Origin of the sequence: Leclercia sp. AS011 (assembly GCF_037152535.1) — a bacterium.
Lineage (GTDB): Bacteria > Pseudomonadota > Gammaproteobacteria > Enterobacterales > Enterobacteriaceae > Enterobacter.
Map to the genome: position 1 here is coordinate 2,287,090 of NZ_JBBCMA010000001.1, position 56,820 is coordinate 2,343,909.

53 protein-coding genes (2 of these 53 cut by a window edge) are annotated in these 56,820 nt (G+C 59.6%); 30 read left to right on the forward strand and 23 right to left on the reverse strand.

Annotated elements, in window-relative coordinates:
- Positions 1-605, reverse strand: partial view of an efflux transporter outer membrane subunit gene (locus WFO70_RS10880; RefSeq protein WP_337016069.1) — the 5' portion only. 781 nt of this gene lie to the left of the window's left edge; the window shows 605 of its 1,386 coding nt (coding positions 1-605); its start codon is at positions 603-605; its stop codon lies off the left edge, out of view.
- Positions 606-791: 186 nt separating this feature from the next.
- On the opposite strand from WFO70_RS10880, the gene WFO70_RS10885 reads away from it, so the two are divergent.
- The 4 genes from WFO70_RS10885 (at position 792) to rna (ending at position 5,388) form a co-directional block, all read left to right on the forward strand.
- Positions 792-1,475 (forward strand): copper/silver response regulator transcription factor, encoded by a 684-nt coding sequence (locus WFO70_RS10885; protein WP_337016070.1) that lies wholly within the window; start codon positions 792-794, stop codon positions 1,473-1,475.
- Positions 1,465-2,940 (forward strand): Cu(+)/Ag(+) sensor histidine kinase, encoded by a 1,476-nt coding sequence (locus WFO70_RS10890; protein WP_337016659.1) that lies wholly within the window; start codon positions 1,465-1,467, stop codon positions 2,938-2,940. The genes WFO70_RS10885 and WFO70_RS10890 overlap by 11 nt, the downstream gene beginning before the upstream one ends.
- Positions 2,941-3,116: 176 nt before the next feature.
- On the forward strand, positions 3,117-4,490 hold the full coding sequence (dcuC, locus tag WFO70_RS10895; protein ID WP_337016071.1) for an anaerobic C4-dicarboxylate transporter DcuC: 1,374 nt from the start codon (positions 3,117-3,119) through the stop codon (positions 4,488-4,490).
- An 88-nt stretch (positions 4,491-4,578) separates the two neighbouring features.
- Entirely contained in the window at positions 4,579-5,388 is an 810-nt protein-coding gene (rna, locus tag WFO70_RS10900; RefSeq protein ID WP_337016072.1) for a ribonuclease I, read from the forward strand.
- Here rna and WFO70_RS10905 read toward each other — a convergent pair.
- A complete protein-coding gene (locus WFO70_RS10905) occupies positions 5,382-6,011 on the reverse strand; it encodes a flavin reductase family protein (RefSeq protein ID WP_337016073.1) in 630 nt (209 codons plus the stop codon). The genes rna and WFO70_RS10905 overlap by 7 nt on opposite strands.
- 410 nt (positions 6,012-6,421) lie before the next feature.
- Between WFO70_RS10905 and rnk the strand changes: the two genes are divergently transcribed.
- Positions 6,422-6,832 carry a nucleoside diphosphate kinase regulator gene (rnk, locus tag WFO70_RS10910; protein WP_337016074.1) on the forward strand — a complete coding sequence of 137 codons (411 nt, stop codon included), beginning with the start codon at positions 6,422-6,424 and terminating at the stop codon, positions 6,830-6,832.
- Positions 6,833-6,904: 72 nt separating this feature from the next.
- Here the strand turns inward: rnk and WFO70_RS10915 are convergent, their stop codons facing one another.
- Positions 6,905-8,143: a zinc-dependent alcohol dehydrogenase gene (locus WFO70_RS10915; protein WP_337016075.1), complete on the reverse strand. Its 1,239-nt coding sequence runs from the start codon at positions 8,141-8,143 to the stop codon at positions 6,905-6,907.
- Between the two features lie 203 nt (positions 8,144-8,346).
- On the opposite strand from WFO70_RS10915, the gene uspG reads away from it, so the two are divergent.
- Positions 8,347-8,775, forward strand: coding sequence for a universal stress protein UspG (uspG, locus tag WFO70_RS10920; RefSeq protein WP_337016076.1), 429 nt, complete (start codon positions 8,347-8,349; stop codon positions 8,773-8,775).
- A gap of 57 nt (positions 8,776-8,832) precedes the next feature.
- On the opposite strand, the gene ahpF is transcribed toward uspG, so the two are convergent.
- Positions 8,833-10,398: an alkyl hydroperoxide reductase subunit F gene (gene ahpF / locus WFO70_RS10925; RefSeq protein WP_337016077.1), complete on the reverse strand. Its 1,566-nt coding sequence runs from the start codon at positions 10,396-10,398 to the stop codon at positions 8,833-8,835.
- A gap of 187 nt (positions 10,399-10,585) precedes the next feature.
- Positions 10,586-11,149, reverse strand: coding sequence for an alkyl hydroperoxide reductase subunit C (gene ahpC / locus WFO70_RS10930; protein WP_032617008.1), 564 nt, complete (start codon positions 11,147-11,149; stop codon positions 10,586-10,588).
- 356 nt (positions 11,150-11,505) lie between these two features.
- Here ahpC and dsbG point away from each other — a divergent pair, with 356 nt between their 5' ends.
- Positions 11,506-12,252: a thiol:disulfide interchange protein DsbG gene (gene dsbG, locus WFO70_RS10935; protein ID WP_337016078.1), complete on the forward strand. Its 747-nt coding sequence runs from the start codon at positions 11,506-11,508 to the stop codon at positions 12,250-12,252.
- 224 nt (positions 12,253-12,476) lie between these two features.
- The gene (citR, locus tag WFO70_RS10940; RefSeq protein WP_337016079.1) at positions 12,477-13,391 is read left to right on the forward strand and encodes a DNA-binding transcriptional repressor CitR; all 915 of its coding nucleotides are present in this window, start codon (positions 12,477-12,479) and stop codon (positions 13,389-13,391) included.
- A 98-nt stretch (positions 13,392-13,489) separates the two neighbouring features.
- On the opposite strand, the gene WFO70_RS10945 is transcribed toward citR, so the two are convergent.
- On the reverse strand, positions 13,490-14,650 hold the full coding sequence (locus WFO70_RS10945) for a pyridoxal phosphate-dependent aminotransferase (RefSeq protein ID WP_337016080.1): 1,161 nt from the start codon (positions 14,648-14,650) through the stop codon (positions 13,490-13,492).
- Positions 14,651-14,771: 121 nt separating this feature from the next.
- Here WFO70_RS10945 and WFO70_RS10950 point away from each other — a divergent pair, with 121 nt between their 5' ends.
- The 3 genes from WFO70_RS10950 to WFO70_RS10960 are packed head-to-tail and all read left to right on the forward strand — an operon-like array spanning position 14,772 to position 16,611.
- A complete protein-coding gene (locus WFO70_RS10950) occupies positions 14,772-15,386 on the forward strand; it encodes a methylthioribulose 1-phosphate dehydratase (protein ID WP_337016081.1) in 615 nt (204 codons plus the stop codon).
- Positions 15,383-16,072, forward strand: a complete 690-nt coding sequence (mtnC, locus tag WFO70_RS10955) for an acireductone synthase (RefSeq protein WP_337016082.1) — start codon at positions 15,383-15,385, stop codon at positions 16,070-16,072. Before WFO70_RS10950 ends, mtnC begins: the two co-directional genes overlap by 4 nt.
- A complete protein-coding gene (locus WFO70_RS10960) occupies positions 16,069-16,611 on the forward strand; it encodes a 1,2-dihydroxy-3-keto-5-methylthiopentene dioxygenase (RefSeq protein WP_337016083.1) in 543 nt (180 codons plus the stop codon). The genes mtnC and WFO70_RS10960 overlap by 4 nt, the downstream gene beginning before the upstream one ends.
- A gap of 78 nt (positions 16,612-16,689) precedes the next feature.
- Here the strand turns inward: WFO70_RS10960 and mtnA are convergent, their stop codons facing one another.
- The gene (gene mtnA, locus WFO70_RS10965; RefSeq protein ID WP_337016084.1) at positions 16,690-17,709 is read right to left on the reverse strand and encodes an S-methyl-5-thioribose-1-phosphate isomerase; all 1,020 of its coding nucleotides are present in this window, start codon (positions 17,707-17,709) and stop codon (positions 16,690-16,692) included.
- Positions 17,710-17,814: 105 nt separating this feature from the next.
- Here mtnA and mtnK point away from each other — a divergent pair, with 105 nt between their 5' ends.
- Positions 17,815-19,014, forward strand: a complete 1,200-nt coding sequence (mtnK, locus tag WFO70_RS10970) for an S-methyl-5-thioribose kinase (protein WP_337016085.1) — start codon at positions 17,815-17,817, stop codon at positions 19,012-19,014.
- A gap of 90 nt (positions 19,015-19,104) precedes the next feature.
- Here mtnK and WFO70_RS10975 read toward each other — a convergent pair whose 3' ends face one another.
- The 4 genes from WFO70_RS10975 to WFO70_RS10990 form a co-directional block, all read right to left on the reverse strand.
- Positions 19,105-20,346 carry an LVIVD repeat-containing protein gene (locus WFO70_RS10975; RefSeq protein ID WP_337016087.1) on the reverse strand — a complete coding sequence of 414 codons (1,242 nt, stop codon included), beginning with the start codon at positions 20,344-20,346 and terminating at the stop codon, positions 19,105-19,107.
- 85 nt (positions 20,347-20,431) lie between these two features.
- Positions 20,432-21,496: a sugar ABC transporter substrate-binding protein gene (locus WFO70_RS10980; protein WP_337016088.1), complete on the reverse strand. Its 1,065-nt coding sequence runs from the start codon at positions 21,494-21,496 to the stop codon at positions 20,432-20,434.
- A gap of 19 nt (positions 21,497-21,515) precedes the next feature.
- Positions 21,516-22,511: an ABC transporter permease gene (locus WFO70_RS10985; RefSeq protein WP_337016089.1), complete on the reverse strand. Its 996-nt coding sequence runs from the start codon at positions 22,509-22,511 to the stop codon at positions 21,516-21,518.
- A complete protein-coding gene (locus WFO70_RS10990; protein ID WP_337016090.1) occupies positions 22,508-24,010 on the reverse strand; it encodes a sugar ABC transporter ATP-binding protein in 1,503 nt (500 codons plus the stop codon). Before WFO70_RS10990 ends, WFO70_RS10985 begins: the two co-directional genes overlap by 4 nt.
- Before the next feature lie 161 nt (positions 24,011-24,171).
- Between WFO70_RS10990 and WFO70_RS10995 the strand changes: the two genes are divergently transcribed.
- The 4 genes from WFO70_RS10995 to WFO70_RS11010 all read left to right on the forward strand — a co-directional run bounded on the left by WFO70_RS10995 (position 24,172) and on the right by WFO70_RS11010 (position 26,952).
- Positions 24,172-25,260 (forward strand): oxidoreductase, encoded by a 1,089-nt coding sequence (locus WFO70_RS10995; protein WP_337016091.1) that lies wholly within the window; start codon positions 24,172-24,174, stop codon positions 25,258-25,260.
- Between the two features lie 70 nt (positions 25,261-25,330).
- The gene (locus tag WFO70_RS11000; protein WP_337016092.1) at positions 25,331-26,074 is read left to right on the forward strand and encodes an SDR family NAD(P)-dependent oxidoreductase; all 744 of its coding nucleotides are present in this window, start codon (positions 25,331-25,333) and stop codon (positions 26,072-26,074) included.
- 190 nt (positions 26,075-26,264) lie between these two features.
- Entirely contained in the window at positions 26,265-26,561 is a 297-nt protein-coding gene (locus WFO70_RS11005) for a type II toxin-antitoxin system RelE family toxin (protein WP_337016093.1), read from the forward strand.
- Positions 26,542-26,952, forward strand: coding sequence for a helix-turn-helix domain-containing protein (locus WFO70_RS11010; protein WP_337016094.1), 411 nt, complete (start codon positions 26,542-26,544; stop codon positions 26,950-26,952). The genes WFO70_RS11005 and WFO70_RS11010 overlap by 20 nt, the downstream gene beginning before the upstream one ends.
- On the opposite strand, the gene WFO70_RS11015 is transcribed toward WFO70_RS11010, so the two are convergent.
- From WFO70_RS11015 to entC, 7 genes are all read right to left on the reverse strand, one after another.
- Complete coding sequence (locus WFO70_RS11015; protein WP_032616994.1) at positions 26,949-27,146, reverse strand: YbdD/YjiX family protein; 198 nt, start codon at positions 27,144-27,146, stop codon at positions 26,949-26,951. The two genes, WFO70_RS11010 and WFO70_RS11015, sit on opposite strands and share 4 nt — an antisense overlap.
- Positions 27,147-27,205: 59 nt before the next feature.
- Entirely contained in the window at positions 27,206-29,311 is a 2,106-nt protein-coding gene (gene cstA, locus WFO70_RS11020) for a pyruvate/proton symporter CstA (RefSeq protein WP_337016095.1), read from the reverse strand.
- 241 nt (positions 29,312-29,552) lie between these two features.
- Complete coding sequence (gene entH / locus WFO70_RS11025; RefSeq protein ID WP_337016097.1) at positions 29,553-29,966, reverse strand: proofreading thioesterase EntH; 414 nt, start codon at positions 29,964-29,966, stop codon at positions 29,553-29,555.
- Positions 29,967-30,722, reverse strand: a complete 756-nt coding sequence (gene entA, locus WFO70_RS11030; RefSeq protein WP_337016098.1) for a 2,3-dihydro-2,3-dihydroxybenzoate dehydrogenase EntA — start codon at positions 30,720-30,722, stop codon at positions 29,967-29,969.
- A complete protein-coding gene (locus tag WFO70_RS11035; protein WP_337016099.1) occupies positions 30,722-31,576 on the reverse strand; it encodes an isochorismatase in 855 nt (284 codons plus the stop codon). Before WFO70_RS11035 ends, entA begins: the two co-directional genes overlap by 1 nt.
- A 10-nt stretch (positions 31,577-31,586) precedes the next feature.
- A complete protein-coding gene (entE, locus tag WFO70_RS11040) occupies positions 31,587-33,185 on the reverse strand; it encodes a (2,3-dihydroxybenzoyl)adenylate synthase EntE (RefSeq protein ID WP_337016100.1) in 1,599 nt (532 codons plus the stop codon).
- Between the two features lie 9 nt (positions 33,186-33,194).
- Positions 33,195-34,370 (reverse strand): isochorismate synthase EntC, encoded by a 1,176-nt coding sequence (gene entC / locus WFO70_RS11045; protein WP_337016102.1) that lies wholly within the window; start codon positions 34,368-34,370, stop codon positions 33,195-33,197.
- A gap of 187 nt (positions 34,371-34,557) precedes the next feature.
- Between entC and fepB the strand changes: the two genes are divergently transcribed.
- On the forward strand, positions 34,558-35,517 hold the full coding sequence (gene fepB / locus WFO70_RS11050; RefSeq protein WP_337016103.1) for a Fe2+-enterobactin ABC transporter substrate-binding protein: 960 nt from the start codon (positions 34,558-34,560) through the stop codon (positions 35,515-35,517).
- Between the two features lie 94 nt (positions 35,518-35,611).
- Here fepB and entS read toward each other — a convergent pair whose 3' ends face one another.
- The gene (gene entS, locus WFO70_RS11055; RefSeq protein ID WP_337016105.1) at positions 35,612-36,856 is read right to left on the reverse strand and encodes an enterobactin transporter EntS; all 1,245 of its coding nucleotides are present in this window, start codon (positions 36,854-36,856) and stop codon (positions 35,612-35,614) included.
- Positions 36,857-36,967: 111 nt separating this feature from the next.
- Between entS and fepD the strand changes: the two genes are divergently transcribed.
- The 5 genes from fepD to WFO70_RS11080 are packed head-to-tail and all read left to right on the forward strand — an operon-like array spanning position 36,968 to position 41,256.
- Positions 36,968-37,972, forward strand: a complete 1,005-nt coding sequence (fepD, locus tag WFO70_RS11060) for a Fe(3+)-siderophore ABC transporter permease (RefSeq protein ID WP_337016107.1) — start codon at positions 36,968-36,970, stop codon at positions 37,970-37,972.
- Positions 37,972-38,961, forward strand: coding sequence for an iron-enterobactin ABC transporter permease (gene fepG / locus WFO70_RS11065; RefSeq protein ID WP_337016660.1), 990 nt, complete (start codon positions 37,972-37,974; stop codon positions 38,959-38,961). The genes fepD and fepG overlap by 1 nt, the downstream gene beginning before the upstream one ends.
- Positions 38,958-39,752, forward strand: coding sequence for an iron-enterobactin ABC transporter ATP-binding protein (gene fepC / locus WFO70_RS11070; protein WP_337016108.1), 795 nt, complete (start codon positions 38,958-38,960; stop codon positions 39,750-39,752). The genes fepG and fepC overlap by 4 nt, the downstream gene beginning before the upstream one ends.
- A 57-nt stretch (positions 39,753-39,809) precedes the next feature.
- Positions 39,810-40,343 carry a type IV toxin-antitoxin system AbiEi family antitoxin gene (gene abiEi, locus WFO70_RS11075; protein ID WP_337016109.1) on the forward strand — a complete coding sequence of 178 codons (534 nt, stop codon included), beginning with the start codon at positions 39,810-39,812 and terminating at the stop codon, positions 40,341-40,343.
- Positions 40,336-41,256 (forward strand): nucleotidyl transferase AbiEii/AbiGii toxin family protein, encoded by a 921-nt coding sequence (locus WFO70_RS11080; protein WP_337016110.1) that lies wholly within the window; start codon positions 40,336-40,338, stop codon positions 41,254-41,256. Before abiEi ends, WFO70_RS11080 begins: the two co-directional genes overlap by 8 nt.
- A gap of 55 nt (positions 41,257-41,311) precedes the next feature.
- Here WFO70_RS11080 and entF read toward each other — a convergent pair whose 3' ends face one another.
- Genes entF through fes form a run of 3 tightly spaced genes read right to left on the reverse strand, consistent with a single transcriptional unit; the run spans position 41,312 to position 46,598 of the window.
- Positions 41,312-45,172: an enterobactin non-ribosomal peptide synthetase EntF gene (entF, locus tag WFO70_RS11085; protein ID WP_337016111.1), complete on the reverse strand. Its 3,861-nt coding sequence runs from the start codon at positions 45,170-45,172 to the stop codon at positions 41,312-41,314.
- Positions 45,169-45,381, reverse strand: coding sequence for an MbtH family protein (locus WFO70_RS11090; protein WP_337016112.1), 213 nt, complete (start codon positions 45,379-45,381; stop codon positions 45,169-45,171). The genes entF and WFO70_RS11090 overlap by 4 nt, the downstream gene beginning before the upstream one ends.
- A 14-nt stretch (positions 45,382-45,395) precedes the next feature.
- Positions 45,396-46,598 (reverse strand): enterochelin esterase, encoded by a 1,203-nt coding sequence (fes, locus tag WFO70_RS11095; RefSeq protein WP_337016113.1) that lies wholly within the window; start codon positions 46,596-46,598, stop codon positions 45,396-45,398.
- 170 nt (positions 46,599-46,768) lie between these two features.
- Here fes and WFO70_RS11100 point away from each other — a divergent pair, with 170 nt between their 5' ends.
- The 6 genes from WFO70_RS11100 (at position 46,769) to WFO70_RS11125 (ending at position 54,055) form a co-directional block, all read left to right on the forward strand.
- Positions 46,769-49,009 carry a TonB-dependent siderophore receptor gene (locus WFO70_RS11100; RefSeq protein WP_337016115.1) on the forward strand — a complete coding sequence of 747 codons (2,241 nt, stop codon included), beginning with the start codon at positions 46,769-46,771 and terminating at the stop codon, positions 49,007-49,009.
- 88 nt (positions 49,010-49,097) lie between these two features.
- Positions 49,098-49,742 (forward strand): enterobactin synthase subunit EntD, encoded by a 645-nt coding sequence (entD, locus tag WFO70_RS11105; protein ID WP_337016116.1) that lies wholly within the window; start codon positions 49,098-49,100, stop codon positions 49,740-49,742.
- A gap of 135 nt (positions 49,743-49,877) precedes the next feature.
- A complete protein-coding gene (locus WFO70_RS11110; RefSeq protein ID WP_142488581.1) occupies positions 49,878-50,819 on the forward strand; it encodes a D-ribose ABC transporter substrate-binding protein in 942 nt (313 codons plus the stop codon).
- An 11-nt stretch (positions 50,820-50,830) separates the two neighbouring features.
- Positions 50,831-51,439, forward strand: a complete 609-nt coding sequence (locus WFO70_RS11115) for a DUF2291 family protein (protein ID WP_337016118.1) — start codon at positions 50,831-50,833, stop codon at positions 51,437-51,439.
- Entirely contained in the window at positions 51,439-52,965 is a 1,527-nt protein-coding gene (locus tag WFO70_RS11120; protein WP_337016661.1) for a sugar ABC transporter ATP-binding protein, read from the forward strand. The genes WFO70_RS11115 and WFO70_RS11120 overlap by 1 nt, the downstream gene beginning before the upstream one ends.
- A gap of 1 nt (position 52,966) precedes the next feature.
- The gene (locus WFO70_RS11125; protein WP_337016119.1) at positions 52,967-54,055 is read left to right on the forward strand and encodes an ABC transporter permease; all 1,089 of its coding nucleotides are present in this window, start codon (positions 52,967-52,969) and stop codon (positions 54,053-54,055) included.
- An 84-nt stretch (positions 54,056-54,139) separates the two neighbouring features.
- Here WFO70_RS11125 and WFO70_RS11130 read toward each other — a convergent pair whose 3' ends face one another.
- Entirely contained in the window at positions 54,140-55,090 is a 951-nt protein-coding gene (locus WFO70_RS11130; protein WP_337016120.1) for a sugar-binding transcriptional regulator, read from the reverse strand.
- A 295-nt stretch (positions 55,091-55,385) separates the two neighbouring features.
- Between WFO70_RS11130 and WFO70_RS11135 the strand changes: the two genes are divergently transcribed.
- Together WFO70_RS11135 and WFO70_RS11140 are read left to right on the forward strand one after the other, a co-directional pair.
- Positions 55,386-56,216, forward strand: a complete 831-nt coding sequence (locus tag WFO70_RS11135) for a transketolase (protein ID WP_337016122.1) — start codon at positions 55,386-55,388, stop codon at positions 56,214-56,216.
- Positions 56,209-56,820, forward strand: the 5' portion of a protein-coding gene (locus tag WFO70_RS11140; RefSeq protein ID WP_337016124.1) for a transketolase family protein. The gene runs 339 nt beyond the window's last position; 612 of the gene's 951 nt are visible here — the first part of the coding sequence; the start codon lies at positions 56,209-56,211; its stop codon lies off the right edge, out of view. The genes WFO70_RS11135 and WFO70_RS11140 overlap by 8 nt, the downstream gene beginning before the upstream one ends.

Here is a 56,820-nt window from a genome sequence, read left to right on the forward strand (position 1 = left end):
TCTACAAAAGCATAAGCTTGTTGATAATTTTTCAGCGTTTCCCGCGCGATACGACGTTGTTCATAGGCCAGTTGCTGGCTGAAATAGCGCTGTGAAACGTCAGAGACGAGCAGAATATGTACGGCACGACGGGCTTCTTCGCTGGCAAAATAGTTCTGTCGGTCCGCATCGCTCATGTTCTTCAGCTTGCCGAAGAAATCGAGCTCATAGCTGAGGGCCAGCCCCGCGTCGTACTGCTGGGTGGTCGGTTTGTCACTTTTCAGGCCACCGCTGTAAGCGATCCCTGAAGAGGCATTGAGTTGGGGATAACGATCCGCATCCGTGACGTTGAATTGAGCCCGGGCCTCCTCCACCTTCAGAGCAGCCATTCTCAAATCACGGTTATTATTCAGCGCCTCACCGATCAACCGGATAACCTGGGGGTCGACGAAAAAGTGACGCCATCCTGCATCCTGATAGCCCTCCCCCGCTGGCATCAGGCTGTTATGGGAGACGGAAAACTGTTGAGGAACCGGGTTCGCCGGGCGCTGGTAATCCGGTGCCAGCGAGACACAGCCTGTCAGGAGGAGCAACAGACTGAGACTGAGTCGTTTTAATGTGAACATAACGCATCTTTTCCAGGTCGGGCCGGTAATGATTCTAAAAACCAGAGTGTTATCGGGTGTACTTTACCGAACGCTTCCTGATTACCCGGTGACTGGATAATGACAATGTTGTCATTTTCACCCTGAGTCGTTGATAACGAACTCAGTCGCAATAGAATGGCTCCAGCCGCATTTCAGGGGAGCAAGATGAAAATACTGATCGTTGAAGATGAAATTAAAACCGGGGAATACCTGAGCAAGGGGCTGACTGAAGCGGGGTTTATTGTCGATCGCACTGACAACGGCCTGACCGGATACCATCTCGCCATGACCGCAGAGTACGATCTGCTGATCCTGGATATCATGCTGCCTGATGTGAACGGCTGGGATATTATCCGGATGCTCCGTTCCGCAGGTAAAGGAATGCCGGTGCTCCTGTTGTCAGCCCTGGGAACCATTGAGCATCGCGTCAAAGGGCTTGAGCTCGGCGCGGATGATTACCTCATTAAACCTTTTGCTTTCGCCGAACTCCTTGCCCGGGTGCGGACCCTGCTTCGTCGCGGCAGTACGGTGATCCCGGAAAGTCAGTTCAGGGTGGCGGATCTGATGCTGGACCTGGTGTCGCGAAAGGTCAGTCGCGCCGGTAATCGCATCCAGCTGACGGGTAAGGAGTTCAGCTTACTGGAGTTTTTCATCCGTCATCAGGGCGAAGTGCTCCCCCGCTCGCTCATCGCCTCCCAGGTCTGGGACATGAACTTTGACAGCGACACCAATGCCATCGATGTTGCCGTCAAACGCCTGCGGGCAAAAATCGATAATGAGTATGAACCCAAATTAATACATACCGTCCGGGGTGTGGGATATGTTCTGGACATCGCAGATGAGCGCTAATCCCACCCGACGTCCCTATTCCCTTGCCCTGCGGCTGACTTTTCTTATCAGCCTGTCAACGATCGCGGCATTTATTGCCTTCACGTGGATTATGCTGCACTCCGTTGAACAGCATTTCGCCGTACAGGATGTCAACGATCTGACGCAAATCAACGGTGCCCTTAACAAAATCTTGCTTAACGCTACCCTGACAGATGATCAAAAGCTCAGTAAAGTGCGGGGAGCCATAGACAGCTATCGTGACGTAGCGGTTGTCCTCCAGGATGCCGGGGGCAAAATCCTCTTCAGCTCGTCAGAAGGCATCGCCCTCCTCCCGGCCACTAAAGAGAAGAGCTTTACCGCCCACCGCACTGCCGGAGATGTTTTTCTCTGGTCTGTACCCGGTCATACGCAGCAGAGTCATACTCACGCCGCAACGAACAAGGAGACATTCAGGGTGATTGCCTCCTCGGGCAGTAGCGTATTCCACGGCAAGCCCCAGACCTGGACGCTGCTCATCGGGCTCTCAATAGATTTTCATCTTCATTATCTTGATGCGCTGAAAAAGAACTTAATTGCCATTGCCGTCATCATCAGCATCGTGATCGTCTTTATCATTCATATTGCGGTGCGGAAGGGACATCAGCCGCTGCGGGATGTGAGCATTGCCATCAAAAATATTACCTCCGAGAACCTTGATGCCAGGCTGGAGCCGTCACGCGTCCCCATTGAACTTGAACAGCTGGTGATGTCGTTCAACCAGATGATTGAACGGATTGAGGACGTCTTCAAACGCCAGGCCAATTTCTCCGCCGATATTGCCCATGAAATCCGAACCCCCATTACGAATCTGGTGACGCAAACTGAAATCGCCCTGAGCCAACAGAGAACGGAGAAAGAGCTGGAAGATGTGCTCTACTCCAGCCTGGAGGAGTACAACAGAATGACCCGCATGGTCAGCGACATGCTTTTTCTGGCACAGGCCGATAATCATCAGTTGATTCCGGAGCAGATCGCGTTTGACCTGCGTCATGAGGTTATCCGCGTTTTTGATTTCTTCGAAGCCTGGGCAGAGGAACGTCAGATAACCCTCAGATTACAGGGGAGCTCCGCCTTGATTGAGGGCGATCCTCTGATGTACCGACGCGCCCTGAATAATCTTCTCTCCAACGCCCTGCGGTATACGCCGGAAGGCGAAGCCATCACGCTTTCCATTACCGATCGGGGAGACAAAGTAGAACTTATCGTCGCCAATCCGGGAAAACCCATACCCGCTGAACATCTGCCGCGACTCTTTGATCGATTTTATCGGGTAGACCCCTCCCGGCAGAGAAAAGGCGAAGGTAGCGGTATCGGTCTGGCGATAGTGAAGTCCATCGTCACCGCGCATCATGGGAAAATCCGGGTAGAATCTGATGAGATATCGACCCGCTTTATCCTCTCGATACCGCAGCCGGAGAAGCCGGATCGACAGATGTCGGGTTGAACCTGAAAGGGAGATAATCCCGGATGTCCCAACAAAATAACGACGGGTCTGGCGTTAGTCGGTGATTTATTGATTTTGGTCAGCGAGGCCGGACCATTATTTCGGCACATTTTGTCACCTTAATTTCATTGCTAATTTCTCCTTTCGCTCTGGGGCGTCGGGAAACAGAGGGATCCATGCTAACGTTTATCGAGCTCCTGATCGGGGTAGTAGTTATTGTCGGCGTCGCGCGCTACATCATCAAAGGCTACTCCGCGACCGGCGTGCTGTTTGTCGGCGGTCTTGTCCTGCTGATCGTCAGCGCCCTGATGGGCCATAAGGTGCTGCCGTCCAGCGCCACCAGCACCGGTTACACCGCAACCGACATTGTCGAGTACATCAAAATCCTGCTGATGAGCCGCGGTGGCGATCTGGGGATGATGATCATGATGCTCTGCGGGTTTGCGGCCTACATGACCCATATCGGTGCCAACGATATGGTGGTCAAGCTGGCCTCGAAGCCGCTGAGCTATATCAACTCCCCTTACCTGCTGATGATTGCCGCCTACTTCGTGGCCTGTCTGATGTCGCTGGCCGTCTCCTCGGCAACCGGCCTGGGCGTGCTGCTGATGGCTACCCTGTTCCCGGTGATGGTCAACGTGGGGATCAGCCGCGGCGCGGCGGCGGCAATCTGCGCCTCCCCGGCAGCGATTATTCTCTCCCCGACCTCCGGTGACGTGGTGCTGGCTGCCAAAGCCGCCGAGATGCCGCTGATCGACTTCGCCTTCAAAACCACCCTGCCGATCTCCATTGCCGCCATTATCGGCATGGCGATTGCGCACTTCTTCTGGCAGCGCTACCTGGATAAAAAAGAGAACATCTCCCACGAGCGACTCGACGTCAGCGAAATCACCACCACCGCGCCATCGTTCTACGCCATCCTGCCGTTTACGCCGATCGTCGGCGTGCTGATTTTTGACGGCAAATGGGGGCCGGAGCTGCATATCATCACCATCCTGGTGCTCTGCATGCTGCTGGCGGCGGTGCTGGAGTTTGTGCGCGGCTTCAATACCCAGAAGGTCTTTAGCGGTCTGGAAGTGGCCTATCGTGGGATGGCGGATGCCTTCGCCAGCGTGGTGATGCTGCTGGTGGCAGCCGGGGTCTTTGCCCAGGGGCTGAGCACTATCGGCTTTATCCAGAGCCTGATCTCCATCGCCACCTCGTTCGGTTCCGCGAGCATTATCCTGATGCTGGTGCTGGTCGTGCTGACCATGCTGGCGGCGATGACCACCGGTTCCGGTAACGCGCCTTTCTATGCCTTCGTGGAGATGATCCCGAAACTGGCGCACTCCTCCGGGATCAACCCGGCCTACCTCACCATCCCAATGCTGCAGGCCTCCAACCTGGGCCGGACCATCTCCCCGGTCTCCGGCGTGGTCGTCGCCGTCGCCGGGATGGCGAAAATCTCGCCTTTCGAAGTGGTAAAACGCACCTCGGTGCCGGTTCTGGTTGGGCTGGTCATTGTCATTATCGCTACGGAAGTTCTGGTGCCAGGCGCCGCCCTGAACTAAGCGCACCTGGAGCATAAAGCGCCTGCGGGCGCTTTTTGTGCTTTAATAACTCCCAGCAATATATTGCTTTCAACCATCAGGAATTGACATGTTCAGAAAGGATTTCGTTTTCGCTATCAGCGCAACCGCAGCAGCACTGTGCGCACTCCCGGCGCAGGCAGCACCGCTTCAGGCGACGCAGTACGCGGATTTTGATCGCTACGTGCTGGCGCTCTCATGGCAGTCTGGCTTTTGCCAGAGCCTGCATGACCGCAACCGCGCGGCGCCCGATGAGTGTCGCCTGCAAAAAGAGCGAGACGACAAAACCACGATCCTCACCGTTCATGGCCTGTGGCCGGGCTTACCGAAATCCATCGCCGCACGGGGTGTCGACGACCGCCGCTGGATGCGCTATGGCTGCGCGACCCGCCCGATCCCCAACATGCCGGAGGTGAAAGCGGGCCGGAAATGTGACGCCGCAGAGACCGGATTATCGCTGACCGGGGCTGCGAAGCTGAATGAGGTGATGCCGGGCGCGGGCGGCAACTCCTGCCTGGAGCGTTACGAATATGCCAAACACGGGGTCTGTTTCGGTTTCGATCCTGATGCTTATTTCGGCACCATGGTGCGGATGAATCAGGAAGTGAAGGCCAGCCCGCTGGGGCAGTTCCTGGCGGCAAACTACGGCCAATCCGTCACCCGCAGCGCGTTCGATGCCGCGGTCGCTAAAAGCTGGGGCCCGCAGACGGTCAAAGCCGTTAAGCTCAGCTGCAGCGGCAACCCGGCCTATCTCACCGAAGTGCAGCTCACGCTGACCGCCGCCAGCATTAATGCCCCGCTGACGGCCTCTTCATTTATGGCCCAACCGCACCCGGGTAACTGCGGGAAGCAGTTTGTCATCGATAAAATCGGTTACTGACCGCTCGCTTTTCTGGCGTCCGGACGCACCAGGTCAAAACGTTGCTCCTCCCCGATGGCGAAGTATGCCGTCGGGCCACCGGCACGCAGTACCGGCTGCGCTTTGGCCGTCTGATAGATCCCCTCGTGCAGCAGGCTTTCGTCGATATGGATCCCGACCACTTCCCCCAGCACCAGCCAGGTGTCGATCTCCGCGCCGTTTGCCGCCGTCAGCTGGATGCACTGGGACAGGCGACATTCAAAGTTGACAGGGCTTTCCGCGACCCGCGGCACTTTCACTATCCGGCTTTCCGCTTTGCTCAGCCCGGCACGTAAAAACTCATCTTCGCCGTGCGGCAGGCTGGCGGAGGTTTCATTCATGGCGCTGGCCAGCCCGCGGGTGGTGAGATTCCAGACAAACTCCCCGGTCTCAACGATATTGCGCACGCTGTCTTTCCAGCCAGAGCTGGCAAAGCCGATGATCGGCGGATGGTAGTTAAAGCAGTTGAAGAAGCTGTACGGGGCCAGATTCGGGCGGCCTTCAGTATCGCAGGAGGCAATCCAGCCGATCGGGCGGGGTCCAACAATGGCGTTTAACGGGTCGTGCGGCAGGCCGTGTCCCTGGGAAGGTTGGTAAAAGTACATAGCGCTCTCTGGGAAAATCAGGAATAAAGACCGGCAGGCACGGATTACGCTTCGCTCATCCCCCTGCCCCAAGGGGATCAGCGTAACGCAATCCGTAGAAAAGTAAGACTGAATTTCGTGCTACAGTCTTCGTTGTTCTGCTGTTATGGGTGTGTCACGCTACATAACCTGCGCCTTAGAAGGATAATCCAGATTTCAGAAGAATCACCTTTTTTGGCTGAATTTCATACTAACGACCCAGTTACCGCCGTTGTACTACATCCACGCCGTGAATGTGACATTCATCACTTCAAACCGGGGCAGAGACTCAGTATTATCAGACAGAGTTGAACCCTCGCTACCGGATGGCGAGGGTTTTCTTTTGGCATCTCTTCTGCGGTTGTCGCAGCATTAACGACATGGAGTAAATAATGTCCAGACCCACCATTATCATTAACGAACTCGATGCTGAGCGTATCGACCGCCTGCTGGAGCAACCGGCCTTTGCCTCACTGCCCGTCGCCGCTGCGCTGAACGACGAACTGGATCGCGCGCAGATGTGCACGCCGCAGGACATGCCCGCTGACGTGGTGACCATGAACAGTCAGGTGAAGTTTCGCGATCTGGCTACCGGTGAAGTGCGTACCCGCACGCTGGTCTATCCGGCGAACATGACCGACAGCAGCACTCAGCTGTCTGTGCTGGCACCGGTAGGGGCAGCTTTAATTGGTCTGCGTACTGGCGATACCATCCACTGGGAACTGCCGGGCGGTACCGCCACACATCTGGAAGTGCTGGAACTTATCTGGCAGCCTGAGGCGGCGGGCGAATACCTGCGCTGATCCCCATCTGAATAAGCGTTAATCCGCTTTGCCCAGAGGATGCCAGGGCATCCTCTTTCCGCCCTTCCGCCATCAGATCACGCCGCCCGGCATAGGGTTGACCAGCCCGGTTACCCGCTCTTTTGCCACTTCCGCGCTTTGTGCCCCGGGCACCAGAATGATTTTCCGACAATCCTCCTGCCGCTTCTCAAAGATCTCGTAGCCGCGGGCCGCCTCTTCAAACGGCATATAGTGGGTGACGATCTCCTCGGGTTTAAGCAGCCCCTGTTCGACTAACGGCAACAGCTCTCCCAGCCAGGCGTGGACGTTGGTCTGCCCCATTTTAAAGGTCAGCCCTTTGTCGAAGGCATCGCCAAACAGGAAACCGTGAATAAAGCCGGCATAGACGCCCGGCACGCTGACGATCCCCCCGCGCCGAACCGCAGCGATACACTGCCGCAGCGCTTTACCGCTGCTGCCCTCAAGCTTGAGGTTAGTCAGCACCGTTTCGGTGGTACTCCCTTTGGCCTCAAAGCCGACCGCATCAATGACCGCATCTACCCCGCGCTGGCCCCGGGTCTGCTCAATGATTTTTTCAGCGGCATCGTCGTCGCGGTCAAAGTTAATCGGGATCGCGCCGTACCTGTCCTGGGCGAACCGCAGCCGGTAGTCGTGATGATCGACGATAAATATCTGCTCGGCCCCGAGGTAACGTGCGCAGGCCACGGTCAGAAGCCCTACCGGCCCGGCACCGAACACCGCCACGCTACTGCCCTGAGTAATCTGGGCATTTTTGGCGGCCTGCCAGGCGGTGGGCAGAATATCCGAGAGGAACAGGGCTTTATCGTCTGACAGCAGCGACGGCACTTTGAAGGGCCCGACGTTACCTTTTGGCACGCGGACATATTCCGCCTGCCCGCCGGGCACGCCGCCGTAAAGATGGCTGTAGCCGAAGAGCGCCGCCGGAGGTGGGATCTGTTTTTTATTCAGGGTCGCGCCCCGTCCGCTGTTGGTATTTTCGCAGGCGGCGTACTGTTCCATGCGGCAGAAAAAGCAGTCGCCGCAGGCAATGACGAAGGGGATCACCACCCGGTCGCCCTTGGTGACGTTTTTCACCTCTCGCCCGGTCTCCACCACTTCACCCATAAACTCATGGCCGAAGATATCACCATGTTCCACCTTCGGTATCTTCCCGCGATAGAGATGCAGATCGGAACCGCAGATCGCGGTGGCGGTGATGCGCAGAATGATATCGTCAGCTTGCTCAATGGCCGGATCGGGTACTGTTTCAACTTTAACGTTATGGGGTCCGTGATACGTCAATGCTTTCATTCGACCTCCGGATGCAGAGAAAAAAATGTGGGATTACCTTAAAAGGGTAGCCATCAGCGGGGATATACCGGGAAATTGCGCGGCTTTGAGATTAATCCTGGTTGTAAAGCGGGGCGATATTAAAAAGTGTCAGCGAGCTATCAGAATCTGATTATATTTTGTGTTTGAATGGATTAAGCGTAAATACACAGGGAGAAACGGTTATGTACCAGACGATTATTATGCCGGTGGATGTTTTTGAGATGGAGTTGAGCGACAAGGCGATTCGCCACGCTGAATTCCTGGCGCAGCAGGATGGCATTATTCACTTACTGCATGTTTTACCCGGCTCCTCCAGCTTCGGGCTGCATCGCTTCGCCGCCGATATGCGCCGCTTTGAGGAGCATATCCAGAACGAGGCACAAACCCGCCTGAAGACAATGGTTAGCCATTTCAGCATCGACCCGTCGCGGATCAGGACCCATGTCTGCTTTGGCAACGTGCGCGACGTGGTCAACGAGGTAGCCCACGAGCTAAAAGCCGATATCGTGGTGATCGGGTCGCGTAACCCGTCGATCTCCACCCACCTGCTGGGCTCGAACGCCTCCAGCGTGATAGGCCACGCCAGGATCCCGGTGCTGGTGGTGAGATAAAAAAAAGAGGCTACCGTCAGGTAGCCTCTTTTGCTTTGCAGGTGCAGTCTTACGTTCTTATGCTGTTTTGGTACGAATCAGATGATCAAAGGCGCTCAGGGAGGCTTTCGCCCCTTCGCCGGTGGCAATGATGATCTGTTTGTACGGCACGGTGGTGCAGTCGCCCGCCGCAAATACGCCCTTCACGCTGGTTTCGCATTTGGCATCGATGATGATCTCGCCCATGCGGTTGCGCTCAATCGCGCCTTCCAGCCAGGTGGTGTTCGGCAGCAGACCAATCTGAACGAAGATGCCGGAAAGCATAACGCTGTGCACATCCCCGCTCACGCGGTCGCGGTACTCAAGACCGGTCACTTTGCTGCCGTCACCTTTCACTTCGGTCGTCTGCGCGTTCAGGATGATATCGACGTTTTTCAGGCTGCGGACTTTATCCTGCAGAACCTGGTCGGCCTTCATCTCTGGGGCAAACTCCAGCAGCGTAACGTGCTCAACGATACCCGCCAGGTCGATAGCCGCTTCAACACCGGAGTTACCGCCGCCAATCACCGCTACGCGCTTGCCTTTAAACAGCGGGCCGTCGCAGTGCGGGCAATAGGTCACCCCTTTGGTACGATACTGATCTTCGCCCGGCACGTTCATGTTGCGCCATTTGGCACCGGTAGCAATGATGATGCTGCGTGCTTTCAGCACCGCGCCAGAGGCGGTTTCAATCTCATGGAAGCCGCCCTCTTCGGCAGCAGGCACCAGCTTGCTGGCGCTCTGGCTGTCGATCACATCCACTTCATAGTCGCTCACATGGGCCTTCAGGGCCCCAGCCAGTTTCTGGCCTTCGGTTTTGGGTACGGAGATGTAGTTTTCGATATCGACGGTATCCAGCACCTGGCCGCCAAAACGTTCGCCCATCAGACCGGTACGAATGCCTTTACGGGCAGAGTAAACCGCTGCCGCGGCACCCGCCGGGCCGGAGCCGACAATCAGCACATCGTAGGCTTCGCGCTTGTTCAGCTCGTCCGCCGCGCGTTTCTCCGCGCCGGTGTCCACTTTGGCGACAATCTCTGCCAGCGTCATACGACCCTGACCAAACTCTTTCCCGTTCACAAATACGGCCGGAACGCCCATCACGTTACGTTCGGTGATTTCGTTCTGGAACACGCCGCCGTCAATCGCGGTGTGTTTGATGCGTGGGTTCAGCACCGCCATCAGGTTCAGGGCCTGCACCACGTCCGGGCAGTTGTGACATGACAGCGAGTAGTAGGTTTCAAACTCAAAATCACCGTCGAGGTCGCGGATCTGCGCCAGCATCTCCTGCGTCTCTTTCGACGGATGACCACCGGTCCACAGCAGCGCCAGCACCAGTGAGGTAAATTCATGTCCCAGCGGAGATCCAGCAAAGCGCGGGCCCTGGGTGGAGCCTGGGTTAGCGATCAGGAAGGACGGCTTGCGCACCGGCAGGCTGTTATCTTCCTTAAAGGTCACTTTCGCAGACAGTTCGGCGATTTCCGCCAGCAGTTCCTTGATTTCTGCCGATTTAGCGCTGTCATCCAGCGTGGCAATCAGCTCAACAGGTTTGGTCAGCTTCTCAAGGTAGGCTTTGAGCTGGGTTTTCATATTTGTGTCGAGCATTATTATCTCCTGCTTAAAAAACATCATCATGCAAGCGGCCTTATCCGGGCTGCCTGAATGCAACTTGCATCATGGTGTTGGAATGAAATGGGCGCAGATGCGCCCATTGATACCGGGTGGCACTTCGTCTACCTGGCCTACGGTGTTGTAGGCCCGAGCAAGCGTAGCGCCGCCGGGCGTTGCAGCCTTAGATCTTACCAACCAGGTCCAGAGATGGAGCCAGAGTCGCGTCGCCTTCTTTCCATTTCGCCGGGCACACTTCGCCTGGGTGAGAAGCAACATACTGAGCCGCTTTGATTTTGCGCAGCAGGTCGGATGCGTCACGGCCAATACCTTCAGCGGTAACTTCGATGGCCTGGATGATGCCCTGCGGGTCAACGATAAAGGTGCCACGGTCGGCCAGACCTTCGTCTTCACGCATGTTTTCAAAGTTACGGGTCAGGGCGCCAGTCGGGTCACCGATCATCGCGTATTTGATTTTAGCGATGGTTTCAGAGCTGCTGTGCCATGCTTTGTGGGTGAAGTGGGTGTCAGTAGAGACGGAGTAAACGTCTACGCCCAGCTTCTGCAGTTCTTCGTAGTGATCTGCAACGTCACCCAGTTCGGTCGGGCAGACGAAAGTAAAGTCAGCCGGGTAGAAGAAGAACACGCTCCAGCGGCCTTCAGTATCTTTCTCGGTGATCTCTACGAAGTCGCCGTTTTTGAACGCCTGGTTTTTGAAAGGTTTGATTTTTGTGTTAATTAAAGACATCTGTACTTCCTCCGTGTTTTCGTTGAGAGCTAAGGTAACCAACTTTGCCGTTTCGGGCTAATGCGTTTGCCGTATCAAATCAATCAGCCATACCTAACAACCCGAATGGATCCCACAAAGTAAAAAGGCCGCCTGAACGGCGGCCCTGATACCTGAGCTACCCGGGGGTAACCTCAGTGCCAGCCGAAGCTGGCGATGTGTTGCGCTCTACATTACCTTTAGCAAGGTCGTAACAGCGAAGTGGATTACACCACCCACCCAACGAAAGGGCAATTAGCGAACAGGGTAATAATACCTATGATTGTGATAGGTTTTACCGCATCCGCTCTTTGCTATTGATTTTATAAGGATTACTCATGTTCAGACCCGCCCTGCTCCTCGCCCTGTTCCCCTTCCTCGCCCAGGCCGAAGAGCTTCCAGCCCCGGTTAAGGCCGTTGAAAAACAAGGCATCACCATCATCAAACCCTTCGAGGCACCCGGCGGGATGAAAGGCTGGCTGGGGAAATATCAGGATATGGGGGTCACCATCTACCTGACCCCGGACGGCAAACATGCCATCTCCGGCTACATGTATGATGAACAGGGCAAGAACCTCAGCGAGCAGGTGATCCAGAAAGAGCTGTATGCCCCGGCCGGACGGGCGCTGTGGGCGCGGATGGAAAAGGCCCACTGGCTACAGGAAGGCAAAAAAGAGGCCCCGCGCGTGATCTATGTCTTTGCCGATCCCTACTGCCCTTACTGCCTGCAGTTCTGGCAGCAGGCGCGTCCATGGGTTGAATCCGGGAAAGTGCAATTGCGCACGTTGCTGGTAGGAGTGATCAAACCTGAAAGCACCGGGCTGGCGGCGGCAATCCTGGCCCAGGCCGATCCGGCGAAAAGCTGGCATGATTACGAACAGTCCGGCGGTAAAATGACCATCGCGGTACCCAAAACCACCCCGCCTGCGCTGCTAAAAACGCTGAAAGATAACCAGGCCATCATGGATGAACTGGGCGCGGCAGCCACGCCCGCGCTGTATTACATGAACGATCAAAACGAATTACAGCAGGTCGTTGGATTACCGGATAGTGAACAACTTAATACGATGATGGGCGCGAAGTAGAACGCCGGTACGGGCGAATTATCAACTCTTTCGCCCGTTTTATTCGGATAAAATTATTCTGACAATTGCTTCGGGCTTATTTCATTAATCTGCTGCCATGATATATTAAGTTGGAATTTAAACTCAGTTAAGTTACCCATTTAAATGGATGGTGAATGGCTAACTAACTTCTATAGTTACTGACTATAGAACTACAGCAACAAAACAGCGAATCAGGATGAATCATGGCGAATCTCTATGACCTCAAAAAATTTGACCTTAATCTTCTGGTCATTTTTGAGTGTATCTATCAACACCTTAGTATCAGCAAAGCCGCGGAAACGCTGTTTATTACCCCCTCAGCCGTCAGCCAGTCATTGCAGCGGTTACGCAACCAACTAAACGATCCCCTGTTTATCCGTTCCGGGAAAGGTATCTCCCCGACCACGGTTGGCGTGAACCTGCATAAGCATCTTGAACAGAACCTGAATCAGATTGAGCAGACGATCAATATCATGCATGGCTCGACGCTGGAAAAGAAACTGGTGATCTACTGCCCGCAGGTTCTGACGCCAAACCGCCTGCTTGACCCGATGACGCTTCTGATGCGGGAGCACAACTATGAAATCGAATTTCATGACATTTTGAGTGCTTCGGCCTCTGCTGAAGATCTGCTGGCCTACCGCAAAGCCGACCTGGTCTTCTGTTTTACCCCCGTCGCCAGCCGTTCAATTATCTGTTCCCGTTTCGTTAAGCTGCCCATCGTCGTTGTTTGCCGTGAAGACCACCCGCGCATCGGTAATGCCGCCACCCAGGAAGAGTTGAGCAACGAAAAATATACCTTTTTCCTTACGGAAGAGTCCGGGGTCAGAACCTATCAGGCGGTGTCTGAACAGTTTATTCCGGAAAGAAAGATCGGTTTTAACTGCGATTCCATTTTCACCATATTAACCATGATCAGCGCGTCGGATTTGTTGGGTTACATTCCTTTATCGGTCTATGAACAATATCGTGGAGCCCTGAAGCTGAAAAAAGTGGATGTCTCCTTCGCCTTACCCGATATGAATATTTATATGCTTTATAACCGCGTCGCATTAAATAACTCGGCATTCGCCAGCTTTATTCAAAAAATCACCACGGATAATCTGGAAGAAGAATAAACGCGGCGAATAAAACGCTGTCACTCGCCAGAATTAAATACGCCAGAGTGATATTATTCCTCTGGCGTATGGCAACCTGCCCAGGGCGTCTGAGGTTATTACAAGGTTTTCAGACGTTCCGCCGCTGCCAGCAGCGTCGCTTCCTGCTTGGCAAAGCAGAGCCGGATCAGCTTGTGTGGGAAAGGATCGGCACAGAAGACCGAAAGCGGGATCGCCGCCACGCCCACCTCTTTCGTTAACCACTGGCAAAAACTCACATCATCCAGATCGGAAATGGCGCTGTAGTTCGCCAGCAGGAAATAGGTCCCTTCACAGGGTAAAATTTCCAGCCTGCTGGCGCTCAGGGCATCGATAAACAGATCCCGGCGGGCGCGATAGAAATCCGGCAATTCGCGGTAGTGTTCCGGCTGGTTGCGCAGCATGTCGGCAATCGCCAGCTGGGCCGGGGTGTTCACCGCAAAGGTCAGGAACTGATGCACCTTGCGCAGTTCGGCGCTGATGGCCGCCGGTGCCACGCAGTACCCCACTTTCCAGCCGGTCATGTGAAAGGTTTTTCCGAACGATGAGACGGCAATGGCCCGCTCCCGCAGCTGCGGATGAGCCAGCACGCTGGCATGCCCCGCGTCGGCAAAGCAGATGTGCTCGTACACTTCATCGCTCAGGACATAGATTTCGCGTTCGGCAATGGCCTGCCACAGGGCAGCGAAGTCGGCCTGCTGCCAGACCGTTGCGGACGGGTTATGCGGGGTATTTAAAATCACCAGCCGGGTTTTGTCGCTCAGTAGCGCCGCAAGAGCCTGCCAGTCCGGACGAAAATGGGGCGGCTGTAGCGCCACGCGCTTCACCACGCCACCCGACAGCTCAATGGCCGGAGCATAGCTGTCGTAGCTCGGGTCAAAGCAGATCACCTCGTCACCGGTACGCACCAGGGCCGTAATGGCCGCGTACAGGGCTTCGGTCGCCCCTGCGGTCACGGTGATCTCCGCGTTTGCATCCGGTTGATAGCCATAGAGCTCAGCGGTTTTGTCGGCAATGGCTTCACGCAGCGGCTGCGCCCCGGTCATCGGCGCATACTGGTTAGCGCCGTTTGCCACATGGTAAGCCAGCCGTTGTTGCAGATAGTCCGGGCCATCGAAATCGGGAAACCCCTGTGACAGGTTGATCGCCTTGTGCTGCTGCGCCAGGGCGCTCATCTGGGTGAAGATCGTCGTGCCGAGAGACGGGAGTTTACTTTGTGGAATCAAGGGTTTATTGCTCATATCGACGGACCTGTCTGTAATACATATGTTGCTGCCACTATAACACGATGTTAGTATTTGGCAATCAAGACGCTTAGACGTCTAAACCATAATGATATTCCTGGCCGAAGAGGTAAGAAGGATGACAGACAACCTGCAACTCACATCCCTGGTCGATGCCTGCCACTGGATCGGCGCAAAGGGCTGGGCCCCGGCCACTGGCGGCAACATGTCCGTGCGTCAGGACGAAACCTGGTGCTGGCTCAGCGAATCCGGCAAGGACAAAGGCAGCCTGACCCCTGATGACTTTTTGCAGGTTGAGATCGCCACCAACCGCGCCCCTTCCGGGCGTAAACCCTCGGCGGAAACCGGTCTGCATACCCTGGTCTATCGCCTTTTCCCGCAGGCCAACGCGGTGCTGCATGTCCATACGGTGAACGCGACGGTGTTGTCCCGGCTGGTCAAAGAGCCAGAGCTGCATCTCAGCGGTTTTGAGATGCAGAAATCCCTCAGCGGCCAGACCAGCCACCTCGATACCCTGCCGATTGCCGTGTTCGATAACGACCAGGATATTGACGCCCTGGCCTCCCGCATCGCCCATTACGCTCAGGAACGTCCGCTTAATTATGGTTTTCTTCTGCGCGGTCATGGCTTAACCTGCTGGGGACGCGACGTGGCTGAAGCCCGGCGTCACCTTGAAGGCCTCGAATTCCTGTTCGAGTGCGAGATGCGTTTACGACAACTGGAGAGAGTATGATTCGCGCGATTGTGACGGATATTGAAGGCACCACCAGCGATATTCGTTTTGTCCACAATGTCCTGTTCCCCTATGCGCGCGAGCGGCTGGCGGCCTTTGTCAGCGCCCAGCAGTATGCCGAACCGGTCAACACCATTCTGGACAATCTGCGTGAAGAGACTGGCGAGCCGCAGGCCAGCACCCAGGAACTGATCGCCACGCTGTTTGCCTTTATGGACGAAGACCGCAAATCGACGGCACTGAAAGCGCTGCAGGGGATCATCTGGCAGGACGGCTACGTCAACGGCAACTTCACCGGCCATCTCTACCCGGATGTCCTGCCTTCGCTTGAAAAATGGAAGTCGCAGGGCATTGATTTATATGTTTATTCATCCGGGTCCGTGGCGGCGCAAAAACTGTTATTTGGCTACAGCGACGAAGGTGATATTACTCATCTGTTCAGCGGCTATTTTGATACCCACATCGGCGCCAAGCGCGATGTGACGTCGTATCAGAATATTGCGGCCCAGATTAACCTTGCCCCTTCGCAGATCCTGTTCCTGTCGGATATTCATCAGGAGCTGGACGCCGCGGAAGAGGCGGGTTTTCGCACCCTGCAGCTGATTCGCGGCGATGAGGACGGCGACAGCCATCATCATCAGGTGCACCAGTTCGACGACATCAATCCGGAGCAGATCCCTTCATGAGCGCATTGACCATTTTTTCAGATAAAGCAGCCCGCGAGCCGCAGTGGCACAGCACCGACGCGGAGGCGATCCAGCAGCAGCTGAATGCCCGCGGCGTCCGTTTTGAACGCTGGGAAGCCGACCGGGATTTAGGCCGCGATCCGGCTCCCGAGGCAGTGATTAATGCCTATCAGCACGCCATCGACAAACTGGTTGCCGAGAAGGGCTACCAGAGCTGGGACGTCATCAGCCTGCGCGCGGATAACCCGCAAAAAGAGGCCCTGCGCGCGAAGTTCCTTAATGAACATACCCACGGCGAAGATGAAGTACGCTTCTTTGTCGAAGGTGCCGGGCTGTTCTGCCTGCACATTGATGACCAGGTTTATCAGGTGTTGTGCGAGAAAAACGACCTGATCTCCGTCCCCGCCGGCACGCCGCACTGGTTTGATATGGGCTCCGAGCCGAACTTTACCGCCATTCGCATTTTCGATAACCCGGAGGGATGGGTGGCGCAGTTTACCGGCGACGCAATTGCGGATGCCTATCCAAGATTGCCTTAAGTGCCCCGCCCCAGCGACAAAACCAGGTCTTGTAGGCCGGGTAAGGCGAAGCCGCCACCCGGCATTATTCAGACCGCACTACAGCCCAAAAACCCCTTTCGCCACCTCTTCTGGCAGCACCACTCCGCTATTCAGCACCCAGCCGCTAATCAGCGCCGCAGGCGTAACGTCGAACGCCGGGTTATAGACCCGGGCGTCAACCGGCGCCCACTGCACCGCCCCGAAGCTCCCCGCCACGCCGGTCACTTCCCGGGCATCGCGCTGCTCAATCGGGATGGCATCGCCGTTCGGGCACGCGGGATCGAGGGTGGTTTGCGGTGCCGCCACGTAAAACGGAATCCCGTGGAATTTCGCCAGCACCGCCAGGGAGTAAGTGCCGATTTTGTTGGCCACGTCGCCGTTGGCGGCAATGCGATCTGCCCCGACCCACACCGCGTCCACCTCGCCTTTAGCCATCAGGCTGGCGGCCATCGAATCGGTGATCAGCTGATACGGCACGCCCAACTCGCCCAGCTCCCAGGCGGTTAACCTGCCGCCCTGCAACAGCGGACGGGTCTCATCCACCCAGACGTTGCTGACCTTGCCCTGCTGATGCGCAAGGGCAATCACCCCCAGGGCAGTGCCGACACCCGCCGTCGCCAGCCCGCCGGTGTTGCAGTGGGTCAGCAGACGGCTGCCCGGCTTCACCAGCTGGCTTCCCGCCCGGGCGATGGCATCGCAGAGCCGCTTGTCTTCATCAATCAGGCGCAGCGCCTCAGCCACCAGCGCCGGAACAAACTCTTTCTGCCACAGCGCCTGCTTCATGCGGTCGAGGTTGTTCATCAGGTTCACCGCCGTCGGACGCGAGGCGCGCAGGGTTTCCAGCGCTGTCGCCAGTTGGTCCCGGCTGTGGCCGTTTTCCGCCAGCAGCGCCAGCAGCAGGCTGGCAGAGAGACCAATCAGCGGCGCACCGCGCACGCGCAGGGCGTGAATGTGCCCCTCCAGAGCGTCTACCGTCGACGCATCCAGCCAGCGTTTCTCCTGCGGAAGCGCCTGTTGGTCGAGAATAAATAGCTGATTTTCCATCACCCGCAGGCTGGTCGTCTGTAATCTCTGCATGTCGTTAATTCTCTGTTGCGTTGTTGTAGCACATTGTGTCAGGATAAAATTCAGATGTATAGACGTCTAAATGTCTTTATTACCGGAACAGATGAGGAACATGCAATGTCGCAATACCGTACCTTTACCGCTCAGGACGCCGTGGCCTACGCCCAACAGTTTGGCGGCCTCGAAGACCCCTCGTCACTGGTGGAGGCGCAGGAAGTGGGCGACGGCAACCTCAATCTGGTATTTAAAATTTTCGACAGCGCAGGCGTCAGCCGCATCATCGTTAAGCAGGCCCTGCCCTACGTGCGCTGCGTGGGTGAGTCCTGGCCGCTGACGCTGGATCGCGCCCGTCTCGAAGCGCAAACCCTGGTAGAGCACTATCAGCACAGCCCGCAGCACACGGTCAAAATCCACCACTTCGACCCGGAACTGGCGGTGATGGTGATGGAGGATCTCTCCAGCCATAAGATCTGGCGCGGCGAGTTGATCAACAATGTGTTTTATCCCCAGGCGGCACGCCAGCTGGGGGAATACCTGGCCCACGCCCTGTTCCACACCAGCGATTTTTACCTCCATCCGCACGCCAAAAAAGCGCAGGTGGCGCAGTTCATCAACCCGGAAATGTGCGAGATCACCGAAGACCTGTTCTTCAACGACCCGTACCAGATCCACGAACGCAACAACTACCCGGCGGCGCTGGAGAACGACGTGGCCGCCCTGCGCAATGACGATCAGCTGAAGATTGCCGTCGCCGCCCTGAAACACCGCTTCTTCTCCCAGGCCGAAGCGCTGCTGCACGGCGATATCCACAGCGGCTCGATTTTTGTCGCCGAGGGCAGCCTGAAGGCCATTGACGCGGAGTTCGGTTATTTCGGCCCAATCGGGTTTGATATCGGTACGGCGATCGGCAACCTGCTGCTTAACTTCTGCGGCCTGCCGGGGCATCTCGGCATCCGTGATGCCGCCGCCGCGCGCGAGCAGCGACTGATCGACATCCAGCAGCTGTGGACCACCTTCGCGGAACGTTTCCAGGCCCTGGCGGCAGAGAAATCCCGCGATGCGGCGCTCAGCGTGCCGGGCTATGCCAGCGCGTTTCTGAAGAAAGTCTGGCAGGACGCGATTGGCTTCTGCGGGACCGAACTGATCCGCCGCAGCGTGGGTCTGTCGCACGTGGCGGATATCGACACCATCCGCGACGAAGAGATGCGCCACGAATGCCTGCGCCATGCCATCACCCTTGGCAAAGCCCTGATTGTGATTGCCGACCGAATCGACAGCGTGGATGAGCTGGTGGCACGGGTGCGTCAGTACAGTTAGGTGCGGCCTGTGTGCCGGGTGGCGGCTGCGCCTTACCCGGCCTACGAGCCGAGTGTAGGCCCGGTAAGCGCAGCGCCACCGGGCAAAAACTCACCCCAAATACTCAATCACCGACAACCCGCCGTTGTAATCCGTGCTGTAGATAATCCCCTGGGCATCCACAAACACATCGCAGGACTGGATCACCTGCGGGCGATTGGGCCGGGTATCCATCATCTTCTCCGGTGCAGCAGGTACCAGCGCCCCGGTCTCTACCGGGCGATAGGGATCCGAAATGTCGTACGCCCGCACGCCCGCATTCTGATACGTGGCAAAAATCAGCGTGGAGCTGACAAAACTCCCCGGACGGTTTTCGTGCAGGTTGTGCGGCCCGAAGTGCGCCCCTTTCGCCACGTAATCCCGCTCGTTCGGCTGCGGGAAGGTGGAGATACTCACCGGGTTCGACGGCTCGCGAATATCAAACAGCCAGATCAGCTTCTCGCCATCTTCCTGATTGTCGAGCACCGCCTCGTCCAGCACCACCAGCAGGTCGCGATCCGGCAGCGGCAGCGCGGTGTGGGTGCCGCCGCCAAACGGCGGACTCCAGTTGCGATGGCTGATGAGTTTCGGCTGAGTGCGGTCCTTCACATCCAGCAGGGTCAGGCCGCCGTCGCGCCAGCTGCCGTAGGCGGTATCCCCGGCGATAATGGCGTGATGCAGGGCATAGCGTTTGCCCTCCGGCCATGCCGGCGTTTCGCCTGCCGCCTGGTTCATCCCCGGCAGCCACCAGCGCCCCGCTACCTCCGGCTTGCGCGGATCCGCCAGATCGATGGTCAGGAAGATGTAATCGGTAAAGCCGTCGATCAGCGCTGAGACGTAGGCCCAGCGCCCGCCGACATACCAGATGCGGTGAATGCCGATCCCACTCAGCGACAGAAAGCCGATCTCCCGCGGCTTATCCGGGGTGGAGATATCAAAAATGCGCAGCCCGGCGCTCCAGCCTCTGTCCTGCACGTCGCTGACCGTCTCCCCCACCTGGCGGGTGTAGTAGACCTTTTCGTCAGCAAAGCGGACATCGGCAAACAGATCCCGGGCGTTGATCACCAGCAGCAGGTCGTCGTGCGCCTGTAAATGCACGTTCCAGGTGCCCGGCGGCGCAGGCACATAGCCCGCGGCCTTCGGCTTCTTCGGGTCGCGCACGTCGACGATCGAGAAGCCCTGGGACACCATATGACCGATGTACGCAAAGCCGCGATGCACCATCAGCTGCACGCCGTCCGGGCGTCCGCCCTGATCGCTGTGGCCGATTAAGCGCATATTGCGGCTGTATTCGGGGGTGGGTAATTCAGTCACGTTAGCTCCTGTTGCCCGGTGGCGCTACGCTTACCGGGCCTACGGACTGTAGGCCGGGTAAGGCGCAGCCGCCACCCGGCAAATGTTACTTATTCTTCGCTTCCAGCGTCGCGAACCACGGGGCGATAAAGTCTTCGGTCTGGCCCCAGCCCGGGATGATTTTACCCAGCGACGCCACGTTCACCGCACCCGGCTGAGCCGACAGCAGCGCCTGCGGAATCGCCGCGGCTTTAAAATCGTAGGTGGCCGGTGTCGGTTCTCCGGCAATCTTGTTAGCAACCAGACGCACGTTGGTCGCACCAATCAGCTTCGGATCCACCGCCACGCTCACCACCCACGGGCTGCCCGCCTCACGCATCAGCTGCAGATCCTGGTTGGAGATATCGATGCTGTAGAGTTTGATCTCGGTACGGCCGTTCTCTTTCAGCGCCTTATAAGCGCCCTGGCTGAAGGCATCCCAGGTACCCCAGATAGCGTCGATCTTGCCTTTCGGGTATTTCGCCAGCACCGCGCCCACTTTGTTGGCGGTGTCGCCCTGCACGTCAGAGGAGACCGCGCCGATAGACTCCAGCTCTTTGATGCCCGGGTTCTGCTTCAGCAGCTCCTGGTAGGCGGTCTGACGACGCTCCATCGGCGGGAAGCCCGCCACCCACAGCTTGATGATGTTGGCCTTACCGTTGAAATCTTTCACCAGCTGGCCGAAGGAGAGATTGGTCAGGGAGGCATCATCCTGCTGGGTCACGGTCACGCCCGGGATCTCGCCATTCACCGCGGTATCGAATACCGCCACCTTGATCCCGGCATCCACCGCCTTCTTCACCAGCGCGGTGGAGTACGGATCGCGCCCCTGAGAGAGGATAATCCCGTCATATTTCTGGGTGATCGCCTGGTTAACGAAGTCCTGGAATTTGGCGTCGTCACCGTTGCTTAAAAAGGTGCTGACCTTAAAGCCAAGCTTTTTCCCCTCCTGGATCGCACCGGCCACAAACTGGGTGGTGTTGTCGTCGGAGCCGAGGTTACGGATCACCGCGATGCGGATCTGCCCGTCATGGTTGGCGATGGCCGCCGGAACCGGCGCAGGCGTCGCCGCATAGCCCGGGAGTGAACTCAGTAATCCCAGCGTCAGCAAAGAGAGTGCAACTTTTTTCATTTTTTATCCCGTCGTGTTGTTAGCGTTTTTGTACGTAGGTGATGGCCAGCGCAATCGCCAGCACCAGCCCTTTTATAATGTCCATGGCGTAATACGGCACCGAGAGCATCACCAGCCCGTTGGAGAGCACCCCGAGGATCACCGCCCCCACCAGGGTGCCCAGCGCGTTCGGTTTGCCGGAGCCGGCGAGGGAGAAGCCGATCCACGCCGCCGCCACCGCATCCATCAGATAGCCACCCCCGGCATTCACCTGCGAGGAGCCAATGCGCGAGGCCAGCAGAATGCCGCCGAGGCCCGCCAGCAGCGAGGCAATCACGTAGGCCGCCACCTTGTAACGGGTGGTGCGGATCCCGGACAAGCGCGCCGCTTCCGGGTTGCCGCCAATGGCGTACATCCGGCGTCCGTGGGTGGTCAGGGAGAGTCCCAGCTGCGCCAGCAGGGTCACCGCCAGCATGATAATAACGATGGTCGGCACCTGCCCCAGCGCGCCAAACGCCGCCGGGATGGTCCCTTCCGCCATGTCGCCGCTCGGCAGCACCATGTTTTCGGTAATCGACCCGCCGTAGCTGTAGGTCATCGCCACGCCCTGGATCACAAACAGGCTGGCAAGGGTGGCGAGCATGTCGGGAATGCGCAGGATCACGATCAGGAAGGCGTTAAACAGCCCCACCAGGGTGCAGAGCGCCAGGGTGATCAGAATGGATTCGGTAGTGCCGAAGCCGTGCCAGACAAACAGCGAAATCACCAGGGCGTTAGCCAGCGAGGCGGTCGATCCCACCGAGAGATCAAACCCGCCAATGGTCAGCGAGATGGAGACGCCGATGGCTATCACCGTCACGATGGCGATGGAGCGCAGAATGTTGATGATGTTGTTCGGATCGAGGAAGTTGTCCGACGCCAGGCCAAAGACGGCCACCAGCGCGACCACCGTCAGCAACATGCCCCACTTGTAGAGAAAATCGAATATTTGCTGACGGCCAGACGCTGCCGCCGTCACTGAAAGGGCCTTGCTCACGACGCCGTTCCTCCGGTTGAATAATAAAGTAATGTCTCTTCGCGGGCGGCTGCCCCCTCGAGTTCCGCCACGATGCGCCCGTCCCACAGCACGCAGATGCGGTCGCACAGGCCCACCAGCTCGGCAAATTCGCCCGAGGCATAAATCACCCCTTTGCCTTCCCGCGCCAGGCCGTCAATCAGCTGGAACAGATCGGTTTTGGCTTTTACGTCCACCCCTTTGGTGGGTTCGTCGAAGATCAGCACCTGAGCGTTACCGCGCAGCCATTTGCCAATCGCCACCTTCTGCTGATTGCCGCCCGAGAGACGGCGCAGCACCTGCCCTGGCCCACGGGTGCGCACGCCCACCCGGGCGATCACCTCTTCCGCCCAGCGCCAGGCCTGGCGATGACCAAACAGGCTCCAGCGCGAGAAGCTGTTATCCGCTGACACCGCCAGGTTCATGCTCACCGGCTCATCAATAAAAATGCCCTCTTTGCGCCGCTCTTCCGGCACCAGCGCCAGCCCGCGCAGCACAGAGTCCGCCGGGTCGCGCGGTTTCCACGGCTTTTGATTGAGTTCGCCCTGGGCCACCTGGCTTTTGCTGGCCCCAAACAGCGCCTTGCAGAGTTCGGTTTTTCCGGCTCCCGCCAGCCCGGCGATGCCGAGAATTTCGCCCTTGCGCAGGTGCAGGGAGATATCCTTCAGCAGCCCTTCGTCATGCAGCCCCTCCACCCGCAGCAGCGTTTCGTTGCCGTGCGGCGGTCGTGCGGGCGGGTAGATATCGCTCAGTTGATGGCCGAGCATCTTCTCAACAATCGCCTCCCCGCTGAGATCCGCCATCGGGCCGGACTCGATCAGCTTCCCGTCGCGCAGCACCGTTAAGGTGTCGCAGATCGCCTTCAGCTCGTGAATGCGGTGGGAGATAAAGACCACGCCAATCCCCTGCTGCTGCAGGCGTCGCACCACGGCGAACAGCCGCTCGCTTTCGTGGGCGTCCAGCGGCGCGGTGGGTTCGTCCAGAATTAAAAACCGGCAGTGATGGGACAGCGCCCGCGCCAGTAAAATTTGCTGTTTTTCCGCCAGGGTGCAGCTGTCGATGACGCGCCGCACGTCGAGGGTGACGTCCAGCTGGGCCAGCGCCTGCCGGGCCTGCTCGCGCAGTCTTCCCCAATGCAAGCGGTGCCCCGGCTGCGCCAGATGATCGAGCATGATATTTTCGGCAATACTCAGACCGGGGATCAGCGCCACGTCCACCTCCTGCTGTACCAGATGGATGCCCAGCTTTTTGGCATCCACCGGCTCGCGAAGGGTGACGATCTGATTATTAATGCTGATTTCGCCTTCATAGCGCGCGTGCGTGCCGCACAGCACCGCCATCAGGGTGGATTTCCCGGCACCGTTCGCGCCCGTGAGCGCATGTACCGATCCGCCCGTCAGGGTGAAATCGACGCGCGACAGTGCCTGAAAGCCAGAAAAAGCCAGGCTGATGCCGCGCATCTCGAGGCGACTGGTTGACATTCGCTGCGATCCCTTATCATTAATCTTTTGATTTATGGAATTTTTCACAGCCGGGACTGGCTGGCAACGAAGGAAAAAGCATAAGATAAAGCAAAATAGTATTAGCCATCTGGATGTCTAGCCATAACATCGGGTTAGCGCTTCGTAAAAAGGACACTCTCATGAGCAACACTGATATCCGCGTCGTTCCCGGCCCGGCCAACTACTACTCCCACCGCGGGGCCCTTGCCCGCCTGGACACTTTTTTCACCCCGGAACAGCTCTCCCGGGCGGTATGGATCTACGGCGAACGCGCCCTTGCCGGGGCTCAACCCTTCCTGCCGCCGAGCTTCCATGCCGGGGGCGCTAAACATCTGCTGTTCAGAGGCCATTGCAGCGAGCACGATGTCAATCAGCTTGCGGAGGCCTCCGGCCCGGACCGCAGCGTGGTGATTGGCGTCGGCGGCGGCGCGCTGCTGGATACCGCCAAAGCGGTGGCTCGTCGGCTGGGCCTGCCGGTGGTGGCCATTCCGACCATCGCCGCCACCTGTGCCGCCTGGACCCCGCTGTCGGTGTGGTACAACGATGCCGGGCAGGCGCTGCACTTTGAGATTTTTGACGACGCCAACTACCTGGTGCTGGTCGAGCCGGAGATCGTGCTTAACGCCCCGGCGGAGTACCTGCTGGCGGGGATCGGCGATACGCTGGCGAAATGGTATGAAGCGGTGGTGCTGGCCCCGCAGCCGGAAGAGCTGCCGCTGACGGTGAGGCTCGGCATTAACGGGGCGCTGGCGATCCGCGACGTGCTGCTGGAACACAGTGAGCAGGCGCTGGCGGATCAGACCCGCCGCGAAGTCACGCGGGAATTTCATGACGTGGTGGATGCCATTATCGCCGGTGGCGGCATGGTTGGCGGACTGGGGGAACGCTACACCCGCGTGGCGGCGGCACATGCGGTGCATAACGGCCTGACGGTGCTGCCGCAGACCGCGCAGTTCCTGCACGGCACCAAGGTGGCCTACGGCATTCTGGTGCAGAGCGCCCTGCTCGGCCAGGACGCGGTGCTGCACGAGCTGGTCGCGGCCTACCAGCGCTTTAACCTGCCCACCACCCTGCGCCAGCTGGCGGTGGACATTAATAACCGCGACGAGCTGGATCGGGTGATCGCCCATACCCTGCGCCCGGTGGAGTCGATTCACGCCCTGCCGATCGCCCTGACGCCGGCGATCCTGCGCGCCGCGTTCGAGAAAGTGGAAAACCTCAGTCGCTAAGCGCATTGACGCCGGACACGCGCCTTCTATACCTAATGAGGGTTCTCATCACTCTTGCGACGAGGTCATCATGCAGATCGATTTAACAGGTAAGAAGGCGCTGGTTACCGGTGCCAGCCGTGGATTAGGCCGGGCCATTGCGCTGTCGCTGGCCCGGGCGGGTGCCGATGTGGTTATCACCTACGAGAAATCCGCCGAGAAAGCCCAGGCCGTTGCGGATGAAATTACCGGGCTGGGGCGTCTCAGCGAGGCGGTTCAGGCCGACAGCGCCAGCGCTGAGGCCATTCAGGATGCCGTCACCCATGCGGCGCGCACCCTGGGCGGGCTGGATATTCTGGTCAATAACGCCGGGATTGCGCGCGGCGGCCCTCTGGAATCCATGACCCTGGCGGACATTGATGCCCTGATTAACGTCAATATTCGCGGGGTGGTGATCGCCACCCAGGCCGCGCTGGTGCATATGTCCGACGGCGGACGGATTATCAACATCGGCAGCTGTCTGGCTAACCGCGTCGCCCAGCCGGGGATCGCGGTCTATTCGATGACTAAATCGGCGCTTAACTCCCTGACCCGCGGGCTGGCGCGCGACCTCGGGCCGCGCGGCATTACCGTCAATCTGGTCCACCCCGGCCCCACTAACAGTGATATGAACCCCGAAGATGGCGAGCAGGCTGCATCCCAGCGTCAGCTGATTGCCACCGGGCACTACGGCCAGCCGGAAGATGTCGCCGCCGCGGTGACCTTCCTCGCCAGCCCTGCCGCCGGGCAGATCTCCGGCACCGGGCTGGACGTGGACGGTGGTCTGAACGCCTGACGTTCGCTCGCAAAGATTCTGTATGCCTCTGTCGCCGGGCAGAGGCCTTTTCGACCCGCCTCGATAATTCGTGTTTTGCCGCTTTCTCCTGTCCGAACCCCGCTCTACAGTACCCCATAAGACATTCGGAATTTATCTAATAGTCTTATTATTTCCTTATATTTTGTGCGGGCGTACAGTGGAGGTACGGATGAAGATTGTCTGGTCAAAAACAGCAGAGAAACAGTTGGCGAAAATTGATCCCCGTTTTAGAAAACGTATTGAATCCAAACTGGCGGGGCTGGATGACAACGCCTCTCCCGTCGCGGATATCAAAAAATTGTCCTCACCCGAAAACCACCATCGACTGCGAGTGGGTGATTACAGGGTCATCTACACCTTAGAGAATCCGCAAAGTGATACCTGTTACGTGGTATCCGTTAAGCGTCGAACAACAACGACCTATCTTCATGAGGAGCATATGGACTATGACTGTGCAGTTAATTAAGGATGAAGAAGGAAAAGCGCAATATGCCGTCATTCCGTACAGCGAGTATTTTCGCATGCGCTTAGCCATGCTGGAGTACGATGACGATGACGACGACGAAAGCGACTGGGAAGACATCCCCTATGAATCAGACATTTATGACAACGTCGGTTTACCAGGGGAGGTCTGCAATCTGATGCATAGCGAAAACGTCAGTCTGCAGGCCGCCTGGCGCATTCATCGCGGTTTATCTCAGCAGGACGTCGCCGACAAACTGGGCATCAGCCAGTCCGCCGTGTCACAGCTGGAAGCCGTCGACTCCCGTCCGCAAAAACGCACCCGTGAAAAACTGGCGGCGATCTATGGTTGTAAGCAAGAACAAATCAGCCTGTATCTGCCAAAAGAGGGTTAGCAGCACTTCGCTCCGCCTTTGGCACCGTAGCGGGCGTCCTGGCGATCGCGGAAGAAGGCTTCGTAGGTCATTGGGGTCTGATCCGGATGGTTGACGCGCATATGCTCGACGTAGTTGTCGTAGTCCGGGACGCCGATCATCATTTTTGCGGCCTGACCTAAGTACTTTCCTGCTTTGGATAGGGTATCGAACATCGCTTTTATCTCACTGGGATGGTAGGCCGGGTAAGCGCTAGCGCCACCCGGCATTGTACTCAATGCGCCCCTTTGGCCTGGGTCACAATCTCTTCATAGTTAGCAGGCATCGGCTGATACGGCGTCTCTTTCGCCGTTGGCTTGTCCTGTTTCAGGGCAGCCAGCGCGGTCTTCAGAGAATACAGCGCCAGCACCACAACCACCACCATAAAGAAGATGGTCAGCCCGGCATCCAGACGGTTGTTAAACACCAGCTGGGACAGCTGCGACTCGGTGTACTGCGCCGGGATCTTACCGCTGTCGATCATTGCCTGGAACTTGTTGGCGATCGCGAGGAAGCCCACTTTGTTATCCGGGCTGAAGGCTTTCTGCCAGCCGGCGGTCAGGGTACAGATCAGCAGCCAGGCCGTTGGCACCAGGGCCACCCAGGCATAGCGCTGACGTTTCATCTTGAACAGCACCACCGCGCAGAGCATCAGCGCCATACCGGCCAGCATCTGGTTAGCGATACCGAACAGCGGCCACAGGGTGTTGATGCCGCCCAGCGGATCGACCACCCCCTGATGCAGGAAGTAGCCCCACGCCAGCACGCAGAGCGCTGTCGCCAGCAGGTTGGCCGGCAGCGATTCGGTGCGTTTCAGCCCCGGGGAGATGACCCCCAGCAGATCCTGCAGCATAAAGCGCGCCGCACGGGTCCCGGCATCCACCGCCGTCAGGATAAACAGGGCTTCAAACAGGATCGCAAAGTGATACCAGAACGACACATCCATCAGGCCGCCCAGCGCGCCGTGCAGAATGTAGGCCATCCCCACCGCCAGGGTCGGAGCACCGCCCGCACGGGAGATAATCGACTGCTCGCCCACCTCATTGGCAATCTGGGACAGGGTATCCGGGGTGATGCTAAAGCCCCAGCCGCTGACGACCTGCGCCGCAGAGGCCACCACGTCTGCCGTACCGGCCGGGGCCAGCACCGCAATCGGGCTGTTCATCGCAAAGTAGACGCCCGGATCGATAATGCAGGCGGAGACCAGCGCCATAATGGCGACGAAGGACTCCATCAGCATGCCGCCGTAGCCGATAAAGCAGGCCTGGTTCTCATTCGCCAGCATCTTCGGCGTGGTGCCGGAAGCGATCAGGGCATGGAAGCCAGAGACCGCACCACAGGCGATGGTGATAAACAGGAACGGGAACATGTTGCCGGACCAGACCGGGCCAGTGCCGTCGATAAACTTCGTTACCGCTGGCATGGTCAGGGTCGGGCGCATAATCAGAATGCCGATCGCCAGCCCGACGATGGTGCCGATTTTCAGGAAGGTGGAGAGGTAGTCGCGCGGGGCCAGCAGCAGCCACACCGGCAGGACCGCCGCCACAAAGCCATAGCCCACCAGCATCCAGGTCAGCTGCACGCCGGTATAGTCAAAGTACGGGGCCCAGGTTGGGCTCTCGGCCACCCAGCCGCCGGAGATAATGGCGAATACCAGGAAGAACAGGCCAATCACCGACACTTCGCCAATACGCCCCGGGCGCAGATAGCGAATGTAGATCCCCATAAAGATTGCCAGCGGAATGGTAAAGGCGACGGTGTACGTTCCCCACGGGCTGTGGGTCAGGGCTTTCACCACGATCATCGCCAGTACCGCGAGGATAATCACCATGATCATGAAGCAGGCCACCAGGGCAATCACCCCGGCGGTCGGGCCCATCTCCTCTTTCACCAGCTCGCCGAGCGAACGCCCGTCGCGGCGGGTGGAGACGAACAGCACCATAAAGTCCTGCACTGCGCCAGCCAGCACCACCCCGGCGAGGATCCAGATCATCCCCGGGAGGTAGCCCATCTGCGCGGCCAGCACCGGTCCCACCAGCGGCCCGGCCCCGGCAATGGCGGCAAAGTGGTGACCAAACAGCACCTTTTTATCGGTCGGAACATAGTCCAGCCCGTCGTTATGCCGCACCGCAGGCGTCATGCGCGTCGGGTCGACGGAGAGCACCTTACGGGCGATAAACAGACCGTAAAAACGATAGGCAATCAGATAGATACAGACCGCTGCGACGACTATCCACAGTGCGTTGATCTGTTCCCCGCGGTTGAGGGCGATATAGCCCAGCGCAAAAGCCCCCACTACGGAGAGCCCTGCCCAGATGAGGTATTTCCCTGAGTTGTTCATGATATGGTTTCCATCATCGCAGAAGTGAGATGTTACATTTTGTATCTATAACACTCGCTTAAGATTTAACAACTCAACCACATTGAAAAACAGACATCCAACCAGTCATTTACATAACAGTGTTAAGCCGATCACTTTCACCCGGCAAGAGGTTGTTACCTCGGTGCGCGAAATGCCCGGTGGCGCTGCGCTTACCGGGCCTACAACACCCCCAAACCGCCACCCGGCAACACCGCACACCTTACCCCAACACCATGGTACTCAACCTGCAGGTACAACACCGCCGTCCCTGCTCGTCATACACCACAATCTCCCAGCTCTGACTGGTGCGCCCGAGGTGCAGCGGCTGACACACCCCGCGCACCCTGCCCTGCGACACCGCACGATGATGGGTGGCGTTCAGCTCCGTGCCCACCACGCTCTGGCCGTCGCGGGTCATCAGGAAACCGGCCATCGACCCCAGGGTCTCCGCCAGCGCCGCCGACGCGCCGCCGTGCAATAAACCAAACGGCTGATGCGTGCGGGCATCCACCGGCATCTCGGCTTCGAGGGTATCGTCACCGATCCGGGTATAGAGGATCCCCAGATGCGCCACCAGGGTGTTCTGGCTGGAGTCGTTCAGCGCCTCCAGAGATAAATGGCGTTTCCAGATCATCTAGGCCCCCAGCGTCGAGCCGCCGTCCACCAGGATATCCTGCAAGGTGATGTGGCTGGCGAGATCGGAGGCGAGGAACAGCACGGTATGAGCAATCTCCTGCGGACGGGCAATTTTACCCAGCGGAATGCCGAGCTTGAACTGCTCGCCAAAGCCGCGAATGCGCTGCTGTTCGGCGTCGTCGCTTTTCCACAGGGTGCGCTGCATGTCGGTATCGGTAGAGCCCGGCGACACCAGATTACAGCGCACGCCGCTGCCCGCCAGCTCCAGGCCGACGGTCAGGGCCAGGCTTTTCAGCGCTGCTTTCGAGGCCCCGTAGGCGCTCATGCCGATGCGCGGCGTATGAGCCGCATCGGAAGCCACGGTGACAATCGCCCCGCCCTGCTGACGACGGAACTGACCCATCGTCTGCTGGAACAGGTTGAAGGCCCCGCCGACGTTGACCGCAAAAGTCTGCTGCCAGTCATCCTGCGAGAGCTGGTCCGTCGCCCCCATGCGCAGGATCCCGGCGGCATTCACCAGCACGTCCAGACGATTCATTCCCTCCAGCAAGCGCCCGCAGACCGCGTTGACCTGAACCGCGTCCGCCACGTTCAGCACTTCGGTGGCAAAGGGATAGCTCGCCTGCGGGAAGGCGACGTCAAAGCCCGTCACCTGCGCGCCCGCCTCGGCAAACGCCAGCGCGGTGGCGTAGCCGATGCCTTTCCCCGCCCCGGTCACCCAGACGGTTTTCCCGGCGAAATCGAACGTAGCCATTATTTCACCTCGCGGGAGAGCAGCGCCCACCAGGCATCCAGGGTCGGGTTTTTCGCCAGCATCACGAAGTCGATATCGCCATGCACTTTGCGCCAGCGCGCCGCCAGAGCCATCATCCGCACCGAATCCAGACCGTAGTCGATCAGGTTTTCGTCATCCATCGGCTCGTCGGACTCATCCAGCAGCGGCAGGATGAGTTCCCGCAGCGCCGCTTTCGACACAGGAAGGGACGGCAGCAGCTCGTCGGTGGTTACCACGCGCCCGGAACGACCGGCCACGTAGTTCAGCGACATCAGGTGCTCATCCCGGGTAAAGTCCGCCAGCGCGTCGGCAACGAAGAACGGCTGGATGTCGCGCATAAAGGCGTCGGTGGCAGTGGTCATGCAGCCGATGTGAGCATACACGCCGGTGATGATCAGCTGGTCGCGGCCGGTCTCTTTCAGCATCTGCTCCAGCGGCGAGCGGTGGAACGCGCTGTAGCGCCACTTCACCAGCACGGTGTCCGCCTCGTCCGGGGTCAGCTCCGCGACAATGCGCTGCTGCTCCGGGGAGCGGGTCAGGCCCGGCCCCCACATATCGTTCAGCAGGGCGCGGTCCTCATCGCTCTGCTCTTTCGGCTGAGCGGTGTAGTAGACCGGAATATGGTGCTGTTTGCAGTAGTCCCGCAGGCGGGCGATGTTCGCCACCACCTGGGCCATCATCGGGCAGTTTTCGCCCCAGAAGTTGAGAAAATACTCCTGCATATCGTGGATCAGCAGCGCGGCGCGCGCGGGCTCCATGGTCCAGCTCACTTTGTTGGTCGGCAGATCTGCCGCGCCTGGCAGCGCGTAACCGGTTAATTTTGGAATTGCCATCTTCTGCTCCTCAGCCCTGCGCCCGTTCGGCCAGCCACAGGCGTAATTGTTTTTTATCGACTTTGCCTACCGGCGTCAGCGGCAGTGCCTCCAGGCACTCGACGCGATCCGGCAGTTTGAATTCAGCCACGCCCTGCTCGCGCAGGAAGCGGCGCACCTCGACCGCGCGCAGGGGCTGTTTCACCACCAGATACGCGCAGCTCTTCTCGCCCAGCAGGCTGTCCTCCATGCTGACCAGCGCGGCGTGGATCACCGCCTCGTGGCGCAGGAGCAGGTTTTCCACCTCTTCGGCAGCAATCTTCTCCCCGCCGCGGTTGATCTGATCTTTCTCGCGCCCCTGCACGGTGATGTAACCCTGCTCGTCGATGGCGATCAGATCTCCGGAGCAGTAAAAGCCGTTGGCGTCAAAGGCGCTGGCGTTGTGTTCCGGGCTCTTGTAGTAGCCGCGGAAGGTGTACGGGCCGCGGGTCATCAGCCGCCCCACCTCGCCGCGCGGCAGCGGATTGCCGTGTTCGTCAGCCACCCAGACTTCGTCATCCGGACACATCGGGCGGCCCTGGGTATTCATGATGCGTTCCGGGGCATCGTCCAGCGCGGTGTAGTTCACCAGCCCTTCGGCCATGCCAAACACCTGCTGGAGCTGGCAGCCCATCTCCGCCGGAATACGTGCGGCTAACGTGGCGGAGAGTCGCGCCCCGCCCACCTGCAACAGCTGCAACGAGGCCAGCTGCGCATTGCCTGCTCCTTCCGCGATGGCCTGCAGCCACAGGCTGACCGCGGGTGGCACCAGCGAGGTGACGGTAATCTGATGCTGTTCGATCAGCCCGAAGCAGAGCGTCGCGCTCGGATCATTAGCCAGCACCACGCAGCCCCCGGCCATAAAGATCCCCAGCGAGCCCGGGGAGCTCATCGCGAAGTTATGCGCCGCCGGGAGGGCGTTCAGGTAACAGGTCTGCGCGTGAATACCGCAGATCTCGTTGCTGCGACGAATGCTGTAGTAGTAGTCGTTGTGGGTGCGCGGGATCAGCTTCGGCGTGCCGGTACTGCCGCCGGAGAGCTGGAAGAACGCCACTTCGTCGGCCGGGGTTGGGCTGGCGATAAAATTCTCCGCCGGGCGGGCAATGGCGGTCTCCAGCCCTTCGCCGCGCAGCAGCACCACGCGCACGGAAGGGTGTTGGTCCACAAAGGCGTTGAGGAAGTCGTCCCCGTCAAACAGCCCGTGGGCGCGGTCGGCAATCAGCAGCGCGGGTTCAATCTGGCTGGCGTAGGCGTTTAGCTCGCTGCGCTGGTGGCTGAACAGCGCATTGACCGGGGCCACGCCCACCTGCAACAGCGCGAAAAAGGTGATGTAGAACTCGGCCACGTTGCCCAGCTGCACCAGGGCGGTTTCGCCCCGCTGGATCCCCTGGGCCTGTAGCGCAGAGGCAAGGTTATTGACGGCCTGCTGGAACTGACGATACGTAAAGCGACGTTCGCCGTCGATAATCGCCAGCGCATCGCTGTCGGCGTGGCGGGTCAGGATCTCCGTCAGCGGCAGATCCTGCCAGTAACCTTTTTCACGGTAGCGGCGGGCGAATTCGTCGGGCCAGCGGGTAAAGGGAATAGTCATGGTTACTCCTTAGTGCAGGCCAAAAACGTTCAGCATGGTGGTCAGTTTGACGCCGGTTTCGCGCCACTCGGCGACCGGCGATGAAGCAGGCACAATCCCGGCACCGGCAAACAGGCGCACGCGGTTGGCCTTAAGGCGCGCGCAGCGGATAGTCACCACCCACTCGCCGTTGCCTTCGCTGTCGCACCAGCCAACAATGCCGCCGAACAGTTCGCGGTCGAACGGCTCCAGCTCGGCAATCAGCTCTTTCGCCGCCTGGTGCGGGAAGCCGCTCAGGGCCGGGGTCGGATGCAGCAGGCAGGCCAGGGTCAGGGCGTTTTCATCTTCACGCGCTTCGCCTTCCACCGGGGTGGCGAGATGCCACAGGGTCGGGGTAGTTACCAGCTGCGGCGAAGCGGGCATGGTCAGCTGATGGCTGCGCGGGCTCAGGACCGCCTTCATCGCCTGGGTGACCAGCTCGTGTTCGTGGCGATCTTTCGCCGAGGCCAGCAGCTTGTTGCCCGCCTCGCGATCGAGCATGTCGTCCGGCTGACGACGGGCGGAACCGGCCAGCGGCAGGGAGCTGAAGTGAGCCCCCTCTTTACGCAGCAGCAGCTCCGGGCTGGCCCCGAGCAGCACTCCGCCATCCTCCAGCGGGACGTGGAAGTTAAAGCTGGCCGGGTTCTGGGCAATCAGTTTTTCCAGCAGCGCGCCGCTGTCGAGGTTCTCGTCGGTGGCAATGTCGATCAGGCGCGACAGCACCACCTTGTTGACGCGCGGGGTGGCGGTCAGGGCGGCGGCGCGGGCAACCATCTCTTCGAAGGCTAACTGGGCCGGGATCTCGGTGCGGGATTTCACCGTCAGCGGTGCAGTGCGAGCGGCATAGCGGGCAGACTGCTGGCGCGCCGGGCGGGCAAAACTGTGCCACTCTTGCGGAATGAACAGCGACGACGGCTGGCGGGTATCAAAGGGGATCGCCCCCACCATCACCGGGTTAGCGATCCCGGCGGCTTTGGCATCGGCAAAGGCCTGGGCCAGCTGCTGCTGAAACGCGCTGGCCGGATCGTCGCCGCCCACGGCGGGGGTAGAAAAGCGGGCAAAGCAGCCGGACGTGGTAAAGCTGCGGTAAGGCGACATAAAAAAGAAGCTGTCTTTGTGCAGCCGGGTCGCGGTGTGCTGAACATCCTCAGCCAGTGACGTATCCATATCATCCTCCTGAAATGATAAAAGCAGTAAGAATTATTATCATTTATATTTTCGCTGGCTAACCTAATCCCAGAGCGCGATGGTGTCAACCGCCTACAGCGCAACTTGTGCGACTATCGCTTGCATCCCTGGGGCTCATTTATGAAAATGAGAAGCATTAACTTCAACAAAAACAGGATGCCCCTTAGTGAAACTGCCCGCTGTCTGTCGCAACACCCTGCTTTTAATAGGACTTTTACTTTCAGGATTAACCTCAGCGCTGGCCGCCGACTGGCCGCGTCAGGTCACGGATAGCCATGGAACCCACACGCTTACGAGCAAACCGACGCGGATTGTCTCCACCAGCGTGACCCTCACCGGCTCGCTGCTGGCGATTGACGCCCCGGTGATCGCCAGCGGTGCCACTACCCCGAACAACCGGGTGGCGGACGATCAGGGCTTTTTGCGCCAGTGGGGCGAGGTAGCCAAACAGCGTAAGCTCGCGCGGCTGTACATTGGTGAACCGAGTGCCGAAGCCGTTGCTGCCCAGATGCCGGACCTGATCCTGGTCAGCGCCACCGGCGGGGATTCTGCGGTGGCGCTGTACGATCAGCTCTCGGCCATTGCCCCGACGCTGGTGATCAACTACGACGACAAAAGCTGGCAGGCGCTGCTGACCCAGCTCGGCACGATTACCGGCCAGGAGAAGCAGGCCGCCGCGCGGATTGCCGAGTTTGATACGCAGCTTACCCGGGTGAAGCAGCAGCTGAAGCAGCCTCCGCAGCCGGTGAATGCCATCGTTTACACCGCCGCCGCCCACAGCGCCAACCTGTGGACCGCCGAGTCGGCGCAGGGCAAGCTGCTGCAACAGCTGGGCTTCTCCCTCGCCACCCTGCCCACCGGGCTGAACCCGTCGCAAAGCCAGGGTAAGCGCCACGATATCGTGCAGTTAGGGGGAGAAAACCTGGCGACCGGGCTGAACGGCGAAGGGCTGTTCCTGTTTGCCGGGGATCAGAAGGATGTGGACGCGATCTACGCCAACCCGCTGCTCGCCCATCTGCCGGCGGTGCAAAACAAACGCGTCTGGGCGCTGGGTACCGAGACCTTCCGTCTGGATTATTTCAGCGCGATGCGGGTGTTAGGGCGTTTAGAGGGATTATTTAAATAAAGGGCTGTGACCCCGTAGGCCCGGCAAGCGCAGCGCCGCCGGGCGCTTTTGCCGGGTGGCGGCTACGCCTTACCCGGCCTACAAAACCCAACCATTATACTTCTTCAATAACTGTCGGCTCCTGCCGGAACCGGCGCAACTCCGCCAGGCCCACCAGCAGTATCGCCCCCACCATCGCCAGCACAAATCCGCTGCTGCTGGCCGAGGCCACCGGGGTCATTATCACCCCCAGCCCGCCGAGAATGGCCGCGCCAATCGCATCCCCCGTCACGTTCTGCGCCGTCCACAGGCCGTTAATGCGACCGAGCATCGCTTCCGGGGTCTGGGTCTGGATCAGGGTGTACTGCAGCAGGGAGCTGATCGCGCTCAGCCAGCCGAACAGCGCGAGGCAGATCGCCCCCAGCGCCCAGACCGGCATCAGGCTGAAGAAACCGATCGCAATAAACGAGGCCAGGGTCGCCAGCAGCATCATCAGCCCCGGACGGGCACTCTGCGCCAGGTTGCCGCTGGTCAGCGCGCCAAAGGCCGCCCCCAGCGGGATGGCGGCATACAGCAGGCCAATCTGCGACGCGCTCATCTGCCACTCCATCGCCAGCGCCGGATAGAGCACCCGCACCGCGCTCGCCATCGTCAGCAGCCCGCCCAGCAGGGCGATGCCGCCAATCAGCGGATTGCTGAACAAAAAGCGGATCGCCGCCAGCAGCGACTTAAGCGGATGCTCACGCGGCTGCGGCGGAGGCGGCAGCAGCGGCAGGCGCAGCAGGGTTAAAGTGGTAATAAAGGTGCCTGCCGCCGCCAGGCCATAGTTCCAGGCGACATTGCCGGTGCCGAGCAGCAGGCCGCCGACCATCGGCGAGATCACCGATCCCAGGCGCACGGTGAGCATGGTGATGGCGCCTGCCTGCATCAGGTTTTCGCGCCCCACCAGCGCGGGTGTCGCCGCCAGCAGCGCCGTCACCCCTAACGAGGCAAAAAAGCCGTCCCACAGGCCGAGGGCATAGATGGCGATCAACGACGGCTCCGGCAGCATCGCGTTCAGACACAGACCGATAAAACCCACCCCGCAGGTGCCACGCGCCAGCAGGATCAGCTTTTTACGCTCGTAGCGATCCGCCAGCACCCCGCCCACCATCAGCCCGATAAACATCGCCCCGCCGGTCAGGGTGACAGAGAGCCCCACCAGCCAGCTGGAGTGGGTCATCGTCTGGATTTGCACCGGTACGGCCACGCCGAGCAGGCCAAGGGATAAAATGGAGATAAAACGGGCAATAAAAACAGCACGAAACGCCGGATGAGTCTTCAGCAGGCTCAGATTGAGCAGCCAGGATTGTCGGGTCATTACAAAGCCTTAATGGTTTCTTTTGTACCAATTCCATGGCCGCACATGCTAACATAGCTAAATAAGATAGATAACGATAATTACTATCATTATCAAATCATGGATGTTGCTATGTCGTACTCCTCTTCCGCGTCACGCGCCCTTGCCGTGCCCGGTTTACTGCTGCTGCTCACCGTTGCCGTCGCCCTCAGCCTGTCGGTGGGTGCGAAACCGCTGCCGTTTTCCATGGTGGTGGATGCCCTCACCGCCACCTGTCAAAGCGCCGACTGCACCATCGTGCGGGATGCCCGCCTGCCGCGCACCCTCGCCGGACTGCTGGCCGGTGCCGCCCTCGGCCTTGCCGGGGCGCTGATGCAGACCCTGACCCGCAATCCGCTGGCCGACCCGGGCATACTCGGGGTTAACGCCGGAGCCAGCTTCGCCATCGTGCTGGGCGCGGCGCTGTTTGGCTTCTCCACTCCTGGCGAACAGCTGGTGATGGCCCTGTGCGGTGCCTTTGCTGCCTCGCTGCTGGTGGCCTTTACCGGCAGCCAGGGCGGGGGCCAGCTCAGCCCGGTGCGCCTGACGCTGGCGGGCGTGGCGCTGGGCGCGGTGCTGGATGGCGTCTCCAACGGCATCGCCCTGCTCAACCCGGACGTTTATGACCAGCTGCGCTTCTGGCAGGCAGGCTCGCTGGATATCCGCACCCTGCAAACGTTACAGGTGGTGAGCGTGCCAGTGCTGATCGCCGCCGCCGTGGCGCTGCTGTTAAGCCGGGCGCTCAACAGCCTGAGCCTTGGCAGCGATACCGCTACCGCCCTCGGCAGCCGCGTGGCGCGCACCCAGTTGACCGGACTCCTGACCATCACCGTCCTGTGCGGCAGCGCCACGGCGGTGGTAGGCCCTATCGCCTTTATCGGCCTGATGATGCCGCACATGGCGCGCTGGCTGGTGGGGGCCGATCACCGCTGGTCCCTGCCGGTGACCCTGCTCGCCACCCCTGCCCTGCTGCTGTTTGCCGATATCCTTGGCCGTCTGCTGGTGCCCGGCGAGCTGCGGGTGTCGGTGGTCAGTGCCTTTATCGGCGCGCCGGTGCTGATATTCCTGGTGCGCCGCAGACGCGGAGGTGCCCTGTGATGGCCCCATCCCGTCGTTTAGTTCTTAGCTGCCTGGTGCTGATGCTGGTCAGCCTCGGCGTGGCCCTGTTCAGCCTGCGCAGCGGGGCGGTGACGCTCGATTTCGCCCAGGTCTTCAACGCCCTCACCGGCAGCGCGCCGCGCAATATCACCCTGGTGGTCACCGAATGGCGTTTACCGCGGGTGATGATGGCCCTGCTGGTCGGCGCAGCGCTCGGGATCAGCGGCGCAATTTTCCAGTCGCTGATGCGCAACCCGCTGGGCAGTCCGGACGTGATGGGCTTTAACACCGGAGCCTGGAGCGGCGTACTGGTGGCGATGGTACTGTTTGGTCAGCACCTGACGGCCATTACCCTGGCGGCAATGGCGGGGGGCATTCTCACCTCGCTGATCGTCTGGGCGCTGGCCTGGCGCGACGGCATTGAAACCTTCCGCCTGATTATCATTGGCATCGGGATGCGCGCCATGCTGATGGCCTTTAACACCTGGCTGCTGCTGCAGGCCTCGCTGGAGACCTCGCTCTCTGCCGGGCTGTGGTTCGCCGGATCGCTCAACGGCCTGACCTGGGCCAAAACCCTGCCCGCCGCCCCGCTGATCCTGCTGATGTTTGTCTGCGCCTTGCTGCTGGTGAAGCGCATGCGTCTGCTGGAGATGGGCGACGACAGCGCCTGCGCGCTGGGGGTGAGCGTTGAGCGGTCGCGGCTGATGCTGATGCTGGTGGCGGTAGTCTTAACCGCCGCCGCCACCGCCATTGCCGGGCCGATCTCCTTTATTGCACTGGTGGCCCCGCACATCGCCCGCCGTCTGAGCGGCACCGCCCGCTGGGGGTTAACCCAGTCGGCGCTGTGCGGGTCCCTGCTGCTGCTGGCGGCGGATCTCTGCGCCCAGCAGCTGTTTATGCCGTATCAACTTCCGGTGGGTGTAGTGACCGTCAGTCTCGGCGGCATCTACCTTATCGTCTTGCTTGTTCAGGAGTCCCGCAAGAAATGAGTGCCAATCTGACCCGCTTGCGCGGCGAAAATCTGACCCTTGGCTACGGCAAAAAAACCGTGGCCGAGGATCTGCATGTAGCGATCCCCGACGGCCACTTCACCGCCATTATCGGCCCTAACGGCTGCGGGAAATCGACCCTGCTGCGCACCCTGAGCCGCCTGATGACGCCGCTGCACGGGAATGTGTTTCTCGACGGAGAGCAGATCCAGCGCTATGCCAGCAAAGAGGTGGCGCGCCGGATCGGGCTGCTGGCGCAAAACGCCACCACGCCAGGGGATATCACGGTGCAAGAGCTGGTAGCGCGCGGACGCTATCCGCACCAGCCGCTGTTTACCCGCTGGCGCAAAGAAGATGAAGCGGCGGTCGCCAGCGCGATGCAGGCCACCGGGATTACTGACCTGGCGGCGCAGAGCGTGGACACCCTCTCCGGCGGGCAGCGCCAGCGGGCATGGATTGCGATGGTGCTGGCCCAGGAGACCTCGATCATGCTGCTGGATGAGCCGACCACCTGGCTGGATATCAGCCATCAGATCGACCTGCTGGAGCTGCTGAGCGATCTGAACCGCACTCAGGGCTTTACCCTGGCGGCGGTGCTGCACGACCTGAATCAGGCCTGCCGCTATGCCACCCATTTGATTGCCCTGCGCGACGGGAAGATTGTGGCCGAGGGGGCACCGAAAGAGATTGTCACCCCGGAGTTGATCGAGCGGATCTACGGCATGCGCTGCATGATTATTGACGATCCGGTGGCAGGCACGCCGCTGGTGGTGCCGCTGGGACGGCGATAAAAAATTTATCTCTACATAAAATACATGTTAATGTGTCTTTTTTGTAGAGATATTGCCGTGGATAAACTCACAGCTATTACGACATTGGATAAATTCAGCAGGCACGGACGCTATGTTTTCCATTTAAACGATCTGAAATACCTGTTTTCTGAGGAGTCAGAGCGTTCGTTGAAAGCCTCTCTTAAGCGTCTTATCGAAGCAAACATCCTGACCCGCGCCGTACAGGGGGTTTACGTTTACAACCGCGCGCCAAAAGATAGCTTTATCCTCGAACATATCACCCGAACCGTGCGCCGGGGCGAATACAACTATGTCAGCCTCGAGTCTGCCCTCTCACAATATGGCGTCATCTCTCAAATCCCGATAGACAGGCTGACGGTAATGACGACCGGAAGAGCGGGTGAATTTAAAACCCCCTGGGGCGTTATCGAGTTAACGCACACTAACCGCTCGATAAGCGATATTCTGAACAGCACGGTAGAAACAACAGCCCCGATTAAGTTCGCCAAAAAAGAGACTGCGTTGCGCGATCTACGTCGTGTTGGACGCAATATACATTTAATTGATACACAGGAGGTGGATCATGGCTAAACGGGTAGAGTTTGAAGTACTGGTGGAGGAAGCACTTCGACAGACAGAGCTGGCAAACCTACGACCGGTTGTCGAAAAGGAGTTGCTGCATTATGACGTGCTTTTTTGTCTTTCCGAGGCAGGTTTACTTAAATCATTAACTTTCCAGGGCGGTACATCTTTACGCCTCTGCTATAACGCTAATCGGTTCAGTGAAGATCTTGATTTTGCGGGGGGCTCAGATTTTTGCGCCACAGATGTAGCCCAGATCAAAAACTGCATTGAAGCGTATCTTGGGGAACGATACGGGCTGGAAGTTAGCGTCAAAGAACCCAATGAATTATGCGCCGAGCCTGAGTATGCTGAAATCAAAATCGATAAGTGGCAGATTTCAGTGGCCACCGCGCCGGAGCGCAAAGACCTCCCCAGACAGCGTATCAAGATTGAAATCGCCAATATCCCTGCTTATACCCATTCGTACCGACAGTTAGTGCGTAATTACACCGTGTTACCTGACGGCTATAGCGATACCCTCATCAGAGTCGAATCACTCGATGAGATCATGGCGGATAAACTGGTCTCCCTGCCTGCAACCATCCATCGAATCCGATATCGTGATATGTGGGATTTGCTCTGGCTAAAACAGCAAGGCGCAAAAATGAATGCCGCTCTGGTGAGTCAAAAACTCACTGACTACAAAATTGAAAACTTTGCGCAAATGATTCAGACCAGAATTGACTCTCTTCCTGCAATCATAGCCGAAGGGCATTTCTATAATGAAATGAAGCGCTTTATTCCTTCAGCGGTCTATGAAACCAGTCTGGGGAGAGAAGGCTTTGCATCGTTTTTACTGGATAGCCTGAGCGATTTATTAAACCAGCTCAGAACAGAACTCTATGCAAAAAAAGATAACGCTGCGTTATTCAAATTATAAACAGACCCGCATTTTCCTGTAGGCCCGGCAAGCGCAGCGCCGCCGGGCGTTTTCACTACCCCAATATCCCCTTCAACACCGGGCCGATCGTCTCAAACGCCTGCGGGGAGATGATGTCCACATGGGCACAGTCCTGAGAGTAGACCTCCAGCTCCCCGACCCATGGCGCCCAGGCCTGGTGCGGATCCATCGTTCGCGTGCGCTCGGCGACAAACAGCGTCGCTTTGCCGTCAAACGTCGCACTGCGCGCCGTGGTCAGCAGACGCACCGCATCGGCGTAGTTACCCTCGATCGCGCTGAACAGCTCCCCGGAAGCGTGCCCCTGCTGGGCGGCAAGAAACGCCTGACGCTCGCGCTCGATCTCCGCTAACACCTCAGGATCGAGGCCATTAGCCTCTTTTTCGCGCCAGTTTTGCGTCTCCGGCGGCCAGGTATCCAGCAGGCCGAGGAAGGCGACGGCTTCTCCCTGCGCGCGCAGGCGGGCGGCGATGCCCTGGGCCAGGGTGCCGCCCAATGAATAACCGAACAGATGATAAGGCCCGTGCGGCTGTTGGGCGCGCAGCGTCGCCAGATGCCGGTCGATCACCTCATCCAGCGTGGCGCACTGCTGCATCGGCCCCGGTCGCGGCGACTGGATACCGGTGATCGACCAGCGCGGATCGAGGTAACGGGCCAGGACGCTGAACTGCCAGGCAAATCCGGAGGCCGGATGGAAGCAGAACAGCGTCGGGCCCTGGCTTTCACGCAGGGGTAATATCGTCTCGAAGCCCAGACGTCGGGCCTGCTCGTCGCTGATATCGGATGCCAGCAGCGCGCTCAGCTTGCCCACCGTCGAGGCCACCATCACCTGCCCGGGGGTAACCTGGCGGGCAAAGTGGCGGCTCAGGCTGGCGGCAAGGCGCATCGCCAGCAGCGAGTGTCCCCCGAGGGCGAAGAAATCTGCCTCGATGTCGTTGATCTCGCAGCCCAGCAGGGCAGAAAACGCTGCGGCAACCGCCTGCTCCGTATCGCTTTCCGGGGCCCGGCCCTGGGTTTTGCCCCTCAGTTCCGGCATTGGGAGCGCCTTGCGATCCAGCTTGCCGTTGGCGCTGAGCGGCAGAGCGCTTAACTGTAATAACACCACCGGTACCATATGCGGCGGCAACTGGGTTTTCAGGGCCGCCAGCAGGCAATCGCGATCCAGCGGCAGGCCGGACTCCGAAACCACGTAGCCCACCAGCTGACGGGCATCGCCGCCGGTGTCTGCGGCCTGGTTGATGACGCAGGCGTGGGTTACCGCCTGGGCCACGTCCGGCAGGGTCAGCATCGCCCGGTCGATTTCCCCCAGCTCAATGCGCTGGCCGCGGATTTTCAGCTGATCGTCGCTGCGGCCTAAATACTCCACAGCGCCGTTATCCAGCCAGCGGGCCACGTCTCCGGTGCGGTACATGCGCTCCCCCGGGGCAAACGGGTCGGCGATAAAGCGGCTGGCGGTCAGGTCCGGGCGGCCCAGGTAGCCCTGCGCCAGCTGGATGCCGGTGAGATAGAGGTCTCCCGCCACGCCGAAGGGTACCGGGCGCATCATCGCATCCAGAATGCGCAGGCCGGTATTCCACACCGGGAAGCCGATCGGCACGCTGTTGCCTTCAACCGCTGCCAGCTCCGAGCCATACGCCGGATACCAGCTGACGTCCACCGCCGCTTCGGTCGGGCCATACAGGTTATGCAGCGGCACCTGGGTCAGCTGCTCCCACTCCCGGCACAGGGCGGTAGGCAGGGCTTCGCCGCTGCAGAACACCTGTTTCAGGCTGGCGCAGCAGGCGGCGTTTTCCGCGGTCAGCGAGGCGACAAAGGCTGCCAGCATCGAGGGGACAAAGTGGGTGGTGGTGACGCGGTATCTGGCAAAGAACGCCTGCATCGCCTGCGGATCGCGGTGCGCTTCCGGCTCGGCCATCACCAGCTTCGCTCCGGCGATAAACGGCCACCAGAACTCCCATACCGAGACGTCAAAGCTGCACGGCGTTTTTTGCGCCACCACGTCCGCAGCGGTGAGCGGGTAGTGGTTTTGCATCCACAGCAGCCGGTTGACAATGGCGGTCTGGCCGACCATCACCCCTTTCGGCCGTCCTGTCGAGCCGGAGGTAAAGATGATATAGGCGGTCTGTTCCGGGGCGCTGAGGTTGAGCGGTGCGCTGCCCTCAGCCCTGAATAGTGTGTTGTAACTAAATATCGCCACATCGCTGAAGCGTGGGCGCTGGTCCTCGGTGGTGATGAGCAGTGACGGCTTCGCATCCTCGATCATCATCTGCAGACGATCGTCAGGATAGCCGGTGTCCAGCGGCAGCCACGCGGCCCCCGCCTCGACGATGGCGTGCAGGGCCAGGGTCAGGAACACCGAACGCGGTAGCGCCACCGCCACGCTGTCGCCAGGCTTCACGCCCCGGGCGCGGAGCTGGTTCGCCAGGGCGACCACCTGCTCGCGCATCTGGCGGTAGGTCAGTTCATTATGCGCATCGGCCAGCGCCGGGGCGTCCGGGGTTTTCGCCGCCTGCTCCGCCACCAGCGCGCTCAGGGTGGTGAGCGGCAGAGGAACCGCGGTCTGGTTAACCTTTTCCAGCTGCTGATATTCGGCGGCAGAGACCGTTTCGGCCTCGCCGCAGCGCAGGTCGATATTGCCGGCAAACTGCGCCAGCAGCCCATGGAGGCGCTCGACGTGGCGCACCAGGGTGGCCTCATCGTAACGCTGCTTGTTGGCGAGGATCTCAATGCTCAGGCCGCCCTGCTCGTCCGGGAACAGCGCCATCTCGAGATCGTTGACCGGGCCGGTGGCGAGGGTATGCGTCACAGCCTCAACGCCATCAATATCCAGCTGATAGTCGAAGACCTTAACGTTAAATACCGGGCCAAAGAGCGCTTCGTCACAGGCGGCGCGCCCGCTGTCGCGGACGATCTGCTCCGCGTCATACCGCTGATGGCGGCGCATTTTCTTCAGCTGTCCGGCCAGGCGCTGGGCCAGCTCCGGCAGCGTCTCCTGCGCCTTAATGTTCACCGCCAGCGGCAGCACGTTCAGCACCGGGCCGGTGGCGGTCAGCGCCGCAGAGCCCATCCGGCGCATAAAGATAAACCCGGCGGCATAGTCCATGCGGCCGGTCAGGCGGGCGAGCCACAGGGCCACCAGCGCCAGAGCGAGGTCGGTGCGCTGGCTCTGGCTGGCCGTTGCCAGACGGCTGAAGACCTGACGATCGGCGGTCAGCTTCAGGCGCAGAATGTCGGTCGTCGCGGCCCGGCCCGGCAGCGGCGCGTTGGAGAGCGATACCGGCGGCGGAAGCTGCCTGCGCTGTTCAGCCCAGAAGGCTCCGTCACGGGTCCAGGCCTCGCTGTCACGGTAGCCCTGGTACTCCTCCACCACCTCAGCAAAGGGGGTAAACGGCGAATCCGGCGCGTCATCGCCGCTGGACCAGGCGCGATAGATGGCGGCGATCTGGCGGGTAATGGCCGGGAAGCTGAAGCCATCCACCACCAAGTGGTGATAGCGCTGATACCAGTACCAGCGGTTGTCCGCCACCTGAAGCAGGAGGTGGAAGGCCAGCGGCTGACCGCTGTCGACGCGCAGGTTCTGGTTAAGATCGGCCTGCATCCGCGCCTGGGCTGCGGCATGCGGATCGGCGTGGGCGCGCAGGTCAATAATCTGCGGCTCCGGCAGGGTCAGGGTGTCGTCCACCCACTGTAAAATCTCGCCGTTGTCTTCGGTAAAGCGCGTGCGCAGCGTATCGGCCTGCATCATGCCCGCCACCACCGCTTTCGCCAGCAGCGGGGCGTCAACCGGGCCGGTCAGCTCGACGTAGTGAGCCACGCTCCAGGCGTTGGGCAGGTCAGAAAGCTGTTCCGCCATCCAGATCCCCGGCTGGGCGGCCACGAGTGGGAGTTGTGCGCTCATGGGTTCACCTGTGCAAAATGGGCCGGGGTCAGGGTTTGCCAGCGGGCGGCAAGCCACGCCTGACAGGCGTCCTGCGTTTGCGGCTCGCACACCACGCGCCAGCCCTCGGGCAAGGCACACTGCTGGGGCCACAGGCTGTACTGCTGCTGCGCGTTTTGCACAATGGCGAACAGACCCTGCGGATCGTCGAAGGGGTTACTGAATTCCATACCAGACTCCGTGATTAAATAATCGGCTGCCAGAGAGTCATCAGCCCCTGCGTCAGCCCTCCCCGCCAGCAAAGTGCATCATGTCCGCCATCCACCGGACGCCAGACGACCGGCTGCTGCTGGTGCTGTAGCTCGGCATACAGCGCCTGGCAGGCGCGGTAGATCAGCGGTTCCCGTCGCCCCGCCTCAAGGACGATGCGCAGTCCCTTCGCCGACAGCTGCTGGTTTTTAAGCTGTTCAAGGATCATGCCCTCCTGCTTGCCCCCGCGATGCGGCCACCAGAAGGAGCCCGACTGGCTGAGCACGCAGCCAAAACGCTCGGGCCAGTGCAGCCCGGCATAGAGGGCGGACAGCCCGCCAAAGCTCTGCCCGGCGACCACCGTGCGGTCGGCACGATCGCTGAACGGGGCCAGGTTATGCACCTGCGGGAGGAGCTCCTCCTGCAAGGCCTGCCAGAAGTCGGGGTTGCAGGGCAGCTCGCGGCTGCGGTGGGCGGTATCGATGACGTCAATCAGCAGGTAAACGGCGGGCGGCAGTTGCTTTTGGTCGGTGAGCGCCGTCAGCGCGGGCCAGACCGGCATGCTTTCGGCCCAGAACTGGCCGTCGAGCAGCACCGCCAGCGGGCGCTCATGAGGGGCTTCTTCGCCAGTGGTGAAGATCCACACCCGGCGGGTGTTGCCGAGACGGGCGCTCTTCCAGGAGATAATCTGTGGAGGACGAAACGGGGTATTGAGCCGATCCCAGCCGGGCTGAAGCGGTGCCTCGGGCATCTCCAGCGCCGAAACCGGGTGACCGCGACCGCCGCGCCAGTGCTGTGGATTTAGCGGATCGGCAACGGCGTGCGGCAGCAGCTTGCGCCAGCCTTCGCGCAGGGCCATGCGGTCCGGCGGATCGGTAGCAAACACCGTCTCGCTGAAGTCGTCTTCGTGAGCAGAGGGGATAAAACAGTAGCTGCCGCGCCAGTTTGGGCTGAACTCGCCCTGCCACTGCCAGACGTCGGTTCCGGCGATGCGCGCCAGCGTCTGCGGGCGGGCGTTATGATGGTGATCGGTCACGCCGGTGATGTAGAGCCACACCCTTTTTAGCGGCGAGGCGTGCTCCGTTCCGGCCGGATCGCGCCACCAGAATGTGACCCGATAATGATCCCCTTCCCGCACCCATTCCGGCCCCTGTTTCGACTGCCACCAGGCGTCACTTCCCGTTTCGAGCGTCGTCACCGATATAACCCCATGACCTGTTCGGTTTTTTTGATAACAGATAAACAATATCGATAATATTATTGATAACTATTTTCATTTGCAATAGCGTATGGGCGCGCTGTGGGAAGCGCGACCATTAAATAACCACGCCATGCGCTGGCATATGGCATCGAAAAGCAGGACACACAATGAATAATAAACGTCACTCACTGGCCTTACTGGTCAACCTCGGGATTTACGGTATGGCTCTGCCTGCGATGGCAGCCGGGACCGCCACTCACGAAGACACCATGGTGATCACCGCCGCCGAGCAGAACCTGCAGGCCCCCGGTGTCTCCACCATCACCGCGGATGAGATCCGCAAAAACCCGGCAGCACGCGATGTGTCAGAGATCATCCGCACCATGCCGGGCGTCAACCTCACCGGTAACTCCACCAGCGGCCAGCGCGGCAACAATCGCCAGATCGATATCCGCGGCATGGGCCCGGAAAACACCCTGATCCTGATCGACGGTAAGCCGGTCACCAGCCGTAACTCTATCCGTCTGGGCTGGCGCGGCGAGCGTGACACCCGCGGCGATACCGGCTGGGTGCCGCCGGAGATGATCGAGCGCATCGAGGTGATCCGTGGCCCGGCAGCGGCGCGTTACGGCAACGGCGCGGCGGGCGGCGTGGTGAACATCATCACCAAAAAAGTGAGTAACGAGTGGCACGGCTCCTGGAACACCTATCTGAATGCCCCTGAACACGATGAAGAGGGCTCCACCAAACGCACCAACTTCAGCCTGAATGGCCCGCTGGGCGGAGATTTCAGCTTCCGCCTGTACGGCAACCTGGATAAAACCCAGGCCGATGCCTGGGACATCAACCAGGGGCATCAGTCTGAGCGCACCGGCGCCTACGCCGATACCCTGCCAGCCGGGCGCGAAGGGGTGGAGAATAAAGACGTCAACGGCGTGCTGCGCTGGGACTTTGCCCCGATGCAGGCCCTGCAGTTTGAAGCCGGTTACAGCCGTCAGAACAACCTCTACGCGGGCGATACCCAGAACACCAACAACGACAACAGCAGCAACGGGCTGGTGAAGAAGAACTACGGCAAAGAGACCAACCGTCTCTATCGCCAGAACTTCGCGGTCACCTGGACCGGCGGCTGGGATAACGGCATCACCACCAACAACTGGGCGCAGTACGAACATACCCGTAACTCCCGTCTGGGCGAAGGGCTGGCGGGCGGTCTGGAAGGGCTGTTCAACAGCAATAAGTTCACCGATACCGACCTGTCCGACGTGATGCTGCACAGCGAGATCAGCCTGCCAATCGACTTTATCGTCAACCAGAACCTGACCCTGGGCACCGAATGGGATCAGCAGCGGATGAAGGATATGTCCTCCAACGGCCAGGCCCTGCAGGGCGGCACCATTCCGGGCGTGAGCGACAGCCGCAGTCCGTACTCTGATGCCGAGATCTTCTCCCTGTTCGCCGAAAACAACATGGAGCTGACCGACAGCACCATGCTGACCCCGGCGCTGCGCTTCGATCACCACTCCATCGTGGGCAACAACTGGAGCCCGTCCCTGAACCTGTCGCAAGGTCTGGGAGATGACTTTACCCTGAAGATGGGCATCGCCCGGGCCTATAAAGCCCCGAGCCTGTACCAGACCAACCCGAACTACCTGCTCTACAGCAAGGGCCAGGGCTGCTACGCGAGTGCGGATGGCGTCGGCTGCTATATGCTGGGTAACGAGGATCTGAAAGCCGAGACCAGCATCAACAAAGAGATCGGCCTGGAGTGGAAACGCGACGGCTGGCTGGCGGGCGTGACCTGGTTCCGTAACGACTACCGCGACAAGATTGAAGCGGGCTATGCCCCGGTGGGTCAGACCTCCCTCGGCAAGACCAAAACGGATATCTACCAGTGGGAAAACGTGCCGAAAGCGGTAGTGGAAGGGCTGGAAGGCACCCTGAACGTGCCGGTCAGCGACACCATCAACTGGACCAACAACATCACCTACATGCTGCAAAGCAAGAACAAGGAGACCGGCGACCGTCTGTCGATCATCCCGGAGTACACGCTGAACTCCACCCTGAGCTGGCAGGTCCAGCAGGATGTCTCCCTGCAGTCGACCTTCACCTGGTACGGCAAGCAGCAGCCGAAGAAGTACAACTACAAAGGGCAGCCAGCGACCGGTTCTGAGCTGGACGAAGTGAGTCCGTACAGCATCGTTGGCCTGAGCGCGACCTGGGACGTGACCAAATACGTCAGCCTGACCGGCGGCGTGGATAACGTCTTCGATAAACGCCAGTGGCGTGCGGGGAATGCCCAGACCACCGGCAATACCACCACCGGGGCCTATATGTATGGCGCGGGTGCCTATACCTATAACGAGCCGGGCCGCACCTGGTATATGAGTGTGAATACCCAGTTCTGATAAGGTCTTACCCCTCTCCCTTAAGGGAGAGGGAACCGGCCGGTGCATGTGCTACCATAAAAGCCCTTTTATCCGCGGTGAGAAGAACATGCGCACTCTCCACACAACGTTTCTTCTGGCCGGACATACCGTTCACCGCATCACCTTCGATCCTGCGAGCTTTACCGAGGCCGATCTACTTTGGCTGCCGCATCATCAGCAACTGACTGAAGCCGGGCGCAAGCGCAAAGCCGATCACCTGGCCGGGCGCATCGCCGCGTTTCACGCAGTAAACCGCAAAACTATCCCCGGTATCGGCAGTAGCGGCGAGCCGCTGTGGTCTGCGGAGGTGAGCGGCAGTATTTCCCATAGCGGCACCCAGGCTGTTGCCATCTGCAATGAAAAGGGTCTGGTAGGTATCGATTGTGAAGCCATCATCGACGAACGTGAAGCCCGTGAAATCCAGGATGGCGTAATTGATGCCCGGGAAGCTCAGGTGCTGGCTGCGTGCGGCCTGCCCTTCGATCTGGCCTTCACCCTCACCTTCAGCGCCAAAGAGAGTCTGTTCAAAGCCCTGTTCCCCCGGGTGCAGGCGTGGATGGGCTTTGAGAGTGCACGCGTAACGGCACTTACTGCCGATACCCTGACCTTAACCCTCACCTGCCCTCTCCCGCCCTTCGCACAAAATCAGGCATTTACCCTTCACTGGTGCCGCCTCGACAGCCTGATCATCACCCTTATCTGTGAAGCATAACGCCTCAGGATCGTGATCCTTTTCTCCTTTTAAACAAATTAGCTGCCTGAACCGTAGACAGTTTAATCAGGCAGACTTATCGTTACATTGAATAATAAATCATTATTGAATAAATATTCAATGTGGAGAAAAAGAATGAACACGACCTTTGTTAAATCCGCTCTACTGGCCTCAATGATCGCCGCGTCCGGCTCCCTGTTTGCCGCCGATAACGGACTCATTGCGATTATTACCCCCTCACACGACAACCCGTTCTTCAAGGCAGAAGCCGACGGCGCGGCGGCGAAGGCGAAAGAGCTGGGGTATACCACCCTTGTCGCCTCCCATGACGATGACGTGAACAAACAAAACCAGCTGATTGAGACCGCTATCGCCCGTAAAGCGAAAGCGATCATTCTGGATAACGCCGGGGCGGATGCCACCGTCGGTCCGCTGGAGAAGGCCAAAGCGGCAGGCGTCCCTGCTTTCCTGATTGATCGTGAAATCAACAAAACCGGCGTGGCGGTGGCGCAGATTGTCTCGAACAACTATCAGGGGGCGCAGCTGGGTGCGGAGAAGTTCGCGAAGCTGCTGGACGGCAAAGGCAAATACGTTGAGCTGCTGGGTCGTCCGTCGGACACCAACGCCCACGTGCGTTCCCAGGGCTACCACGACGTGCTGGATGACTACCCGGATATGAAGATGGTGGCACAGCAGACCGCCAACTGGAGCCAGACCGAAGCCTTCACCCGTATGGAAGCCATCCTGCAAACCAACCCGGATATCGTCGGGGTGATCTCCGGTAACGACACCATGGCGCTGGGTGCCGAAGCGGCGCTAAAGGCTGCCGGGAAAAACAACGTGATTGTGGTCGGCTTTGACGGCAGCGATTACACCCGCGACTCGATCCTGAAAAAGGGCAACATTAAAGCCACGGTTCTGCAGCCGGGCTGGGAACAAGCGCAGATGGCCGTTGAGCAGGCGGACTACTACCTGAAAAACGGTAAAGCGCAAAAAGACGAGAAACAGCTGATGGACTGCGTGCTGATCGATGAGTCCAACGCCAGCAAGCTGAATGTGTTCAACCTCAGCAAATAAGCGGAGGCAGTATGCGGTTAAACCAATGGGGCGTCGCGCTGACAGGCGTCGCCGCCCTGTTGCTGACGGCCTGCACCGTGGTGGATCTGGATGAGAACGGCAAACCGATTATGCCTGCCGATCCCAACGCCAAAGCGAGCTTTGACAACCAGACCCCACAGCAGATCGCGCAACAAACCTGGCAGCCACGGATCCTCGATGCCGCCAAAAGCCATGCGCTGGACGCCAGCGCCCTCTCCACCCAGCTGAAAACGCCCTCTGAAAATGCGCAGAGTGTGTTCGTGCGCCTCAGCGGCAAAGTGGAGCGCGTGGAGGCCAGCAACGCCAACGAGCAGAAACTGGTGATGACGGTGAACGGCCAGCCGCTGGCCATTCAGGTCGGGCCGGTGATGCGCGGCAACGCCATCCGCGACGCGGCGGGCTTCCGCTTCGATGAATTTACCAACCAGGTCCAGTACGCCCAGCTCTCCCGGGCGTTAAACCGCGAGGCGGTGAAGCATCTGCCGAAAGTGGATGACAGCTGGAGCGGTAAAAATGCCACCCTGCTATTCGCCACCACCCTGACGGGCGGCAAGGTGGGGGATGCAGCAGCGCTGGACCTGAAACAGGAGACGCCGTGATGAATGATAGCCCGGCAGAGGACATTATCCTCAGCACCCGCGGGATCTCGATGCTGTTTCCCGGCACCGTGGCGCTGGATAAGGTCGATTACCGCGTCTGGCGCGGCAAAGTGAACGTCATTATCGGTGAGAACGGCGCCGGGAAATCGACGCTGATGAAAATCCTCGCCGGGGTGCAGCAGCCCAGCCTCGGCGAGATGTGGCTCAACGGCAAACAGGTGACGTTCTCCAGCACCCGGGACGCCGCCGCCCACGGCATCGGCATGGTGCATCAGGAGCTGAACCTGTTTGAAAACCTCAGCGTGGCGGAGAACGTCTTTCTTGGCCGCGAGCTGCAAAAAGGGGTAACGCCGATTAACGAGGCGGAGCAAGAGTCCCGCACCGCGGCGCTGCTGAAACGCCTCGATCAGCCTCTCTCCCCACGCGAGCTGGTGGGTAACCTGAAGGTCGGGCAGCAGCAGCTGATTGAGATCGCCAAGGCGCTGGCCGAGGACGCCGACATTCTGATCCTCGACGAGCCCACCTCGGCGCTGAGTAAAACCGAGGTGGAGATCCTGTTTCGGGTGATCCGCGAGCTGACCCGCCAGGGGGTGACCATCATCTATATCTCCCACCGGCTGGAAGAGCTGATGGCGATAGGCGATGTGATCACCATCCTGCGCGACGGCAAATTCCAGGCCGAGGCGAAGGTGCAGGATATCGACGTGCCCTGGATCGTGCGCGAGATGCTCGGCAGCGATCCGGTGAGCAACTTTCTCGAGCCGGGCCGCACCTTCGGCGCGCCGGTACTGGAGGCGGAACATATTACCTGCGTCAATGCCGCGGGCAATACGGTGGTTAACGACGTCAGCTTTCGGGTGAACGCCGGGGAGATCGTCGGCATCTACGGCCTGATGGGTGCCGGGCGCACCGAGCTGTTCGAGTGCATGCTCGGCACCGAGCGCAACTATCTGGGCAAGCTGTGGCTCGACAGCAAACCGGTCCCGCAGCGGCTCACCACCGCCGAACGCATCCGCATGGGGATGAGCCTGGTGCCGGAGGACCGCAAGCGCACCGGGATATTTCCAGGGTCGTCGGTGGCCAACAACCTGACCATCGCCAGCCTGTGGCGTCGTCTGCAGCGCGGTTTCACCATCGCCCGGAAAGCGGAGCAGGCGGTGGTAGCCAGCACCATCGGCAATCTGTCGATCAAGGTCTCGACCCCGGAGGTGGAGATCCAGGCGCTCAGCGGCGGCAATCAGCAAAAGGTGGTGATTGGCCGCTCGCTGCTGACCAACCCGAAGGTGCTGTTCCTCGATGAACCGACGCGCGGCATTGACGTGGGTGCCAAAGCGGACGTGTTCCGCATGATGGTGCAGCTGTCGCAGCAGGGGATCGCGGTGGTGTTCTCCACCTCGGATTTGAAAGAGATTATGGCGGTATCGGACCGCATTCTGGTGATGTCCGGCGGCAAACTGACCGCCGATATTGTTCGCGATCGGGCCGACGAATCGGCGCTGGTCACCGCAAGTGCTCAGGGGTTCTAAGATGAAAACGACACAGTCTGTCGCGCTGACGCCGCAAAAAGGGGCCGCGCCTTCCCGGGAAAAATTACTTCTGCTGCTGCTGAAGATGCGCACCTTTATTGCGCTGTTTCTGATTGTCGGCTTTTTCACCATGACCGTGCCGGGCTTTCTCTCCGCCGGCAGCCTGGTGATCATGATTAAGCATATCGCCATTAACGCCTTCCTGGCGCTGGGGATCACCTTTGTGATCATCACCGCCGGGATCGACCTGTCAATCGGTGCCACCCTGGGGCTATGCGGGATGATCGCCGGGTGGATGATCACCAAGGGGATCGTGCTGCCGATGTTTGGCATTGCTATCTTCCCGAGCGTGTGGGTGATTGTGCCCATTGTGCTGCTGATTGGTGCGCTCATAGGCGCGATGAATGGCTGGATCATCACCCGCTATAACGTCGCTCCCTTTATTTGCACTCTCGGCACCATGTACGTGCTGCGCGGCGGGGCGATGCTCACCTCCGACGGCCAGACCTTCCCGGGCCTGTCCGGCAACCCGCAGCTGGGCAACACCGGTTTCGATGAGATTGGTGCCGGGACGCTGCTCGGCATCCCGTGGGCCATCTGGATGATGATCGTCCTGGCGCTGGTGATCGCTTACATCGCCCGCCGCCTGCCGTTTGGCCGCCACGTCTACGCCATCGGCGATAACGAACGCGCCGCCGAACTCTCCGGGGTGCGGGTCAAGCAGGTAAAAGTGCTGGTCTATACCCTGTCGGGGTTCTGCGCCGCCATCGCCGGGATTGTGGTCTCCGCCCAGCTGCTGGCGAGCCATCCGGCCAACGGCACCGCGTTTGAGATGAACGCTATCGCCGCAGTGGTGCTGGGCGGCACCTCGCTGGCCGGGGGGCGCGGCACCATTCTCGGCACTCTGATTGGCGCCTTCGTGATCGGCTTTTTGGCCGACGGTCTGGTGATGATGGGGGTCAGCGAGTTCTGGCAGATGGTGATCAAAGGGATCGTGATTATCGTGGCGGTGATCATCGATCAGATGCAAAACCGCATGCAGCAAAAAGCGGCCGTGGTGGCGCAAAAGGCGGTGATGGAAGGGAAGTAGCGGTAGTCATGCCGGGTGGCGGCTTCGCCTTACCCGGCCTACAAAACCCTGTAGGCCCGGCAAGCGCAGCGCCGCCGGGCAAAACTACGCTTTCAATAAACTCCGTGCCGTCGGGTAATCGGTGATCAGCACGTCGATATACTTCCCGACCAGCGCCCCGTGGATGGCATTACGTTTCTCTGCCCCGCCCGCCAGGGCAATCACCTGCGGACAGGCGCGGATCTGTGCCAGCTCCATGCCAATCACCGGATCCTCTTCCGGGCTCAGCACCGGCTCGCCGTTGGCATCATAGTAATGCAGGCAAATATCCCCTACCGCCCCGCGTTCAGCCAGCAGTTTGAGCATATCTTCGTTGTAGTAGTTACCGGAGTTTTTCAGCAGCTGCGACGGCTCCAGCTCGCCGATGCCGACAATCGCCACGTCCACTTCGGCAAATTTGCCCACCACTGCCGCCACGTCTGGGCTGCTCACCAGCCGGGCGCGCTCCTCCACCGAGTGCTCAATGCTCTGGGAAGGCAGCAGCCCTGCCGGGCAGCCGAGGTGCGCCGCCAGCTGCTGGGTGAGGATGGTCGCCTGCACGTTGCCGTTGGGGCCGACGCCGCCTAACAGCTGGATCACCCCGGCGGCGCGGATATTCTGCGGGTGCATCTCATCCACCATGCAGCGGATGGTGCTGCTCCAGGAGGAGATCCCGACCAGGTCTTCCGGGCGCAGGCGGGTTTCGACATAGTGCGCCGCCGCGCTGCCGATGGCGTGCTTGATCTGGGCGCTGGAGGGCTCCTCCCCCACGTCCACCACGATGGCCTGGCGGATGCCGTACTGCTCTTCCAGCGCCTTTTCCAGCGAGACAAAAATGTTGGTCGGCTGGACGACGGTGATTTTTACCAGCCCCTCTTTCTGGCAGCGCGTCAGCGCCCGGGACACAAAAGATTGCGAGAGGTGCAGCAGAGAGGCAATCTCGGACTGCTTTTTATTCTCGCTGTAGTAAAGTGTCGCGATCTTGACCAGTAATCGCTGTTCATCCTGCTTCGACATAACGTTCCCCTTAATCGGCTGCCGTTATTTTTATTCATCACTGAATATTTAACAAGCAAGCGCCGATCCGATCCGCCAGACAAATGTGATCCTTTTCTCTTTTCTTCGAAATTTGCCTGCGCAAAGCGTAGACAAACCCGTGCACCGGGCATATCTTACTATCATGAATAATAAATCAGCATTGAATATATATTCAAAGCGGTCATAAATCCCTGCTCTGACAGCGAGAACAGGGAAATAACTTACCCGGCTGGAATAATTATTCACAACAGATTATAAATTCAGGAGGTATGTTATGAATCCGTTTTCGCTCTCCATCGCGGAGCTTGAAACCCGGGCGCGCTCGATTCGTCGCCGGATCATCGTGCTGAATGCCGAAAGCCCGGCGGGTGGCCATACCGGTGCCGATCTCTCGCAGGTCGAACTGCTGACCGCCCTCTACTTTCGCATTCTGAACTGCTCCCCGCAGCTGAAGGAGAGCGATGAGCGCGACATCTATATCCAGTCGAAAGGCCACGCGGTGGGCGGGTATTACTGCGTGCTGGCCGAGGCCGGGTTTATCCCCGTCGAGTGGCTCTCCACCTATCAGCATGCCGATTCTCACCTGCCGGGCCATCCGGTGAAACATAAAACTCCGGGCATTGAACTGAACACCGGCGCGCTGGGCCATGGTCTGCCGGTGGCGGTGGGGATCGCCCTCGCCGCGAAACGCAACAACAGCAAGCGCCGGGTGTTTGTGGTCACCGGCGACGGTGAGCTGGCGGAAGGCAGCAACTGGGAAGCCGCGCTGGTGGCCGCCCACTATCAGCTGGATAACCTGTTTATTATCAACGACAAAAATAACCTTCAGCTGGCGGGCTCTACCAAAGAGATCCTCAATACCGACCCGCTGGATGCGAAATGGAAAGCCTTCGGCCTGGAAGTGACCGGCTGCAACGGCAACGACATGGCGGATGTGGTCGCCACGCTCGAAGGACTGCAGCCCAACGGCAAGCCCCATGTGGTGATCGCCCATACCACCAAAGGCGCGGGGATCTCGTTTATTCAGGGACGGCCGGAATGGCACCACCGGGTGCCGAAAGGGGAAGAAATTGAACTGGCGCTGGAGGAACTGAAAGATGAGTAATAGCGAACACCTCGCCACGGTGATGGTTAATGCCTTTATTGATGCCGTCGATCGCGGCGTGGATCTGGTCCCGGTGGTGGCAGACTCCACCTCCACGGCGAAAATCGCCCCCTTTATGCAACGTTTTCCGGGTCGGCTGGTCAACGTCGGCATCGCCGAGCAGACGCTGGTGGGTGCCGCGGCCGGGCTGGCGATTGGCGGCAAGATCGCCGTCACCTGTAACGCCGCGCCGTTTTTGATATCCCGCGCTAACGAGCAGATCAAAGTCGACGTCTGCTACAACAACACCAACGTCAAGCTGTTCGGCCTGAACGCGGGGGCCAGCTACGGCCCGCTCGCCAGCACCCACCACAGCATCGACGATATCGCCATCATGCGCGGCTTCGGCAATATCGAAATTTACGCCCCGTCGAGCCCCAACGAGTGCCGCCAGATCATCGACTACGCCCTCGACCACGTGGGCCCGGTCTATATCCGCCTCGACGGGAAAAACCTGCCGGAACTGCATGACGAAAGCTATCGCTTTGCCCCGGGCAACATTGACGTTCTGCGTACCGGCCATGACGTGGCGCTGGTGGCGATGGGATCAACGGTACATGAAATA

Excerpts from the sequence above, each read along its gene's own strand:
- WFO70_RS10885 (WP_337016070.1), top strand. The coding sequence starts at position 792 with ATGAAAATACTGATCGTTGAAGATGAAATTAAAACCGGGGAATACCTG.
- WFO70_RS10890 (WP_337016659.1), top strand. The coding sequence starts at position 1,465 with ATGAGCGCTAATCCCACCCGACGTCCCTATTCCCTTGCCCTGCGGCTG.
- dcuC (WP_337016071.1), top strand. The coding sequence starts at position 3,117 with ATGCTAACGTTTATCGAGCTCCTGATCGGGGTAGTAGTTATTGTCGGC.
- rna (WP_337016072.1), top strand. The coding sequence starts at position 4,579 with ATGTTCAGAAAGGATTTCGTTTTCGCTATCAGCGCAACCGCAGCAGCA.
- WFO70_RS10905 (WP_337016073.1), bottom strand. The coding sequence starts at position 6,011 with ATGTACTTTTACCAACCTTCCCAGGGACACGGCCTGCCGCACGACCCG.
- rnk (WP_337016074.1), top strand. The coding sequence starts at position 6,422 with ATGTCCAGACCCACCATTATCATTAACGAACTCGATGCTGAGCGTATC.
- WFO70_RS10915 (WP_337016075.1), bottom strand. The coding sequence starts at position 8,143 with ATGAAAGCATTGACGTATCACGGACCCCATAACGTTAAAGTTGAAACA.
- uspG (WP_337016076.1), top strand. The coding sequence starts at position 8,347 with ATGTACCAGACGATTATTATGCCGGTGGATGTTTTTGAGATGGAGTTG.
- ahpF (WP_337016077.1), bottom strand. The coding sequence starts at position 10,398 with ATGCTCGACACAAATATGAAAACCCAGCTCAAAGCCTACCTTGAGAAG.
- ahpC (WP_032617008.1), bottom strand. The coding sequence starts at position 11,149 with ATGTCTTTAATTAACACAAAAATCAAACCTTTCAAAAACCAGGCGTTC.
- dsbG (WP_337016078.1), top strand. The coding sequence starts at position 11,506 with ATGTTCAGACCCGCCCTGCTCCTCGCCCTGTTCCCCTTCCTCGCCCAG.
- citR (WP_337016079.1), top strand. The coding sequence starts at position 12,477 with ATGGCGAATCTCTATGACCTCAAAAAATTTGACCTTAATCTTCTGGTC.
- WFO70_RS10945 (WP_337016080.1), bottom strand. The coding sequence starts at position 14,650 with ATGAGCAATAAACCCTTGATTCCACAAAGTAAACTCCCGTCTCTCGGC.
- WFO70_RS10950 (WP_337016081.1), top strand. The coding sequence starts at position 14,772 with ATGACAGACAACCTGCAACTCACATCCCTGGTCGATGCCTGCCACTGG.
- mtnC (WP_337016082.1), top strand. The coding sequence starts at position 15,383 with ATGATTCGCGCGATTGTGACGGATATTGAAGGCACCACCAGCGATATT.
- WFO70_RS10960 (WP_337016083.1), top strand. The coding sequence starts at position 16,069 with ATGAGCGCATTGACCATTTTTTCAGATAAAGCAGCCCGCGAGCCGCAG.
- mtnA (WP_337016084.1), bottom strand. The coding sequence starts at position 17,709 with ATGCAGAGATTACAGACGACCAGCCTGCGGGTGATGGAAAATCAGCTA.
- mtnK (WP_337016085.1), top strand. The coding sequence starts at position 17,815 with ATGTCGCAATACCGTACCTTTACCGCTCAGGACGCCGTGGCCTACGCC.
- WFO70_RS10980 (WP_337016088.1), bottom strand. The coding sequence starts at position 21,496 with ATGAAAAAAGTTGCACTCTCTTTGCTGACGCTGGGATTACTGAGTTCA.
- WFO70_RS10990 (WP_337016090.1), bottom strand. The coding sequence starts at position 24,010 with ATGTCAACCAGTCGCCTCGAGATGCGCGGCATCAGCCTGGCTTTTTCT.
- WFO70_RS10995 (WP_337016091.1), top strand. The coding sequence starts at position 24,172 with ATGAGCAACACTGATATCCGCGTCGTTCCCGGCCCGGCCAACTACTAC.
- WFO70_RS11000 (WP_337016092.1), top strand. The coding sequence starts at position 25,331 with ATGCAGATCGATTTAACAGGTAAGAAGGCGCTGGTTACCGGTGCCAGC.
- WFO70_RS11005 (WP_337016093.1), top strand. The coding sequence starts at position 26,265 with ATGAAGATTGTCTGGTCAAAAACAGCAGAGAAACAGTTGGCGAAAATT.
- WFO70_RS11010 (WP_337016094.1), top strand. The coding sequence starts at position 26,542 with ATGACTGTGCAGTTAATTAAGGATGAAGAAGGAAAAGCGCAATATGCC.
- WFO70_RS11015 (WP_032616994.1), bottom strand. The coding sequence starts at position 27,146 with ATGTTCGATACCCTATCCAAAGCAGGAAAGTACTTAGGTCAGGCCGCA.
- cstA (WP_337016095.1), bottom strand. The coding sequence starts at position 29,311 with ATGAACAACTCAGGGAAATACCTCATCTGGGCAGGGCTCTCCGTAGTG.
- entH (WP_337016097.1), bottom strand. The coding sequence starts at position 29,966 with ATGATCTGGAAACGCCATTTATCTCTGGAGGCGCTGAACGACTCCAGC.
- entA (WP_337016098.1), bottom strand. The coding sequence starts at position 30,722 with ATGGCTACGTTCGATTTCGCCGGGAAAACCGTCTGGGTGACCGGGGCG.
- WFO70_RS11035 (WP_337016099.1), bottom strand. The coding sequence starts at position 31,576 with ATGGCAATTCCAAAATTAACCGGTTACGCGCTGCCAGGCGCGGCAGAT.
- entE (WP_337016100.1), bottom strand. The coding sequence starts at position 33,185 with ATGACTATTCCCTTTACCCGCTGGCCCGACGAATTCGCCCGCCGCTAC.
- entC (WP_337016102.1), bottom strand. The coding sequence starts at position 34,370 with ATGGATACGTCACTGGCTGAGGATGTTCAGCACACCGCGACCCGGCTG.
- entS (WP_337016105.1), bottom strand. The coding sequence starts at position 36,856 with ATGACCCGACAATCCTGGCTGCTCAATCTGAGCCTGCTGAAGACTCAT.
- fepD (WP_337016107.1), top strand. The coding sequence starts at position 36,968 with ATGTCGTACTCCTCTTCCGCGTCACGCGCCCTTGCCGTGCCCGGTTTA.
- fepG (WP_337016660.1), top strand. The coding sequence starts at position 37,972 with ATGGCCCCATCCCGTCGTTTAGTTCTTAGCTGCCTGGTGCTGATGCTG.
- fepC (WP_337016108.1), top strand. The coding sequence starts at position 38,958 with ATGAGTGCCAATCTGACCCGCTTGCGCGGCGAAAATCTGACCCTTGGC.
- WFO70_RS11080 (WP_337016110.1), top strand. The coding sequence starts at position 40,336 with ATGGCTAAACGGGTAGAGTTTGAAGTACTGGTGGAGGAAGCACTTCGA.
- entF (WP_337016111.1), bottom strand. The coding sequence starts at position 45,172 with ATGAGCGCACAACTCCCACTCGTGGCCGCCCAGCCGGGGATCTGGATG.
- WFO70_RS11090 (WP_337016112.1), bottom strand. The coding sequence starts at position 45,381 with ATGGAATTCAGTAACCCCTTCGACGATCCGCAGGGTCTGTTCGCCATT.
- WFO70_RS11100 (WP_337016115.1), top strand. The coding sequence starts at position 46,769 with ATGAATAATAAACGTCACTCACTGGCCTTACTGGTCAACCTCGGGATT.
- entD (WP_337016116.1), top strand. The coding sequence starts at position 49,098 with ATGCGCACTCTCCACACAACGTTTCTTCTGGCCGGACATACCGTTCAC.
- WFO70_RS11110 (WP_142488581.1), top strand. The coding sequence starts at position 49,878 with ATGAACACGACCTTTGTTAAATCCGCTCTACTGGCCTCAATGATCGCC.
- WFO70_RS11115 (WP_337016118.1), top strand. The coding sequence starts at position 50,831 with ATGCGGTTAAACCAATGGGGCGTCGCGCTGACAGGCGTCGCCGCCCTG.
- WFO70_RS11120 (WP_337016661.1), top strand. The coding sequence starts at position 51,439 with ATGAATGATAGCCCGGCAGAGGACATTATCCTCAGCACCCGCGGGATC.
- WFO70_RS11125 (WP_337016119.1), top strand. The coding sequence starts at position 52,967 with ATGAAAACGACACAGTCTGTCGCGCTGACGCCGCAAAAAGGGGCCGCG.
- WFO70_RS11130 (WP_337016120.1), bottom strand. The coding sequence starts at position 55,090 with ATGTCGAAGCAGGATGAACAGCGATTACTGGTCAAGATCGCGACACTT.
- WFO70_RS11135 (WP_337016122.1), top strand. The coding sequence starts at position 55,386 with ATGAATCCGTTTTCGCTCTCCATCGCGGAGCTTGAAACCCGGGCGCGC.